This is a genomic window from Lihuaxuella thermophila (assembly GCF_900110165.1).
Taxonomy (GTDB): Bacteria; Bacillota; Bacilli; order Thermoactinomycetales; family Thermoactinomycetaceae; genus Lihuaxuella; species Lihuaxuella thermophila.
In genome coordinates, this window is the sequence record NZ_FOCQ01000020.1 from 1 (window position 1) to 57,671 (window position 57,671).

Sequence of the window (57,671 nt, forward strand, 5' to 3'; positions counted from 1 at the left end):
CTCCGCTTTGAATTACAGGTCTCCAAGAGAATTTAGACAAATGCTAACTCAAAAAGTTGCATAATTGTCTGGACTTATGGGGGGCATTAAGGATTAAATTACACTCTTGCATTATCTATTTCGAGCGTAGCTGCTACTAACGGTATGCCTATATTACTTACTCAAACCGATACAATTCCAACCTCAATTGAAACATATATTAAAAATCACCCAGAACAACGGTAATGGTCGTTGATCCTTCCCCGATGTTTGGCTTTCTTTTTTGAAACTTGCTCTCTCTTATTTGATCCAACTCTTTCTTCTTTTCACGACTCAAAATTTACTTTTCTTCTTTGCGGACGCTTATTTCCATTTTGATTGCTTCCTGCACGTAAGAAGGGGTTCCTGTTTGCCCGCATCTCCTTGGCCGCCTGAAACGGCTGAAGGAAAAGTGAAAGTTTGATGAATGCCTCTTATATGAGCTGCATCCATCATGCCCCTTAAGCCCGGTTCGATGCGAAACAACAGCCGGTTCATGGTATAAAAGAAAGAAACTTAGCCCATATTGGAATGTAGATTATGGAAAGTGAGGAAAATAAATTTGACCGAAACTTTCTTGAATTTGAAGGATATATTGAGCCGTTCAAAACAAGCGCTGGCGGATTTTATGCAAATGTTGGAGCCGGTCATCGAAAATGCAAAAGACGAACACGAGCGGTTGTACTTTCACCACATTTACGAGGAAGAAGAGCACCGCTCTGACCGGTTGCAAGATTTATTCCCCAAGATTGATGCCTTGATTGAAAACCCGGCGGTGCAAAATACGAGGAATCCCGAATTTATTCATGTTTTGCAAGACCTGAGCCTGGAAAAGTTCGGACTTCACAATTTTTTGGAGCATTTGGATTTGGCTCTCTATCAGTTTAAAGATACGGAGCATGCCCATCGGCTCCAGGAGATGCGGGAGATGACGTTTGAGGACTACCAGGAGACAAAAAAATTGATGCAAGTGTTGAATGAACAGTTTGACGGAGCAGCTTCCAAAGGAGGTTCTGTCCCGATGGATGATAAGGAAGATGTGAGAGAGGAATTAAAAATTGATATGTACACGGATGGTGCCGATGATCGGGTGGCAACAGAAACGCAATCCCTGATCAAAAAGAAAAGTTTGACGGTGGGAAGCCTAAAAAACTTACGGAGGTAAAAAAGATGGATAAAGTCACGCGTTTCCCGGAAGTTCCATTTAACGAAGAACAATGGGAGTCTTTAGAGACGACTGTGATTGAAAGCGCCAGAAGGCAACTGGTCGGAAGACGATTTATCGATATTTACGGCCCGCTGGGCGAAGGCGTTCAGACAGTAGTGAATGACATCTTTGAGAGACCGGAAACGGGGAAACTCAGCCTGCACGGGGAGGTTCCGGATCTGTCCCAGCCCACGGGTCGCGTCAATTTGACCATCCCCATGTTGTACAAGGATTTTATTTTGTACTGGCGCGACATTCAACAAAGCAAATCCATGGATATTCCGATTGATTTTTCACCGGCCGCCAATGCCGCCCAGCAATGTGCCCTGCTGGAAGACGACTTGATTTTCAACGGCTCCGATCAATTTAACCTTCCCGGCCTGATGAACGTTAAAGGAAGGTTAACCCACATTCGCAGCGATTGGATGAAATCAGGCAACGCCTTCACCGATGTGGTGGAAGCAAGGAATAAATTATTAAGCATGGGCCACAGCGGTCCATATGCTCTGGTGGTGTCTCCTTCTCTCTATGCTTTATTGCACCGTGTGCACGAAGGAACGCATGTCCTGGAAATCGAGCATGTCCGCGAATTAATGACGGACGGAATTTATCAGTCCCCTGTGATTTCCGGTGAGGCCGGGGTTGTCGTAGCCACCGGAAGGCAAAACCTCGATCTGGCCATTGCCGAAGACTTTGACACCGTTTTTCTTGATGTTGAAAACATGAATTACCTGTTCCGGGTGTATGAAGCTCTCGTCCTTCGAATTAAACGCCCGAGCGCCATTTGCACGTTGGAGGATCCGGAGGGCAACACCAAGTGAAAGCAGGAGCGATGATTCCTGCTTTTTTTACGTTCAATCAATGAAATGATGAATTTCTTAAGATGCGATCTGGACCGCTTTTTGGTGCTCCCGGAGGAGACTCACATTCAGTACGCCTTTCGCGGATTCCAGTCCGATATCATTGACGATGGCTTGAACCTCTTGTACGAACGGCTCTGTGCAACAGCCCTCGTTTACTTCACAGAGACGTTTGAGATATTTTAGCTTCTCCTTCACCTTGATGGATTTGTAATAGCTGTTTCGAAGCTCATGAATCCGTTTATGCACGGGAGAAACAATACTGCTGATTTCCCTCACGTTGACGATCATTTTGAGACCCGAGTCCGAAACAAAGCCGATCGTATAAAAAACGGAGCCCGTATAATCAATGCTGGTGATAACCGGATTTTTAAATACTTCGCCCGAGCTCAACCGGATGCTTTCCGCTTCGATGGCCCCGCCCACTCTTCGCTCATTTGCCAGAATTGTATATATATCTGTCAGACCATTCACCTGATAGTTCACGTAGAACCCTCCCCGGAGGAATTCCCACCCGTTGAAATTAATTCTCATTATCATATTAATTGAAAATGATTTTTAGCGTCAAGCAGCTTTCGGATGGTACCGCTCGGTAAATGTTTCCTTTAGAAATCCTTTTTCATTTCCATTAGAATGGGGAATAAAAAGCGAAATGAAATGGGGAAATGATGTTGAGTAAGAAGCGATTGACCGTAGGATCTTTGCGCCCTCAAGCAAAGGAAAGCCTTCCTCGCAAAGTAAATCCATCGTCTGCCCACCCTGCGCCCGGGCAACAACATACGACCCGTCAAACGGCATCCCGCCCTCTGATCAAATTAAAACAACATGACCGCACCTTCACCTTGATTCCTGTTTCAGGGACAACCCTGTTAGACGCCGCTCTGAGCCAACATCAACCGATTGATTATAAATGCAGAAAAGGAGATTGCGGGAAATGCAAGGTACAAGTACTGGAGGGATCGGCTTGCATTTCTTCGCCCGCTCCGGAAGAGATCAGCACATTAAAAAAAGAGCTGGCGAAAGGTTATCGCCTCGCCTGCCAGACCAAGATTTATTAACCGGGATCACAGACCAAACTGACTTGCCGCATAGGTGAACGGAGAAATTCGGCAACAGCTGGACAGAACCCATTCAGCCCGAAACATAAAAATGCCCGTCACGTGATGCAACGGGCATTGACATCTTTACACTGATTGCGATCGAACGGTGATCAATAATGGAGTCCGCCATAAATCCAGGAGGCGTTTCCGGAGACATTGACCACTTTGATTTTATAATAGCCTGTAGCAAGTCCGCTCAACGTATGTTTAAAGGTGGTATGGCCGACCGCTTCATCTGTTTTGGACAATACCAATCGGTTATTCCGGTCATATACCTCGAAACGGATTTTACCCGTCTGTTTGGGATTCACCGGGCTTTGCACTCCGATCAGGTAATCATCACCGGTCAAATAAAACTCTTTTCCATCATTCAACCAAAATCCATAGGAAAAATTACTGCTGCCAAAATCATATGTCCGGCCGTCCGGATGCGAGAGTGATGCTGAGATTCCCGCGCGAATCGCACCCGCGAATTTGGCAAGCTGTGCCCTTCCTTCTTCTGTATCGGCACGAAGTACATCACGCAGCCCCCGGGTGATCTCCAATTGGACGCCTTTTAATGTCCGGCCCTTGTTACAGATGTTATTGGGACTGGTTCCGGCCAGTTCCGGCGGGGCAGGCTCCACGCGAAATCCGGCCTGCGACAGCTTGTCGCTAATGATATTTTTCATATGGGTGTTTAATCCGCCCATGTATACAATCTTCTCACTGCTGCCTGCGGCACCGTGGATGGAAACTACTTTGTTTTTCTGTGCCGTCATTTTGATGGCAGTCGGTTCATCAAAATGGGTAGAGGTCACATGTAAATCATTTCGCCCATCCTGATTGGAATCAACGAAAATGTTTGCTTCAAACAAATAATAGCTGTGGTCGTCCTGGGCAACTGCCTTCACAATTTCAGAGGTTCCTGTTTCGATTCTTCCGCCGTGAATGCCTAAAATAATCACATCGTTACTACGGGATTGCGTCGTGATATCATAGTCTTCCCCCAACTGGTGATGAGCGGCAAGCTCTTCATAGTTGGCATACACATCTTCAGCCGCTGACACGGAAGGAATGTTGGAAAAGGTAAAAGCGAGTAACGATCCCAGAACGAAGACTGCTTTTTTCATCGGCATCCCTTTCTTATTTTTTGAATCAAAATGCATTTCTAAGTATAATCCATTTTGTTACGGGATGAAAATATCACTTCATAAAATTTACACTGGATTGCAAAAATTCAATTGAACCGCCGGAATTTGTGACACATCCCCACCAAGGATATGGTTCAAAACAAGAAAATCCAAATCACGGGCAACATTCGTGACTTGGATTTTTTTACGTTAAAAGCCCCAATAGGCGCGGAACAGATTGGTCGTTTTTCCTTCGGGAAAGATCTGAAACAGAAGCAGATAGACGAGTACCCCGGTTACAGCGGTAATCAGCCAGATCCTGGCGGTCCATGGCCCGATTTTTTTATGTTTGTCAAATCTCTTTTTGGCGGCATAATACAGGGTCATCACTGCCAGCACAGGCGCAATGACGGTTAAAATGATGTGAAAAGTCAAAAAGGCCTTATAGTACGGGCGCCAAGCCTCAGGCCCTCCAAAATCGGTGTTTCCGATGAAAATCGTACGCACCATATACAGGATAAAAAACAGAGCGGCAAATGCCACGGATGCGATCATCAAACGGCGATGGGCATCCACTTTTCCCCTCCGGATCATCACCCATCCGATCGCCATCAACACGGCACTTGTTGCGGTACACGAAGTGCTCATCAGAGCCAGTGTACTACCTTCCATACGACTTTGCTCCCCCTTTAAATGGAAGGCCCTCTGCCAGCCAGTTGGACAGAGGGCCCCGGGATGTTACATCAAGATAATCCCCACTGCGGAAACCACCGCAATCAGGATCCCGGCCATGATAAAAAGCGTATAGTAGCCGGAACCTTTTTGATCAAGGTGCATGAAAGTGAATAGCTGCAAGAAGACCTGGATCGCCGCAAAGATGATGATCAGCGGCAATACCCAGCCCTCGGGAACCACATCGGTGGCCACCAGATAAAAGGCCAGAGCGGTCAGAACAATCATGATTGCGAATGAAATCAAGTGTTTCATTACGCCTTCAGGTTTCCGGGACGCCGGTTGATTGGTGGTAGATTGTTGATTGTGCCCAGCCACTTCTCAGCCCACCTTTCCAAGAAGATAAACAAGAGTGAAGATGAATACCCAAACTACGTCGATGAAGTGCCAGTACAGGCTCGACACAAACAGTTTGGGAGCCATCTCGGTGGTAATCCCCCGCTTGGCTGCCTGGAGCATCAGAGTGGAGATCCAAACGATCCCGAAAGTTACGTGAGCACCGTGGGTTCCTACCAGTGCATAGAATGAGGACCCAAATGCACTGCTCATAAAAGTATGCCCTTCATGCACGTAATGAATGAACTCGTAAATCTCCAACACAAGGAAACCCAAACCGAGGAGAACGGTAACGCCCAGCCAGAACTGCATGGTTTTCAACTTTAACTGGTTCATTGCATGCATGGCGAGAACGCTGGTCAAGCTGCTGGTGAGAAGGATAGCAGTTGCAAGGGCTACCAATTTGAGATCGAATAAATGCTCCCCGGTGGGACCGCCCATCGTCTGGTTTCTGAGAGCCAGATAAGTTCCAAACAAACAGGCGAACAGCACGGTTTCGGCTCCGAGGAAGAGCCAGAAACCCAACACCTTATTTTTTCCATCTAGCGATGCCGTTTCCAAATGGCCGTTCTGGGGGGCTGTGTTTTCGTGTGTATGTGCTGCCATTATGCCTGAACCCCCTTATTCGCATCTTCGATTTCTTCCGGTTCGATATGGTAGCCGTGATCCTGTTCAAACGAGCGCATGAACATGGTAATCACAACGACAATCAAACCTAAGATCCCCACTGCATAGTTGCCGCGTGCGATAAACCCGAATCCCGCGATAAAGAATCCAAGCGACATCAGAACCGGCAGATATGAAGGGGAAGGCATATGGATAGACCCGAGCGGTTCTGCCGGCGTCATGCCTTTGTTTCCAGCTTGCTTCTCCAGCCAGAACGGATCCAATCCGCGTACGCGCGGCAATTGGGCAAAGTTATATTCCGGCGGAGGAGAAGGAATCGCCCACTCAAGGGTGCGTCCGTTCCACGGGTCGGCAGGAGCCTGTGCCTCCACTTTAAATGTCTTATAGATGTTATAGATAAACGCCAGCGTACCAATGGTCATTCCAAATACACCGATCGTGCTGATCAAGTTAATCGTTTCCAGTCCGACACCGCTTTGATAGGTAAATACCCGGCGCGGCATACCAAAGAGCCCCAGGAAGTGCTGCGGGAAGAAAGTCAGATGGAAACCGATCAGGAAAGTCCAGAAGTGGAATTTACCCAACTTCTCGTCGAGCAGCTTTCCAAACATTTTGGGCCACCAATAGTATGCGCCCGCAAACATGCCGAATACGGTACCACCGACCAGTACATAGTGGAAGTGCGCCACGACGAAGTAGCTGTCCTGATACTGGTAGTCAGCCGGCGGCAGAGCGAGCATAACCCCGGTCATCCCACCCATGACGAAAGTGGGAATAAATCCGACGGCAAACAGCATCGCCGTTGTGAACCGGATCTCACCGCCCCACATGGTAAAGAGCCAGTTAAAGACTTTAATCCCGGTCGGTACAGCAATCGCCATGGTTGCCACCGCGAACAAGGAGTTGGACACCGGTCCGAGACCCACGGTAAACATATGGTGCACCCACACCATGAAGCCCAGGAAACCGATCAATACGGTTGCGAAGACCATGGAGGTGTAACCAAACAGGCGTTTCTTGGAGAAAGTGCTGATCACTTCGGACATAACTCCGAACGCCGGCAAAATCACGATATATACTTCCGGGTGACCAAAGATCCAGAATAAGTGTTGCCAGATTACCGTGCTTCCGCCCATGGTGTAATCGAAGAAGTTTGCACCGAACAAGCGGTCAAACATCAGTAAGAGAAGGGCTACGGTCAACGCCGGGAAGGCGAACAAAATCAATGCGGAGGTTACGAATGAAGTCCATGTAAAAAGCGGCATTCTCAAGTAAGTCATGCCGGGTGCACGCAAGTTGATGATGGTTACCAGGAAGTTCAATCCACCGATCAACGTACCGATCCCGGAAATCTGCAACCCGAGTACGTAGTAGTCAATTCCGGGGCCCGGGCTGTACTCGTTGAGTGCCAGAGATGTATAAGAGGTCCAACCTGCATCCGGAGCGCCACCAAAGATCCAGCTGAGGTTGAGCAGGAGTCCGCCCGCAAAGAACAGCCAGAAGCCCAAGGCGTTGACAAACGGAAACGCAACGTCACGCGCACCGATCTGCAGGGGCACAATCGCGTTCATGAGACCGAAAATCATCGGCATTGCTGCCAGAAAGATCATGGTCGTCCCATGCATCGTCAACAATTCGTTAAAGGTATCGCCGACGAAGAGATCGTTATGAGGAACGATCAACTGCAAGCGCATGAACAACGCTTCAATTCCACCGACGATGAAGAAAAAGAAACCAGACATGAAATACAAAATCGCGATCTTCTTATGGTCCACCGTGGTGAGCCAGTCCCAAACCTTGCTGGTTTTGACCCGATCCAGGAAGTCTTTGTTATAACCCCCGGTGAAGATCGCGGTCAAAAACAAGGCCAGTACGAGAAGTACTATAAGCGTCCCCAAGGTGATCCCTCCTTCTTTAGTCTTCTGTGATTCTCAGTTACGATGAAATATGTTATTATTTTCTGCTCATCAGGTACTCGGTCAGAGCATCCAGTTCTTCTTGTGTTAAGTAATCGATTTTCGGCATTTTAGCGCCCGGTTTCACCGCTTCCGGGTTTTTCAGCCACTTTTTCAGATTTTCTTCCGTATGCGGCAAAATACCCGCAATGGTCGTACGGGTTCCAAATTTGCTCAAATCCGGCCCCTGGAGTTTCGGGTTTACCCCTGCGTGACAGCCCATGCAGTTTTGCAAGAACAGCTGCTCACCCTCTTTTTGGGCGGCAGTGGCCACTTTGGCGGGCTGTTTCATCTGGGCCACCCATTTGTCAAACTCAGCCGGCTCTTTTGCATACACGACGAAGTCCATCAAAGCATGGCCCGCACCGCAAAGTTCCGCGCATTTGCCCTGGTATTTACCCGGTTTTTTCGCATCCAGCCACATGGTGTTGACGCGGCCGGGAATCACGTCGGTTTTACCTCCCAGGGCAGGAACCCAGAAGGAGTGCAGCACATCCTTGCCGTGAATTTCCAGATGAACTTTTTTCCCGACGGGGATGTAGAGTTCTTGCGCCGTTTTGACGCCCAAGTCGGGATACTCAAACTCCCACCAGTATTGATGCCCGGTCACTTTGACGCGAATCGAATCCTCATCCGGTTTCGCATCAGCCAGCTCAAAGGTGTAATTGACAGTCGGAACAGCCAGAATACCCAACAAGACAATAGGAATAACTGTCCATACGATTTCCAAAAGCGTACTTCCGTGAGTTTGTTCCGGCATTCTGTCTTGGCCTTTGCGCTTCCTGAACCGGATCAGTACATATACAAAAATCGTGATCACGACAGCGAAAACGCCCAGCATCAGGAAGAAGCTCCACATGATCAAATTCAGCTGCTTCTCTCCGGCGGTGCCTGAAGGTTCCAGAACGTTCAAGCTGGGATCACCGCTGCAACCTGAGAGTGCGAGAGCTGCCAGCGAAAATACCAGAAGCGCTCGCCACAAACGTTGTCGACTCACCTTGATCAAACCTCACTTTCTGTTACATGGATCCGGCCCGGCCTCTTGCCGCAACCGGATCATTTCTTTTCACAGTGCATCGGATAAATCTATTTTAAGCTCTTGCAAGCACTGTTATCAGGATGATTAAATGTTCATCGCATCTTGTATCGCCACATCCACTACCATGGCCAGAAGGATCACTGTCAGGTAGATCAAGGAATAAAAGAACATCTGTCTGGCCCATTTGTCATCCTCTTTGGTATAGAAACCTTTGACCGCAAGAGCAATGTAGATTCCATTCAGGATCAAGGCAGTAATCAAGTATAGCCAACCGGCGGCCCCTGTATGGAAGAGCAGGTAAGAAGACGGAAGCAGTAAGATGGTAAAAATCAACGTTTGCTTCTTGGTTTCAGCATGGCCTTTGATTACCGGCAGCATCGGAACACCCGCTTCCCGGTAGTCATTCACTCTCATCATCGCCAGTGCATAAAAATGTGCCGGCTGCCACATGAAAAGTATCAGGAAAAGAGCCCATGCAGACAGGTCTAATGAATTCGTTACCGCGACCCAGCCGATCACGGGCGGAACCGCACCGCACACCCCGCCGATCACTGTGTTCCAGACACTTGTTCTTTTCAACCACATCGTGTAGATGAATACGTAGACAAAAAAGCCGATGAATCCAAGAAAAGCGGACAACGGATTGACTCCCGCGGCAAGCACGATGATACCCAAACTGGTAAGGAGAATTCCATACCACAACGCCACAGTCGGTTTAATTCTGCCTTCGGCCACCGACCTTGTCCGGGTCCGTTCCATCAACGGGTCAATATCACGGTCATAGAAATTATTCAGGGTGCAGCTGCCTGCGATGATCAGAGCGGAGCCTAACAGCGTGAACAGACAAGTCCAAACATCAAATAACGAAAAACCTGCAGCCAACGAGTAACCCGCGAAGGTAGCAAATAAATTGCTCTTATTAATTCCCGGCTTGGTTACCTCAATATAGTCACGCCATGTGGCTTTACCCGCACCTGAAAACGGCTCGATAGCGAGATCTCGATCTGCAGTGGTTTGCTGGGAAAAGGACCGTTCCACTTCACAGACCTCCTTTCCACGAAACAGGGAGTGAGCGAATCCGGCTGAACAAAAATTAACCGTTTTCACTCTAGATAGAAACAGCTTCCCCTATAAAATCTGCTCTCCAACAAAGGATGCGTAAAAAACAGCTAAAACATACAAAAAATGTAATATCATAGGCCCGAGAACCTATGATTTTACATTTCCATTTCTCACATATGGGATGTTGAGAAATGTATACAACCGCCCTTTGTACCATCATCATTTTAGTTGATCAAGATGTTTCATGCAAGGGCAGGTACAAAAGGTTCAAAATATGGAAACATCAACGGAACCTGCCTTCCTCTTACTAAATAGTCTAGCTGATGGACCTTCCTTTCTGGTGACGTATATGTGAACATTTCTTGATCATCAAATTCATAAAAATGGAAATCAAACAGGATTTTATGATGAACAAAAAGAAAACACCGCCATGTTCATACACAGACGGTGTTCAGATTTGTGATTTATTCCAGTATCTGCTTGGAGGGTTTTAACCATTTGGTCGCTTCTACACAAGTTCCTTCTTCCACGGGAACACTTGTCAGTTCATCCATGAGCCGGTTCACATGCTGCAAGCCGGAAGTCTCGCCGATATTTTGTCTCTGCCCTCTTGATACCAATTCCTCAAACTTGGGTATTCCCGGTCCGGTATCCCGAACCTGAATCCGGATTCCCTTTTTCCCTTCTTCTTCCACAGCACAGATGGTGATCGTGCCTTCTTCGGCATGCTCGATCACATTGCGTGCCAGTTCCGATATCGATTGTACGATCCTTGCCTGATCCAATTCGTCAAATCCAATCTCCCTTGCCATTTCACGGGCTTCACTGCGTATGTGGACAATTTCCCATTCAAACCGAAGCGGGAATGTTTTTCGCATACTTTCCCCTCCATCAATCAACGGGCATCCAATTTGACTTGCAAATGGTTATCCTTCGGGGGTGATTGCAGATGCTGCACATTAAAGAGCTGCGCATACAGCCCATTTTCAGCCATAAGCTCTTCATGGGTCCCGTGCTCTTTCACCTGTCCGTGATCAATCAGGTAAATTTGATCCGCATGGGTGATGGTGGACAAGCGATGAGCAACAATGATGGTCGTCCGATTCTTGGCCAATCTTTCCAGCGACTCCTGCACCAGATGCTCGGATTGCAAATCGAGGGCCGAAGTGGCTTCATCGAGAATCAAGATGGCGGGGTCCTTCAGAAACACACGGGCGAGAGCGAGCCGTTGCTTTTGGCCGCCCGACAATTTGACTCCTCGTTCCCCGATTTCCGTCTTGTACCCGTTCGGAAGCTCCATGATGAAATCATGGGCATTGGCCGCAACTGCTGCTTGCATGATCTCTTCCATCGAGGCGTTTACTTTTCCCATCCGGATATTTTCTTCAACAGTACCGCTGAACAAAATATTTTCCTGAAACACCATTCCAATCTGCTCTCGCAAACTTCGCTGGGTAAAGTCCCGGATGTCCCGGCCGTCGATTTTCACTTTTCCCTCGACGACATCATAAAAGCGGGGAATTAACGAAACAATCGATGATTTTCCGCCTCCGCTCGGTCCGACCAGAGCAACGGTTTGTCCGGGTTCAATCTTGAAACTCACCCCGTTTAACACCCAATCCTGCTTTTCATTATAGCGAAAACGCACTTCCTCAAATTCAATCATCCCTTGAACGTTATCGATGTCCTTCGCATGAGGAAGATCGACGATTTCATAGGGTTCATCCATAAACTCAAACACGCGGTCCATGGAAGCGTGGGCTTGGGTAAGGGTAGTGGAAGAGTTGACCAGGCGTCGAATCGGATTGTAAATGAGTCCCATATAACCGTAAAAGGCCGTCATCTCACCGATCGTCAAATTTCCCCGGATGACGAGATAGGCTGACACGGTTATGACCAAAATGGGAGCCAGATCGGTAATGGTATTGATGGCGGCAAATGTTTTGGCCACCCATCTGGAGTGCGTGACCGCTTTATCCAGAAAGTTTTGGTTGTGTCTGATAAAATGCTCCTGTTCGCTCTCTTCCAAATGAAAAGCGCGAATCACCTGGATTCCTTGAACCCGCTCGTGCAAATGACCTTGTAACTCGGCGAGGGCCTGGGAACGATCCTTGGTAAACTTTCTCATATTCTGAAAAAAATACTTCACCGACACCGCGTAGAGAGGAAAGATCGCCATCGATACCAGGGTCATCCACGGATCGAGCCATAGCATGATGGAAACGGCGATGATCAAGGTGGTTAAGTCCAGCCAGATGTTCATCATCCCCGTGATGACGAATTCCTTGGTCTGCTCCACATCGTTAATCACCCTGGAGATAATCTGGCCCGTTTTTTGATTCTGGTAAAACTGAAGCGACAGTTTTTGAATATGATCATAAAGCCGGTTTCGTATGTCAAACAACACTTTGCTGGCTGTCGTTTGGGCAAAATACTGCCGGTAGTATTCCACGGGAATTCGGATCACGGTAAAAACAAAGAAAGCCCCGGCGATTGCCCAGGCCAGTCTCTCTAGTTTTTCCTGCGCGGGCATGGGTGAAAGAAGCAAATCATCCACAACGTATTTCAACAAGAGTGGCAGCAGGAGCGGAATCCCAAACTTCATGACTCCCACAACCATCGTCAAGAAAATTTCTTTCCAGTATGGTTTCACAAACCGGAGATACCTTCGAACACTCCCCATCACTTTTCAACCCCTGACAATGGTTTCCACCAGACTGTTATCATTATATCAAAATATAGAGGGGGGGATGTTGACGGGTATGCCGGCGAAAAAGCATCTCTAATTGTTCAAACGGGAGAAATATGAAAAAGGGTTCAGTTCAGTTAATAGTTTTACGGTAACAGCCCGTATCATTTGTCAAGAATGGATGAAAATACGGCTTCGGCGATTTGTTTCCTTACTTCGGATACATTGGGGCCCGTCCGGGTCGGGTGGACGCGGTTGGTCAGCAGAATGACCATCACATCCCGTTTGGGATCAATAAACAGCGAAGTCCCGGTAAAACCTGTATGGCCAAAGGCTTGGTTCGCGGCAAACGGCCCCATATACCAATCCTGGCTCAGCTCCCAGCCCAGACCGCGAAAAGCGTCGGGAATATGCCCGGTTTGCAGCCTGGTCATTTCATCCACCGATTGAGGCTTCAAGATGCGCTTTCCATTCCACTCTCCCCGATTCATAAAAGCCAGTCCAAACTTCGCCAAATCTTCCGCAGTTGAAAACAAACCGGCATGCCCGCTGATCCCGCCTAACGCCCAGGCATTTTCATCATGTACTTCCCCCCATACCATCCCTCTCCTGCTGGCAGACTGATCCTCGGTTGCGGCAATACTGCTTCGCAAATTGAACGGAGGGGTATACAGGGTCGCGTTCATTCCCAGCGGTTCGAAAATGTTGGTTCTCAGATAATCTGCAAGCGATATCCCGCTGATTTTCCGCACCAGCTCTCCCAAAACGATATACCCGATATCACTGTAGATCATCTTGCTTCCCGGTTTCACCACCGGTTTGGAGGTGAAGACCAGCGCCAATTTTTCTTCCCGGTCCCCCGGCAGTCGGTCCAGAGGAAGCGTGGCCGGCAAGCCGCTTGTGTGGGAGAGCAATTGCCGTATCGTGATCTTTTCTTTTCCGTTCACACCAAATAATGGGAGATATCGCGCTACGGGATCGTCCAAAGAGAGTTGCTTCTTTTCCGCCAGTTGCATCACTGCGGTGGCCGTGAACAGTTTCGTGATCGAGGCGATATCATAAACGGTACCGGAATTAACAGGAATTGGATTTTCCGAAGGTGTTTTATTTCCATTCTTGTACCGGTAAGCACTTCCATATGCTTTTTCATAGACGATGCCACGTTTGCTCGCCACCAGAACAACACCGCCGGGAAAAACCCCGTTCTGAATGGCTTTTTCCATAATGGCATCCATATTCTCCAGCGCCTGTTCGTTCATCCCTTCCTCCCGGGGGTGCAGATGCGGGAGGGAAAAAGAATCTGATTTCCCGCCAAATACACTGAAGCAGGCAACCAGCCCCGAAATCACGATTCCCGCACATATTGCCGCCAAAAGCCGACGATTGATTTGAAACACGCATTTTCCCCCTGATCAGTGCCACATCCGGCATTTTTCTAAAACATTATACAATACTCTGTTTATTCATCACAATTTAATACAAAAACAACAGCCCGGAACCTTTCCTGACGGTAAGGTTCCGGGCGTCAAACATCGCGAATCAAGCCGGACGAATCCCTTTGCCTCTCTGGCTTGGCAGCCCAGGGCCGGCTTGTCCGCTACTTGTCTTAGTGACGGGCTTTTTCAAGAGCCGGCAAGAGTTTGGGGTTTAAGATTTTGATATAGGTTCCTTTCATCCCCAACGAGCGGGATTCAACCACGCCGGCGCTTTCCAGCTTCCGGAGAGCATTGACGATGACGGAGCGGGTAATTCCCACGCGATCGGCAATTTTGCTGGCAACCAGCAACCCTTCCATTCCATCCAACTCTTTGAAGATGTGCTCAGCCGCTTCCAATTCACTGAAGGAGAGCGAGTTGATCGCCAGCTGGACGACAGCCCGGCTGCGGGCCTCTTCTTCAATTTGTCCGGCCCGTTCACGCAGGATTTCCATTCCCACAACCGTTGCACCATACTCTGCCAGGACGAGGTCATCCTCTTCAAACTGATCGTTCAAGCGGGAAAGAACGAGCGTTCCCAGATGGTCGCCTCCTCCGACAATCGGCACCAATGTGGTGAAACCGGTTTTAAAAAAGTCTTTCATCTCGGTCGGATAAGCGGTATAGGGGCTGTCCACACCGATGTTGGGCATGGTTTTATCCGCTTCCATCAGGAGTCTTGCGTATTCACCCGGGAATTCGCGGTTTTTCAGATACTGTTGCATGCGTTCACTTTCGATTTCGTGATTCAAGGCCAGTCCCAGAATTTTTCCTTCGGGGCTGACGACATAGATATTGGCGGAGATGACATCACAAAGGGCTTGTGCCACATCATCAAAGTCGACCAGGTGATGCCCTACATTTTTTTGTAGAATCTTGGAAATACGCCGTGTTTTGTTAAGTAAGTCCATCGTTCAAATCCTCCTTAAGTAAACTCATTTTGTATGTTGAATGGGTCGCCCAAAGTCATTCAATGCGAACTTGAGCATTGGACGATTGACAGAATTGACACGGGGGAAGAAATTAAATACCTTAACTATTATGCGACATTTGAGCAAATAGGCAATTTCATTTTTGTGAACAGTTTTTGACTTTTATACCTTTTTGAAATTGTTTCCTCTCCCCGTCACGCTAAAGGGATGCAGCGAGGGAAGGGCGCCACAGGATGAGTTCCACTTTTCCGTCAATATTGGAAAACGGAACCATACCCACACTCTCGTAGCGGCTGTCTCTGCTCGCGTACCGGTGGCGGTTGTCTCCCATCACGAAGACTGTTCCCGGTTTCACGATGACAGGACCGAAATTGCCATCCTCAATGAGGGAATCGATGTAAGATTCCTTGACTCTTACACCATTTCGAAACAGGTTGCCGTTTTTAATCTCGATCTTGTCACCGGGAACCCCCACTACCCTTTTTACCAGATACCGGCTCTCATCGGAAGGATCTTGAAACGTGATCACATCCCCGACGGACGGCGGTTCCAGCAAGAACTTGAATTTGTTGACCAGCAGGCGGTCACCATTTTGCAAAGTGGGTTGCATGGATGTTCCGTTGACCACCGATAAAGCAACCCCGTACTGGTTGAAAGCAAACGCGAACAATGTCGCGAATAGGAGGATGTACCCCCATCTTTTGAACCGTTGAACCTGTAATTGAACCTGTACAACTTTCACCTCTATCTTCACTCCATTACCTATATTCAGTTTTTAGAGAAAGATATTGATGATACCAGGTTTGTGCGAAATCGCGGGTAAACGGTTCTTCTCTCTGATGAATGGCTTCCACTAACTGCCGCCTGGCCAGTTTTACCTGTTCGATCACACCGGCCGGATATCGGTAGCGGACGCTGTTTTCGCGAAACTCATCTTCGTCCACCCACCGGTAACCCAGGTCGGGCTCCACGATGAGATCCAGATCATAATCGATATAGGTAAGCGTTTTTGGGCGGCCATCAACGAATTGATAAGGTGACGCAATGTTGCAGTAGTAGTTTTTCAGCCGAAACTGCTCATCGTATAAAAGAACCGTGTGAAACCATTGTTGGCTGGAAAAATGAACAATGGACAAACCTGGAAAAATCCATTCTTTTCCGTCTCTTTCCACCACCTGAGCATTGTAATTGGCAAGAATCAATGGTTCTCCATGCTTGAGGATGACCGATTCTTTCCAAATCCGGTGGATCTTTTTTCCGTGTTTGTAGCTCTCGATGCGGACAATCTCTCCTGATTGGAGCTGCAAGCTGACTCACCTCATCAACTCTATTTATTTTATTTCCAAAATACGGAGATTGTAAAACACCTAAAACTCAGAATTTATTTTTTCGTGAATATTGTTGCATGGATTCACTTGAAGACCGCAGCTCTCTCCACGCCCTTTCCGATGCTTGCACCGGGGATCTTGCGTGCTGTGGTGCTCCAGGCTCCACATAAAAAAACCGAATCAAAGGATCCGGTTTCAAAGAGGCGGAAAAGGATGGTCCCAACACAGGGGGTTGAAGGTTTGTTCCCACCAAAACCACGGTCTGTTCAAACAAGCCGTCCCGCATATTCCGATATTGAATTATAACAAAGAATGGTGGCCGATTGACAAGGGCAACCACTCTGCTGCCAGGTTTTACCGCGTATGATGCAAAGCAACGGCGTATTGTTCTCCCATCTCTTTGGAACGCTCCTTGGCACGCAGAACCGCCTGAATCACTGCTTCATCAAAGCGATATCGGTGTAACACTTCCAGCGCAGCCATGGTCGTGCCACCGGGGGATGTAACTTCATTCCTCAGATCAGCTGCCCCTTTACCGCTTGTCATGAGCATTTGGGCCGCTCCGAGCAGTGTCTGCACTGTCAGGTTTCTCGCTGTCTCCGGGGTTAAGCCGGCTTGGACTCCCGCCGCCTCGAGTGCTTCCACCAGGTAATAAACGTACGCCGGGCCGCTGCCCGATAAACCCGTGACCGCATCCATCATCTCTTCCCGCACAGTGATCACGGAGCCAATCGCCGAAAAGATGCGGCAGGCTGTTTCCAATTCCTCCTCCCGGACCCATTGGCCCCGGCAAATTGCAGTCGCCGACAGCCCGACTGTACAGGAAGTATTGGGCATCACCCGAATCACGGGAAGCTTTTCCGCCAGGGCGCCTTCAATGCAGGAAGTGGAAATACCGGCGACGACAGAGATCAGCATCTGCCCTGCCCGAAACTGTTTCCCCCAATGATTCAGCACATCGGCCATATCTTTGGGTTTTACAGCCAAAATCACCACATCTGCCTCCAGAATTCGTTCCGGTTTATGGTTGCTTTCATCCAAACCGTAACGCCTGCTCAAACTCATCAGCCGCTCTTTGTCAGAACGGTTTACAAGCGCAACGTTTTCTGGCAATATTTCGCCTTTTTCCACCAATCCGGCCAAAATGGATTCTGCCATCGAACCCGCTCCGATCAATCCGAGCTTTCGATCCCGCAACATATGAATCCCTCCCTGGATCATCTCCATCGAATCTATGAGAAACAAAAAACCCCCTTTGTCCAAAGGACGAAAGAGGGTTCTTCCGCGGTACCACCTTTATTAGCGCGAAAAAGATTGCGCTCAGCTTACACACTCCGATAACGGGGAGACACCGGCCTGATTTATCATCATCCGCATCAGAGGGTGGGTTCAAACAGCCCATCATGGCAAAACCTTTCAGCCGACGGGTTTTGCTCTCTGGACAGATGGAGATGTTTTACTGGCCCTCGTCATCGCGTTTCATCCGAAAATATTTCTAACCATTTTAAGGGATCCATATCATTATTGTCAAGCGGATCATTTACTTGGGACCTGAGGAGTTTGGGGTAACGGCCGCCTCATCCGGCAAAAATTTATATAATTTTTTCCGTCAACACCGTTTTCATTAAAAAACACATCAAAAACTCAACAATAAAAAAATGAAACCGTCAAATAATTTTACTTTGAAAGCGCATTCAAAATGTAGTATTCTAATGTTATATTCATTATGCTTTACTACGAGAGGGTTTGGATCCAAAACATAAAAAAAGCTGCCCTCAGGCAGTCATAAAATCAGATCAGCTCATCTTGTGAAAAAACAGACAAACATTCATGGACACTCAGCCCGTTTTGTGCTGTGCAGAGATCAGCAAATCCTTTTCCAGCCGGGTACAACAACTGTTGCGGTACCCCAGGTGCTGGTAAAAAGGCAGAAGCTTTTGTGTCCCTTCGTCAACCGTGATCCAAATCCTCTTCACACCTTTTTGCAAAAAGCGTTCTTCCAAAGCATTGACCAGCCTCGTGCCAATTTTTTGCCGTTGGTAATCCGGGTGGACAGCCAAGCAATAAAAAAAGCCACTGCTTCCGTCGATCGTGCCGACAATGGCGCCGACAACTCTTCCATTGGGCGCTTCGGCGACCAGGACCAAATCGCGGTCAACGCCCAATTGCTCCGACAGAACTTGCAGTGTCTCTCTTTCCTGCTCATGAGATGCTGTCAGTTTCCAAATCTGTGAAACATCATATGCATCGGATAGCTGAAAGGAACGCAGTCGCATAATTGTTTTACCCTCCGTCAGGAAGTTTCACAATATCGTAGCTTTTTTATTTTACTTTAGATTAAATTTGTTTTCAATTGGCAGTTATCGACATTCATTGAGAGAGCTGCGGTTTGACTTGTTCACCTACATACCAGAGCCAGGGGATGTAAATGAAAATGACAACCCCGAGCACGACAGGGACGATTCCGTGGATCCAGCGATAAGCAATTGTCCCCAGCAGCAATATGGTCCAGACGAAAAATGACCACCAAGAAAGTTTACTGGAAAAATCACGGGTGCGGAACATGACCCCTGTGTAGATTAAACCGCTGATCGCAAAACAGGAGAGGCTGAAAATCCCGACCAGTTGGGACAACAGTTGGTCCCATTCAACCATGTGTTGGGCCAATCGGATGGAAGGCATGACCAAAAACAGCTCGGATAAGGCCGGAATCACAGTCATCTGAATAAAGTGGTTCACCACAACTGCCGATCCGCCGATGACACTGATCATCCAGGCCCATTGCAAGATCAGCCGGTACGTTTTATCCAGCGCAAATGTCAGGATGGTAAAGGTGCCGATCAGGGAAAGGACCGCTAAGGTCGACATCACCCAGGAAACGATCACCAGCGTTTCATTTTGGGAAATGTAGGCGGAACGAACCGGGACTGTACCACCGGCACTCTGGACAAGCACAAACAACATAAAGACAGACGCGGCAAAATGAAGGAAGGCTGAACCTCTAAAAATCCATGAAAACCAACCTTTCCTCACTCCAGTTGCGTGAAGCTCCATGCTACCAACCTTCCCCCTTTCCTTACCCTTTCCTCCGGCTGTCTCCCAATGCGCAAACAACTGGGAATATTTCTTTTTTTGTGTTTTTTGTATACTTATCTTATATTATAACCGATTCTCAGTCGAACTAATCGTGATTCTTCAGATATTATTTTTCAACCGTGTCGTCGCCTTGGTAAATAAGCTGGAGAAAAGGGTTATCTCATCAGGATGCCGGATGTTAACGATCGACGGTACATGAACCTCATTTTAACTGAGAAAGGAAAACACATAGTGAACAAGCGTTGGGAGAATATTCATGCCTTCCTTTATAACCGGATCCGTCATCTTGGTGAAGACGACTTGATTGATCTGGACTATGCGATCAACAAGATTCTTCGCATCATGAACAAGTTGGATTGACACGCTGCACGGCCTGAAGCCGCCCTTTCAGAGGCTGATCATCTGATCATTGGTGCGAATATACAGAGAATCGTATGGATAAATCCCCTTCTCATGTGAACTTGAAGGGGATTCTCTCTAATCAAATCCTGTTCGATCATTGAATGATTCCGTCTATGTCGCAGGAAGCGGAGAGATTCGATCTGGAGTCACCCGTCGGGAAATGGACAGGATCCCTCCATAGGAGTCTGAATTTTTCATAAATGATAAAGGATTTCAAACTCAAATGACGAATCTTAGGTGTAACGAACGCATGTTCCGAAAAAGGATCGATGCGGGAAAAGGGAGGAGCTTCAAGTGAAGCATCACGCATTACAACTGTATGATTATCATGTGTGGGCAAACCAGAGAATTGTCGAACGCCTCAAAGAGCTGCCGGAAGAGATTTGTCATAAGGAAATTCAAAGCGTCTTTTCTTCTATTTCAGAAGTGCTGACCCATATTTATCTCGTCGATACCTTGTGGTTGAGCGTGATGTCCGGGGACAGTTTTGATGAAACCATGGTTAAGCTTGAGCGGACGAAGGAAGAAACAAAAGGAAAGACGACCGGGGAAATGCAGACGATGTTTCTCGACCTGTCCAAACAGTACAAAGAATTTCTCGACCGCCGAGAAGATTTGGACCAACCCGTAACATACGAACACCCCCGCTTCGGAAAATTGGAAGCCTCTCTGTCCGAACTGGTCCAGCATGTTGTGAATCACGGGACCTATCACCGGGGGAATATCACAGCCATGTTACGGCAATTAGGACATGCCGGGGTTTCGACCGATTTTGTTTTTTATTTGTATGAAATGCGGCACGATACCCCGCGCTGACCCAAGAAGCGGATAATCAGAGACCCGTTTGGAACAAACTACACAAGGAGGAGATATGATCCCATCAAATTCAGCGAGGAGGAAAATGTCTTGGAAGAGCGGGAATTGTACCGCAATGTCCCGAATCCGGAAGTTTGTGAAATCCCCGGGGTTTGCGGCAACGGTGAAGAAGCTGCGGGCAAAGGGAAAAATGATCCATACAAACCCTACTATACCGCCAGATCGCGTAACCGATCGCCATTCAATGATCCCCTGAACGGGCCCGAAAGGGATTGACCTCTTTTGGGACCGGGATGCGTTTGGCCAACCTAGCGATCCTCTCCGGATCAGCTAGGTTTTTTATATTGGATCAAGCGGAGGCTTTAACCTGAATGGATCCCGTTTCCTCATGTGCGGGGAACGCTTGACGCTTGCAAATGGGCCCGGACAATCGCCTGTTTTAAGGCAAAAGCTTTGTCCATTGTCTCCTGGTATTCTTTTTCGGGATCCGAATCGGCGACAATCCCCCCGCCTACGTGAAAATAAGCTTTTCCTCCGCGGCAGATCAAGGTGCGGATCACCATGGAGAGATCCAATCCGCCTCTTAAGTCCAAATAACCCAATCCTCCCGAGTAAATTCCTCTGGCGACCGGCTCCAAGCCATGAAGAATCTCCATCGCGCGTATTTTGGGGGCTCCTGTCATCGATCCGCCGGGGAACGCCGCCTTGACCGCATCCAGAGGTCTCTGGCCGGATCTGAGCTCCCCTTCCACAATCGACACCAGCTGATGAACGGTCGCATAGCTTTCCACCCGCATCAGCGCAGGCACCCGGACGTGTCCCGTTTCACAAACACGCCCCAAATCATTGCGAACAAGATCTACGATCATGAGGTTTTCCGCCCGATCTTTTTCACTCGTTTGCAGTTCCCTCCTCAGCTGCTGGTCCTCGTCCGCCGAGGCTGATCGCGGGCGTGTTCCCTTAATGGGCCTGCTTTCCACGATTCCCCCGGCGCTGCATTTTAAAAAGCGTTCGGGAGACGAAGAAACGATATGGAGATCTTTCATCCGCACATAGCCGGAAAAAGGAGCGGGATTGATCCGGCGCAGGACGCGGTACAATTCAAACGGATCTTGGCCAAGGGATGCGGTTATTTGATGGGTGAAGCAGGCCTGGTAGATATCTCCCCTGGCGATATGCTCCTGGATCTCTTTTATTTTTGATATATAGGAGGCATAGGTTTCCCGCTGCTCAAACCAATGTTGATATGACGGCAAGTCCACCGGCGCAAGATCGGGTTCCGGAATGGAAAGAGCTGACGCCTCAGAGATTTGCCGCAAACGTTTTTCGCATTCCGCCCGTGCTGAGTCCAGTTCTGAGGAATCGGCAACCAAACGGCTCAAATAAGCTTTTTTCTCCACTTGGTCGTAAATGAGAACCTGATCGACAAACATCCAGAAAGCTTCCGGGGCTTCCGTGGGGTCGAATGAACGGACCGGAACGGCTTCCACATATTGATTCATTTCGTACCCAAAATAACCGACCAGCCCGGCGACAAACGGGATGCTTTGATGAAGGGAAGGAGGAAGCGGGTAATCATCCAAGATTTGCCGCACAACGTCAAAAGGATTTCGATCCGTGAGGTCCGTATGCGTTGGATACACGATTTCCGTTTTTCCCTTACGGGTAGAAACGAGAAACCGCGGGTTCGCACCCATGAAGGAATAGCGACTCAATCCGGGGATGATCCGGTTTCCATCCAACCAGAAGGCATAGGGCTGATCTTTATAGCAATGGGTAAACACCTTTTCGGGATCGATCCCAAACGGGATTTGCTGTAACAGTAATGGCATGGTAGAAACCTCTATTCACGGAGTATTTTTTTTGCGCTTTGTCTCATACTGAAACCGAGGAGTGATGTAAAGTGTATACTGGCCGCATTTTGGAAGAGCTCACCATGGTCCCTTTATCTGAATGGGATCTGCAAGAATTGTCTTATCATCATTCTATCATGGCACAAATGTCACCTTTCATGAACCAGCAGGGAATCAGCCTGCACCATCAATTGATCCGGGAAATCGAGCGCAGAGGCGGTCTCGCCGCCCTGGACGATCCGCGTTTGCAATTGGATTCTCCCTCTTTAGAGTAACCGAAACAGAAAAATCGTCCACACACATGGACGATTTTATTTTCATTTCAGTTATTCGTTTTGGGCAATTGATCGGTCGGCTTGTCAGGGTCTACTTGAATGGTCTTGAAGGATTCAGGCGCATCTTCCACCTTTTTCGTGTGAACTTTCGCCCCCGGAACCGTATAGGTATAGACCGTGATGGAGTTAGCTCCCACCTTGATCTTAATCAGCACCGGTTTATTCAAGTTGTTCCGGAATTTAAAATCAGGACCTCCCCAGGAGACCGTGGCGTCGCGTCCGGGCGGAACATAAGTGACTTCCGCGCTGTGATGGTACCGGGCTACGATTCGAAGGCCCGCTTCATCCACACTGTTAAAAAGCGTTGAAGATACCTGGCAAATTCCGCCGCCTATTCCTTCGCTAAATTCCCCTTTGACAATGACGGCTGCTTTTTTATAACCCCTGGCTGCCGTACGCGGGCCGACGATCTGGTTGAATGAGAACTTTTCTCCGGGCATCAGGATCAAACCGTTGATCGCCTTGGATGCCAGGCGGATGTTGGTGGTCCGGTTTACATTGCTGCCGTCAAATTTGGTGCGGTAATCCCCGATTAACTTCCCGTTGACTTGCCTTAAATCTTCAGCAGTGACCAGCGGTTCGACGGAAATCATCGGGATTTCCTGTGGCTTGTTGATCAGCGGTTTCAAGCTGGTTAACCACGCTTCCACCGCTTTCACATCCATTTTCCGTCCGGGTTTTTCCGGTGTGATCTCCTCTCCCCATCTTCTCATCTTGGCATTTTGCGCGGGTTGATACACCTTCATATTTACGTCTTGCAGCCAGTCGCGCAGTTTTGCTTCATCAATGGTGGAGGGATCTTCTCCGTTGTACCCGATCGTTCTCAAGTCCAGCTCAAACTTTTCGTCCTCCAGATAAAGCTGCAACTTGGCCGGCTGTGGTTTGGGTTTTGCCGGAGCCTGGGCACTCGGCGCATTTGCGTTGGAATCGAACGCATCAAACGCGTAAGCTCCCACACCCAGCGTGCCGAGCAGAATCAATAAAACAGCGACAGCCACTGCCCATACTTTCTTTTGATTGATTCCCGGTAAGCGGAGTTGCCCCATCGTTTCCTCTTTTCGGGACTCCTCTTCCTTCTTGCTGAACGCCTGTAACCCCGCCGGCTTTGATGACGGACGATCCTGAGCGGAAGAAACAGAGGGCGGGTTTTCTGCGGCCTCTTTTCCTTCCATCTTCTTCCCCTCTTGGGCGGGCCCGTCGTTGGGCGATTCCGCTTCGCTTGCCTGGTCTTTGTCTTTTGTGTTCCACTCATCCAGCGATTTCATTTCCACAGTATTGAAAAGACGATCCTCTACAGAATGAATGAACTCCTTTGGCTCCGGCTGTTGATTCTCATTCCCGGTTGCTGATGCCGGATCTTCTTCCTGCTTATTGCTTTCCTCGTTTTCAGCAGCAGAGACCCGCTCGCCCCTCTCCTCCTGCGATCCGGCATCTTCTTTCACAGGGCTTTCGTTCTTTAATTCGTTGGATTCGGATGAATGATGTTCCCCGGATTGCGGTTTTTCTTCAGGTGTATGGCCCCCAGCATTTATTTTTTTGTCTTCCACCCGTCTCTCTCCTCTTGTGTTAAAAAATCGGTAATTCAGAAGATCGTGAAATGGACGGCATTTTTTGTATACAAAAGAACCGGATAAAAAGTCCGATTTTTTATATAAGTTGTTTTAAAGCTTTACGGTAGACATTGGGAAACGCTCTTAAGCGGAGATCTTCCTTTTTCACCCATTCCCAGTTTTCGGGTAGCGGAAAATCGGGCTCCGATACCTCTGCCTGAATCATCACCACCTTCCAATGCCGATGGCTGAAGATATGCTCTAATCGGCCCTTTACTTGATAATTCGAAGCCGGGACTCCTTTTTTGTCACAAAAATTTTCCATCGTTTGCTCAAGCGTTTCTCCAGGGACTTGCTCAAATGTAGGCAGCCCCCACATACCGGCCAGTAAGCCCGTTTCAGGACGCTTTTCAACCAACACCCTTCCCGCACAGATGAGCCAGGCAAAGATCACATCCACCGGCTCCGGCGGTTTTTGCTTTTTCTTGCGAGGAAGTTCATGCTCAAGCCCTTCACGATATGCATGACATACCGACTGAACAGGACAAAATAAACATTGCGGGGACCCCGGAGTGCAGATCAACGCTCCCAATTCCATCAGCGCCTGGTTAAAATCGCCGGGAGCAGAATCCGGAATCAGGGCTTCGGCGATTCGTTCCATTTTTTTGCGCGTTGACTGTTTGGCGATGTCATCTGTGATCGCAAAAAGTCTTGAAAAGACACGCATCACATTCCCGTCGACGGCAGGGACTTTTTTATCGTAGGCAATACTGAGAATCGCACCTTTTGTATAAGGGCCAATCCCTTTCAGTTTGGCGATGGTTTCCGGTTCACTCGGGACTCTTCCGCCATAATTGGCCACAACTTCTTTGACGGCGGAGTGAAGATTGCGGGCTCGGGAATAGTAACCAAGCCCCTCCCATGCCTTGACGACTTGATCATCTGTAGCGTTGGCCAAATCCTCCAGTGTCGGGAACTGCTCCATGAACCGTTCGTAATAGGGAATAACCGTATCCACACGGGTTTGTTGCAACATAATTTCGGATAACCAGATCCGATAAGGATCCTTATTTTTTCTCCATGGGAGATCACGGCGGTTTTTCCGGTACCAATCCAAGAGCTCGCGCCGGATGACTTCTGCCGTTTCCGGGGAAGGCAACATATTTTTCCTCCTATTCTGCTGCATCTGATTGTAGTTGAGGCGGGAGATGAACGAGGCGGATCCATTGTCCCCGCGAGTCGGATTCGTGCACGATGGCTCTCTTTCTGTCATACGTTAAACGGAAACCGAGCAGTTGCCGGGAGGTTTTGTAGACTTCCCGTTCTTCGAATTGATCGCTCACGAATAATATCCGGTGATTCCGCACCAGCCAGATTCCGTTCAGATCCGGGCAGAAATACGGAAGCCCTTTCGTCTGTTTCCGGACAAATCCATCATACACCCTCGACTCCTGGGTATCTAAGTTAACAATTTTTAAACGGCCATCCAGGATATAAGTTAAAAACTTTCCGTTTTTACTTAACGTCAGAGAGCTTACCAGCTCCGGTTTGGCTGTGATTTCTTGTTCCACGTAATGAAACAACCGGGTGTCCATGACGTGGATTCTTTGCAGGCATTTTTCTCCCATTCGGACCCGCGTCACAAACGAAAAATAATAGCCATCCGGGTCCCAAACGGGATGTCCCATGACCGTCTCATCTTTTCCGGTCACATACATGGTATGCTGTTCCCCCGAATCCGGATTGAACAGCTGCAACTTCCCTTCTTGATCCACATAGAGCAGGTCCGATCTTCTCGGTGACCACACACCGCGAGATCCGTTGAGGAGGAATGAAGTCCATCCATCGGGGAGGCGAATCACCCTCTGTCCATTCACCAGCAAATATTTTTGATCCGCCGACCACTGGATGAATGTGGAAGAAGACAGGGCTTCGGGTTCTACCTGATCCGTGAGCGGAACATTTTGTGCTTGACCCGTTTTATACAGGTAGAGAGACCATTGGTTTTTCGTGTTTTTTCCTGCCCATACATAAGCGCTTCGATCTGGTGAAAGTGACAGGATCTGTCTGTTCAGTTCACCTGTGCCTCCGGCTGCCCGCTGAAGCAACAAGGATTGAAGCGTGTCTCGCGGCTGTCGTTTTTCCGCTTGAGTCAGCGAGACCGGCACAGGATGCAATTGACCTGTACGGAGATCAAATGACCAAAGGGATCGATTCGCCGCTTGTGAGATCAGAAAAAAGTATTGATGATCCTGTTCATGGATGGGAACGAATTGGTCGACACCCATTTCCAAGCCGGGAGAAGGGAGAGGAGGCCAAGAGGATGGATTTCCCGAAATCATAAAGAAGCTGTTCACGATTCCAAGCAGCAAAAGCCATACCACCGGTACGATCCAACGGGATTTATCGCTGGTGAACACTTTTTTACCAGCCTTCTTTATGTTGGGGATGATTGTTGTACAATAGGTTCAAATGCCCAAATTCGAATTCCGGATCTTCCTCCTTTGATCAAAGACTCCCATTCACAGCAGCCTCCGTGTTCCCGAAGTTCCCGAATTCGCAGGTAATCATTCCAATCGGCAACTTGAAGGATCTCGACAACGAGAAAGGGCTGTTCCGATCCGGTCAAAAACGAGTGGGATAGAATCCCGGCGGAAGACCGGGTCGTTTCCCGGATCACCGGAACCTGAGAGAGAAATTTTTCCCACTGTTCAGGCAGAACCTGGTATTCGATAAAAACGGTGTATGCAAGTTGTCTCATACATTCAACCCCTTATCTTTATCTTAGCAAATGGAACATAGAACCGTTAACAAAAATTCTCCATCATTCTTTGCATAGTTCCTGATTGCTTATAAAATGTTCTGCGGAAGATAATAGAGAATGACATTTTTGAGGAGGATCGCTATGGATACAAGCACACATTTCGTGATGGGACTCGGACTGTTCGGCTTGGCCCATTTGGACCCCGCCGTTACCGCCCATCAAGAGGGAGCCCAAGCCGTTTTATTGGCAACCGTGATCGGATCTCAGATTCCCGACTCGGACATCCTGTACCGTATTCGCGGAAACGCCTCCTATATCCGTAACCATCGCGGATGGACCCATTCTCTTCCCATGCTGCTTGTCTGGCCAACCTTGATCACGCTATCGCTTTCCCTTTTCTTTCCGGCGACCCATCACCTCCATCTTTGGTTTTGGGCTTTTCTCGCTGTATTTATCCACGTATTTATCGATCTTTTTAATACATACGGAACCCAAGCGCTGCGCCCCATTTCCAACAGGTGGATTTCATGGGACGTCCTCAATATATTTGATCCATTTATCTTCATCATTCACTTGGCCGGTTTTGTTCTCTGGTGGTCACTCGCGGTAAACCCGGGCTATATTTTTGCCGTCGTTTATCTCGTGCTGATCGCATATGTGGCATGGCGAACCTGGGTGCATCACAAGCTGGTCATATGGCTGAAAAAGCAAGTAAACGAGCCGGGCCGGTACACGGTCACCCCGTCGATCAAATGGAATGTGTGGAATATGATCGTGGAACAGCCTGATCTGGTCAAAATGGGCGAAATCCGAAAAGACCAGCTTTATTGGACGGGACAATTATCCACCAAAGATTTAAATCACCCGGCGGCGATCCATTCCAAAAAAGCGGACCCGATTCGCGCCTTTCTCGCGTTTACTTCTTACGGATACCCGCTGGTATACTGCCGCCCCTTCGGATACGAAGTCAGATGGCTGGACGTGCGATATCATTATAAAAAACATTTTCCCTTCGTCGCAGTGGCCCTCCTGGACCGGGATTACCAACCTTTTCACTCTTTTGTCGGCTGGATGAGTGAAGATCAGTTAGAAAAACGGGTCAAACATCTGTTATCATAAAATGGTTAGTAGGGGGTGACGATATTGTTCCTGCGTGATGAAAACATCATGCCATTCACGAGTTTCGCTGCACCGACGATCGGAAAAGTGGCTGTGGAAACGAAATCGTTTTTCGCGAAAGTGATCCAAGATCCGGTCTCCCATCTGCTGATCCCGATCGGTCAATTGCTGCTCATCATCATATTGACGATCATCGCTCTCCGCTTTCTTGACGGGGCGATCGATAAAATATTCGCTTTAAGCCGGATGGAAAGTAAGAAAGCCCTGACCTTGCGCAAGTTGATCAAATCGATCCTGCGTTATTCCATTTATTTCATCTCCGTTCTTACAATTTTGATCAATATGGGCTTCGATCCGATGCCGGTATTGGCGGGAGCGGGAATTTTAGGTTTGGCGATCGGTTTTGGCGCACAAAACCTGGTTCGGGATGTCATCACCGGTTTCTTTCTCATTTTTGAAGGGCAACTGGAAGTGGGCGATATCGTGCAGATTAACGGCCAAATCAATGGAACCGTCGAAGAAGTCGGACTGCGCGTAACGAAAATCCGCGAGTTTAACCAACGGCTCCATTATCTGGCCAACGGCAATATCACACAGGTGACCAACTATAACCGGGAAAAGATGAGGGCCATCGTTGCCGTAACCGTTCCATACGAATCCGATCTCGATGTGGTGAACAAAGCATTGGAGGAAGTATGTGAGAGCATCGGCAAGAAATACGCCCCGTTTTTGATTGAAAATCCCGAAGTGATGGGAATTACCAGAATTGATCAGACCGGGGTGGAGTTTACGATCACCGCCTTAAGCGAACCGGACGAATATTGGAGACTGGAAAGAGAGATGCGGAAAGAAGCGGTGCTTGCCCTCCATCGCAACGGGATCGAGATTGCCTATCCGAGAAGTGTGGTATACCATCCTTCCGAAATACATCAGATGAAGGCAGAAAAAGAGTCTGTCCGGCAATAAAAAACGGTCATGGCGATCAGGGCCATGACCGTTTTTTATTGCCGGACCTCTCAAAAAACGGTTCGTTGAATCACGGCAAGGACGGCGACTACTCCAATAGCGATTCCAATCCACAACACCGTGCTCTTTAAGTCACGCACCAATACAGTTACGGGATCCACCGCCGCGATTCGCGGTTCTTTTTTCTTCTTTTTGGCCAAGGTATCTCGATCCCCTTTCACGTTACCATATGCTTTTCCAGAACGATCATAACATATTTTGCAAGAATAAACGAATTCACCCGTGCTGACTCAGCGTATCCCAGAGATAAAAGGTGGCATAACTGCGATACGGGGCCCACGCCTCCCCGATCCGGCGCACCTCTTGTTCGGAGGGCTGTTCATCCAGGCCGTATACCCGACGGACGGCGTTGCGCAGCCCGATATCCGCTGCCGGCAGGAGGTCAGGCCTTCCCAGGCCGAACAGCATGACACATTCCACCGTCCACCGCCCCACTCCCCTCAAAGGCAACAGCGTCTCAGCGATCTGTTCGTCGGATAAGGAAGACAGTGCGTCCAAATCTAATTTCCCTTCAGCCACCTGTCGGGAAATATCAATGATATATTCCGCTTTCCGCCGGTTAAATTGCAACTGCTGCAAATCTTCGTAATTGAGTCGTGCCACCTGTTCCGGGGAAGGAAACACAGGCAGCGTCCCACCCTGAAATTCTACGGCTTCTCCGGCCAATTGAATCAACCGCTTCAGCAGAGTGGCGGCAAAAGAAATATTGAGCTGCTGACCCACAATGGTCTTGATCAAACATTCATAAACGGTCGGGTCCAATACGATGTGCATCCCTTCCCGTTCACGAACCACCCGTCCCATCAAGCTGTCCTCCTGCCACTGGCGGTAAAAAGGGGTTAAATCCACTTCCGTGGAAAACATATGACGCATCGTTGCCTTTAATTGTTCCTCCTCCCCTTCAGCCAGATCTCCTTCAACCTTCACCAGGAGAACCGACGGTGTCCGGGATTCCGAAACGGAGACCACAAGCGGCCCCTTTTTACCCCTCAGTGTTCGCGTAAACATCCCGTCTTGATAAACATACATGCTCTTTTCAAAGTAACGAAGGCGTTTGGTCGTCTTTGGGAATGAGTAAGGGTAATTGCATTCGATCATAAATTCCAACAACCTGTTTCACCTCTCTCCCTTTTTCCTATTTTAAACAAAAACCAACAGGACTACTGAAACAATCGTGGATGAAAGCCCACTCCGGCATTTGTTTCCGTCTCCGCTTCGATGCAGTGGCAGAGTCACTCGTCGCACGGAGACCAACACGGCCGGCCGCCCCGGAAGTACAAGCACAGGAACACCCTTCCCACATAGCACACATTCACAAAAAAAGAGCCCGGCAGGCTCAGTCCACGATCTCCACTTTTATATTTTTCTTGACGCCGAACTTTCTGGCTTCAGTCACATCATCCATATAAAGGTCAATCTTTTTTCCTTTAATGGCCGATCCTATATCCTGGGCGACCCGGTAGCCGATCCCCTCAATATAGACGCGGGACCCAAGCGAAATGACGGCCGGGTCGACGGCGATGGTCACACCTTCAACCGCTTTGCCCCCGCTGGAAGTAATTCCATATCCTGCATCTCCCGGCCGTTTACCCGTGGATTCCGGACCTGATGTATAGGCAGTCAAGGTAAATTCACCGAGCGAACGCCCGCGCGACATGACCGGCATGGCCATGGATACGGGCACGGCATCGGTCAGGCCGGAACCCCTTTCCTTTTGATGCAAGTGTTCGGCGAATGCGGGAAGAGGAAGGCGCAACACTTGTCCCGCGCGGATCAGGGATGGATTGTTCAATCCGTTGAGTTTGGCGATGGATTTTACGGTGGTTCCGTATTTTCGGGCGATCCGGTAAACGGTATCCCCTTTTTTCACCGTGACTGTCCGATATTCACTTTCTTTGGCCTCAACCGTAGGATGCAGGGATTTTGCCTGCTGAAATCCGGCCACGAACACCACAGCGGCAGCGAGAATCAAGTGCCGGAGCTTGATCTTCATCTGTTACCCCTCCACTGTTCATAGATAGAATGATAGAGATGGTAACAGCTTCGTCGGGAAAAACCATTTTTATACTCTGTCAACCGAAGGAATAAAAAACAAATGAGTTGGGTTTTATCCCCCAACTCCCTTTTCATGCATCCTAGGCTCTTTTCTTATATGCCAACAGCCACCCGGCAATGGTGCTCAGCCAGCCGCTTTTCATCAAAAAGTAAGCGGCGGTTGCGGATTTGTATGAAGCCTTGCCGGTTTTTCCCCGCTCCCGTTCACTCCACTCCGGCCGGGTCAGACAGCGTCTCTCGTATTGTGTATGGATTACGATCACGCTGAGCATAAACAATAGGCCGACCTGGGGAGAAGTGATGGGGTAATCATACATCCCATGCCCCAAGAGAGCGATGGTCTGTGAAATAAGCATACCCGCCAACCGCTTTTCTTCCTTGCTGTTGGCTGTTTTCCGCCAATGGCGCGCCCGGCGGATCGTCGTAAACACCAATGCCAGAAACAGGATCAGTCCGACCGTTCCGTACTCGGTGGCAATGCCCAAAATGACGTTATGGGCATGGTAAACGTAAAACCCTGCCTTCTTGGCAAAAATTTGCCCAAAATGAAGGGGCAGTGTACCGATCAGCCAATGCTCACGAAAAATATCGAAAGCGGTCGACCAGACTTTAAAGCGGTCGCTAATCGTGTAGGCCAATGTATCTTTGCGCGGGATAATCTGGGGATAAGCGGCCACTACACTGATCAAAAATAACACCAGGCCTACCGTTCGCTTGCGGTGACCAGTCATCCAGACCTGTACGATAAAGCCGACGACAAGCCCCACCCACGCTCCTCTTGAACCGGTACACCATATCGCCGCGCAGAATACGAAAAACAGAGCCAGCGCGGCCATTTTTTGCCAGCCTTTTTTCAGGACTGACGAAGCGTAAATGGACAGCAGAGCAAAACAGATGAGCAGGGCGGCTGCCAGGTTGGAATTTCCCGATGTGCCCACACTGCGAACAGACCGTTCCGATTGCCAGCGAAAATCGTTATAGAAATCCAGCAGGATTCCCAACCATGATTCATTGAGGACATCCCAGTCCACTTGTTGGATAATCACAATCGCCGCGACATAAATGCCGCCCAGCCAAAATTGAAGATACATTTTCTGAACGTCCTGCCATGACCACTTGACAATATGCCTGACCCAGAAGGTTAGAAGGTAGAAGAGGCAGAACGTGAGAATGGGAATAATTCCGATGGGAACCCAGTAAAACCAAGACGGATTAAAATACCAGCTGATGAGAGATAACAATAAAAAGCCAAAGAATATCGCTTCCGGCCATCCCTTTATGCTCCATTTTCCTTTATATATAAAGAGAGTCACCATGCCCACCAGAAGTAATGCAACGGGAGGTAAGAATGGTGAAACCAGGATGGACAGGTATAAAAATTGAGTTAACCGTAAAACCCAAGCTTTATTTATGTCGGATTTCAAGAGGACTTATCTCCCTTTTTCAAAAGAAATACAATGCCTAATGTATTATAGCCGTGCATGGACAGATGAGCAAGATTTCATTTCTTGCTAAACAATGGCATCAGCCCGCTCTGGGCCTGGCTTTTGCTTGCTCTGACCAACGGCTTCTGCCTTCAAAGCCGTGGAAAAGGGATGAAATCACCAGGGTAATGGAACTTTTGTTTATTTTTTTCAAAATACAGGTGTTTATTCTTGATTGACGGTTGTGGTTCCTCTTTCTTTCAACATCTCCTTTCATTCCAATCCCTGGGGAGATGATGAAATCTTCCCCATTTTATGAACGATTTCTGAAAAACAATGGTTTCAATTCTTCTTCAATCATTTCTTTCATTTTCCTCATTTAGTCATATAGGGATAAAAATGTCCTGGAACGCCATTTGAAAATTATAATCATTCCCATTGACGACTGAAAATGTTTCTCATAGAATGAAAACTGATAGAATCCCGATTTTCAGATACTCCTTCATGGAGGCGATTTCCTTGTCTAAAGGGTTGGCCGCGAAAAATTTGACTCTTTCCTACGGTTCATCGACCATCATCCGTGAACTTAATCTCATCATTCCCCACGGCAAGATCACCGTATTAGTCGGCAGCAACGGCTGCGGAAAATCAACGCTGCTCCGTTCGCTCGCCCGCTTGCTCAAGCCTCGGAAAGGCTGCGTCCTGTTGAACGGAAAAGAGATCGCCAAACAATCCACACGGGAAGTAGCCAAGCAGCTGTCCATCCTTCCGCAGAGTCCCAGCGCCCCCGAAGGGCTGACGGTTCTCCAACTGGTCAAACAAGGGCGTTATCCCTATCAGACATGGACCCGTCAGTGGTCGGTGGAAGATGAAGCCAAAGTCAATTGGGCACTTCAAGTGACACAGATGTCAGCGCTAGCCGAACATCCGGTCGATTCACTGTCAGGCGGACAACGGCAACGCGCGTGGATTGCCATGACCCTGGCCCAGGATACGGATATCCTTTTGCTTGATGAACCGACTACCTATCTCGATCTTACGCATCAGATCGAAATTTTGGATCTTTTATACGATTTAAATGTACAACAAGGCCGGACGATCATCATGGTTTTGCATGATTTAAATCTGGCCTGCCGATATGCCCACCACATCGTCGCCATTCAAAATCAACAGGTTTACGCACAGGGACGGCCGGAGGATATCGTGACCGAACAAATGGTTGAGGATGTGTTCCATTTGAAATCGCTGATTACGACGGATCCTCTGTTCGGCACCCCCCTCTGTATCCCGCAGGGAAAAGGAAAAAACAACGGCAAGAAATCATTGACCGCTACGGGAAGTTAATAAGCTTCCCAAAACGGTTTTTTGGCAGAACAACGCAATGCCGGAGGTCGGTGGCCATGGCCCCTCTCCGTTTGAACCGCCGGAGATGGCTCCTTTCATCTCCGGATCGGACCCGGGAATGATGTTCCCAGGAAGTGAGTACCCAACGGTTCTTCCATCACCCGTCCTTGGCGCTGGCAAACCCGGTACGCTTTTGCCTCTTTTCTGGAGCTCACCGCTCTCATGCACTTCGTATCCGCAAAATGGACGGCGGCCCCGTCGTCACAGGCGATTCCCGCTTTTATTTGGCCTGTGGACAGTAGATGATGATAGACGGGTCTTTCGCTCTTCTTCCCCGTCATAATGCGGACAAAAGCTCCCCTTCAACATTCCCAGGGCGGAAATCGCCGTGAGCCCCCCTGGATGGGAGTCTGTCTGTCCCTCTTCAAACCAGCAAATCCCTCCCGCGCTGATTCCCGCCAAGATGACTCCCTGTTCCCAGGCCTGGTGAACGATCCGGTCAACGCCCCATTCCTTCCACAAGGTGAGCAGATTGCGCGTATTTCCCCCTCCGACGTACAGAATATCTTGCGAAAGCAAAAAATCTTCCATGTCCGTCACATTGGGACGAAACAGGGAAAGATGCGAAGGTGTGCAGAGTTGTTTCTCAAAAAACCGGTAAAACCGCTCTATGTATTCTTTTGAATCTCCGCTGGCGGTCGGGATCAAACAAATCCTGGGCCTCTCTTTTTCCGCTTGCGACAAAATATACAGGTCAAGAAGTGGATTCTCCGGCTCCATGGAGAATCCTCCTCCGCCCATGGCGATAATTTGCTTCATTTTCAAGCTCCTTTCAGGTCCGCCCCACCTGCTTTTCAACCCCTTCGGATGGAAGGATAAAGGATGGTTTTATCTTTTACCCTCATCAGCCCGTTCGCCGTCAAACGAACTTGGGGAAGATGAGTGGATGATAAAAACAGGAAAGTATAAAGAGGATCCGAAAACGGATATCCGAAGGCGCGAAGTTTTTCCACAAATGGGCCCAATTGCTCAATCAGCCGATCCACCGGATCATCGTTCATCATTCCGGCGATTGGAAGGGAAAGGTCAAAATACACGGACTCCCCTTGCACCCAGACAATGCCCCCTCTCTTGTCAATCACAAGGTTGGCCGCTTTTGCCATCGATTCCGGATCTCTCCCGATAATGAGCAAATCATTGGAGCCGTTGTAACTGGATGCCAGACCGTCAATCCCTTTGGCAAACCCCCGCAGGACCCCTGGCGTCATCCATTTCCCGCACCGGTCCGCCAGAAACACCAACAAACGGTCATCCTCGTCATTCCAGCCGGTCGGATCATCCCAAAGTTTGAGATTTTCTTCTGTCAATTTGGTGATGACGGGATTTATCAGCTGGATGACCGGGAAGTTCCCCTCCCATTCAGGCAGGCGAAAATCGGCGGGGGCCAGGCGCAGATTGCTTTTCCAGGTCAATTTTTCATATTTGCCCCAATCAAGCCGATGAAAAGATTGGAGCAACCGGCCATTTTCAGCGATTTTCTTTCCTTCGGCAAAAACGGTGTCCGGAGTCGGTTCGTCCAGCGAAGATAAGAAATTAATATCGGCCAAACGCCCGGGAGCCAGTCCCCCCAAATGCTCGTCCAGACGGTAATATACAGCGGGATTTACCGTCACCATCTGATAAGCGTGTACGGGATCACACCCATTCTCGATCGCCGTGCGGATCAGATCGTCGGTAAATCCCGGTTTCAGGAAGAGAGGAGTTGCCCCGTCCGTCGTCATCATGAGGCGATGCCAGGGAACCCGTTCTTTTTGCAGCAATCCTTGAATGAGCACCGGCAAATCCGGGCGAATGGAGCTATGGCGCAATGTAACCATATACCCCAATTCCAGGCGGTTCCATACTTCTTCGATCGATATGCTCTCATGATCGCCGGTCACCCCTGCCGCGGCCAACTGGGATAAAGTCCGGTACGAAGCACCCGGAGCGTGACCTTCTACCCGTTTCCCCAGTTTTTTCGCTTCAAGCATCCAGCCGTTCATCACCGGGTCCTCCCGTAAAAGAGGAAGCCAATCGGTTAATTCACCCGCCTGGAGCACGTTCCGGTGGGATAAAAACGCTGCGACTCTCTCAGATGAAAACAGGTGGCGGCTCTCTTCGGGAAGTTCCGTCTGCGCATCCAATCGCGCCCACCAGAAGTGCTTGACAGGGGAATCTTCCAGGCTTTCAATCATCGAAAACAGTTCATCATTGCTTAGCCGCGTAAAAAAGTACAGATTATCGTGGATCAGTGTGGTCGTACCTAAAGAGGCTGCTTTTTCGCCCAGAGTCACCGGGTGATAAAGTTGAAACGGGTGGGCATGAGGTTCAATATAGCCCGGCACTAAAACGCTGCCGGATGCATCGATCACTTCCGTTGTCTCATCGATCTTCAGTCCGCTATTCGACGCATCCCCTACATAGGCGATGCGCCGTCCGGCCAAAGCGATATCTTTGCGCTCCAGACGGCCCGTATATACATTTAGAACCTCTCCGCCCTGAATGAACACTGTAGAAGCTTTTCTGCCCATGGCGACATCCATGAGCAACTGTTGTTCTTGCGCTGTTTGCAGGATGCTCAATGAATTCCACCTTCCTTTTTTTAATATGGGCGATCCACTGAGAAATTTCCTTCGTATAAGTGGTTTTCGGGTGCAAATACTATCTATACGGTTAAGGAAAGGAGTTGTGTCCATTGCAAAAAAACATAGGGACCGTTGATGCCATCATGCGAATCAGTTGCGGCCTGGCGGGTTTGGCATGGAGCGCATCCCGCGGGCGCAGAGATTTCCCCTATGTGTTTGCAGCCATGTCTGCGATGAAAGTGGCCGAAGGAATTACCCGTTACTGCCCGATGCTGGCACTTTTCGGGAGAACGACGGCAGAACAAAAACCTGCCATCCCGGGTCCGGGAAAAACCCCGGGTGAACGACCGAAGCCCGCATGAAGCAATGACTGACCACAAATCCAGCCTTAACCTTACCACCCTCTTCCGCTGAACACAGGAAGAGGGGATTTTGTCGGCTGACCCATTCCATCATCTTCCCCGATTTCTGCTTGTTCGACAAAATTTCCGTCAGAGAGTGAGCCTAAGTGGACCGCGAAATAATTTAACAAGCTGTGAATGAAAATATAAAAAAGTAAAATCAAACCTCTTGTCTGTATTCAGACTTTTTTGTATAATAATTTCCAAGATGAGTAGGGGAGGGTTAGGAAGTCAAGAAGAATTTTTTTCTGATTATTGTGTCTGTTTCCAGGTTCTGCAAGAATTTGTCAAACTTTAGCTTTCTCAGGAATCGCAGCACCATCGGCCGCCCTGTTCGAAAGTGCAGTCACAATCAGAAATATGAAATGAAAATCAGGTTCCTGAACATCTCGCTCTGCTCATCTTGATGGTTTGGGAAGCAAAATATACTTAGCTGGTACAGAATCGTTTACCCACATAAATGGAACAACCCGCTCTCTCCATCTCTGTGCCAGGACGCGGAGCAAAACCCGCCATAGCGATGTTTCACTCGGTATGCAGTCTCCTCGCGGTCAGTCAGGTGGACATGGTGTCGGGGTTGCTTCTACAAACCAACTGTCCCGTGAAACAAGGTAATAGGAGGGGATGCGGGCTGGTAACCCAACTGCACCTGAACTGAATGACCTTGGTTTGCACGAATAAATGTTCTTTCATGTTAAAAAAAATCAAGATCCGCCGTCCTTTGCACAAGCTTGATCCGTTCACGAACAGGCATCTCTGATCAGGTCGCCGCCAAACGCGAAGCGGAAAAACCCCGCCGGCAACATTGACCGAATCGCGACAATGTCTTATGATTAAGCTTAAAACTTGCAATTTCGATTTGTCGCTGATTTACGACTGGCGTCTGTAGTTGATGTTTCACACCATTCGCTCTGAGGGTTCGGTATACCTGCCGTCAGGTGACACTATTTAGTTTAACATAATCCGCCTCATGAAAAGCGAATTTTATAAATTGGCGGAATGGGTTTGTCATTTTTTATCGAAAAAAAGAAGGCAACCTGTAACCTCGCGTCGAAAGAATGGGTACATCAAATTTTTAAGATTTTTGAAGGTGGCAAATTGAGGGCAACGTGGTAGAATGAGATTACAGGTGAGAACATGTGATCGGTTTTCCTCATTTTAAACCGGTTAAGGAGTGTGGAAAGTTTATGTCACTTAGCGAAATGGAAAAAGAAACAGTGATCCAGTTTGACGAATCCACCAACCTCGCCACCGTCTATACGGCCAGTTGGACTGTCGCCCGCTCTCTGAAGAAAGCAGGTTACAAGCCGGTGAAAAAGAACCAGGGCGGCTGGTGGTTTAAGATCCCGGTGAACGGAATCTCCATTGAAGGCGAAAAAGAAACCACAAAGATCGGCTAAATAAACCGTTTCTGACAAACAGGAGCACCCAGTCGGGTTGCTCCTGTTTGTTGAGGTGGTTTCAGAATATCTTTGGGAGAACGGCCGGCTATGGGAAAGAACGAGCGTCAGACAAGAGCGGGTGCATCCTTCCCGCAATATGGGGTTGTCCGCTAGAGGCTGCGAACTTAAGCCCATCCTCTTACATGTAAAAGGCGGCGTGTACCGATCCGGCCAGGCTAAAACGCGAAAAACCAAACCATAAGTACAGCCCGTGATGTAGCAATGAAAGCTCTTTGGTCCACGGGGTCCGCTTGGTCCATTTCTCTTCAAATGGAAGAGGTTGCCCAAGAATCCCATGCCTTTGGGCATGGAAAGGGGTCAATCCTTGTCGGACATGAGATTAATCAGGCCCGCATGGCAAGCCGGATGCTTTTTTCCATGAATAATCCCACATATGTACGATCCTGACATCATATAAAAAACCGGGCCGATGGAAGCCCGGTTTTCTCCATCTATCCGTTCTTTACCCTCCATCTCCAGATCACGCTCTGGAAATCCCCCGTCAAATCCGGAATGGACAGTCCTACATGCATCAGTTCGTCCCCTCCGTATGTTTGACCGTCTTCCAGCGAGACGTAGTCCAGCATGGGGTCCAAACCTTTCAGGCAGAGTCGCCTCAGGGGAGCATTACTTTCCGACAACACCCGGTAGTAAAAAACGATTGCCTCCCGCCGGTCTTCGGAAACAAACATCCATGCCGCCTCGTTGCCTTCGAAGGGGCTTTTCAACCGGTAAAAGTCTCCAAACTGGATCAAATGCCGGATTTCTTTGTACAGGGCCACTTGTTTTTTGACGATCTCCTTTTCTTCCTCCGTCAGCTTCGTCAGGTCCATCTCATATCCGAAGTTGCCGGCCATCGCGACCGCCCCCCGCATCTGCAACGAAGTGACGCGGTGCACCTGATGGTTGGGCACGGCAGATACATGCGCCCCCATGGTTATCACCGGATAGACGATGCTGGTCCCGTATTGAATGCGCAGGCGTTCCACGGCATCCGTGTTGTCACTGGTCCAGGTCTGCGGCATGTAGTAAAGCATGCCCGGATCAAAGCGGCCTCCGCCTCCCGAACAGCTTTCAAACAGCACATGCGGAAATGAAGAGGTGAGTTCCCCCAGCACGCGGTAGAGTCCCAGCATGTACCGGTGGGCCGTCTCCCGCTGCCGTTCCGGAGGCAGTGCGGCCGAGCCGATTTCAGTCATGTGCCGGTTCATGTCCCACTTCACATAGGTGATCGGTGCCGACGACAAGATGCCGGACAGCATTTGAATCACCGCATCACACACCTCCTGTCGGGAGAAATCAAGGATGAGCTGATTTCTTCCCTCGGAACGGGAGCGTTCAGGCACATGCAGACACCAGTCCGGATGCTCACGATAGAGGTCGCTGTCCGGGGACACCATTTCCGGCTCCACCCACAGACCAAACTCCATCCCCGGCTTCCGGACGCGCTCCGCCAAATCTTCCAGCCCGCCCGGCAGTTTTCTCCGGTCCACAAACCAGTCACCCAGTGATGAAGTGTCATCATCCCGTCTTCCAAACCACCCGTCATCCAATACGAACAACTCGATTCCCAGCTCCCGTCCGGTGCGGGCGATTTTTTCGATCTTGTCCGCGTCAAAATCAAAATAAGTCGCTTCCCAGTTGTTCACCAGGATCGGGCGGACTTTGTCCCGGTAAACACCGCGGCAAAGGCGGCTGCGGTACAGTTTGTGGTAGGTTTGCGACATGCCGTTTAACCCTTCGTCCGAATAGACGAGCACCACCTCGGGTGTTTGGAAGGATTCACCAGGATGTAACAACCAGGAAAAATCGAACGGATGGATTCCCATCTGGACGCGGGCCGCATCATATTGATCCACCTCGATTTGAGCCAGGAAATTGCCGCTGTACACGAAGCTGAACCCGTACACTTCCCCTTGATCCTCACCGGCTCCCTTTCGCAGCAGGGCAAGAAACGGGTTTTGCTGATGGCTGCTGGCCCCCCGACGACTCTCGATGGCCTGTGTGCCCACCGTAAGCGGGCGTTTGACGATATGCCGTTCCCGGCAATGGGCCCCTGACAATTGCATCATGTCAAATTCGGCATCGGGGAAATCGATGCTCATGCTGAGTGCCCGGAGCAATTGTAAGCTATTGTTCCCTTCATTGACAAAGCGGACAGAGCGGGTCATCACATTCCTGTCTTCATAGACGGTATAGGATAAAATCACCTTCAATCCGATCAGCGCATCCTCCAGCTCTATTTCCAGTGTTTCCGCCTCATCGTCTGTTTCCACGTAAGTGGCCGGCAATCCGGCCAATTTTGGCTTGCCGCGAAGAATCCGGTGGGAGACATACCGTAAATCAGTAATCGTCGAACCGTTCTCCAACTGAATGTGATAAGCCGGCGAGCGCAGATCGGTTCGTCCGTACGCGGGGTATTCCTGAGGCAACACATCCAGTGAAAACGTCCGGTCACTCGGATCAGGGTTGGCGGAAAACGCCCGGTCCTTGAAGGGAATCTGATACGTCAACGGTGTCGCGCGAATTTTCTTGCCCCAGTATAAGTGGGCCAGATACCCTTCATGGACGATTTGCATCACATAACTCGTATCTTTGCCTTGAAGATGAATGGTTCGGCTGGCGGCATGATAACGAATACTCATATGAAACCTCCCCGCATCTGACTTGGCTGAAATTGTTTTATCCCTTGACTGCACCGGACGCGAGTCCGCGAATAAAATATTTTTGCAAAAAGAGGAACAGGACAATCGGAGGCAACGCGCTCAACAACGATCCGGCGGCCACCCATCCCACATTGCTGACATATTGGCTGAAAAATGTGGACAGCGCCACCGTGAGGGTTTGCGACTCCGAACTTTGCAGGAAGAATACCGAGAATTGATAGTCGTTCCAGACCCCGATTCCCGTCAAAATCATCACAGTCGCCGTAATCGGCTTGAGCAGGGGGAAAATGATCCGGAAAAACAATCCCAACCGGCTCGCCCCGTCCACCATGGCTGCTTCTTCCAGCTCCCGGGGAATGGTTTGAATGAACCCGGTGAACAGGAAGATGGACAAAGGCAGCTGGAAGGTGACATGAAGGAGGATCACCGCCCAATACGTGTTCATTCCCCCCAGATCCGCCACCAGCTTGTACAATGGGACCAGAATGGTGAGCGGCGGAACAACCATCGCCGATACAAACAGATTGTAAACCCATTTGTTGAGCCGGGTCTGAACCCGTGCCAGCGGATAACCGGCCAATGCACCCAAGATCACCACGAATACCAGAGAGATGGCGGTGATCACCAGATTATTGATAAAAGCGGAGCCCATGTTCGCCTGCTCCCAAGCATTTTTGAAGTTATCCGGATTCCACGTTTCGGGCAGGACCCACTTGGAACTCAAATCATCGATCGGTTTGAATGAAGTGGTGAACAACAGATAAAAAGGGAGAATATGAAAGGCTCCAATCAACAACATGAGCAACATATACACCCAACGGCTTCTGCTCTTCATCATGCGACCTCCCTCCGGCGCAGATAGGTAAGTGCCACCAAACTGAACACCGAAATCAGGACAAACATCAGATTCCCCAGGGCAGCTGCGTATCCCGCATCCTGGCTGGCAAAGTACACTTTAAACATCATGGTGGAAATCGATTGGGAGGCGTAACCGGGGCCGCCTTTCGTCAATGCCATGATCACATCAAACAACTTCAATCCCCCGATCAGGTTCAATACGATATTGACGGTAATCGCAGGCATCAACAGCGGTAAAGTGATATGCCAAAAGCGTTGCCGGCCGGAAGCGCCGTCCAATTCGGCAGCCTCGTAGTACTCCTTGGAAATCGATTGCAGACCCGCCATATAGATCACCATCGCAATCCCTACATACTGGTAGGTATTGACGAAAGTGATGATCCAGACGTTCCATTTTGGGTCATCCAGAAAATTCACGGGTTGATTCCCAAACAACTGGACCACGTCATTCAATGCCCCTCCCTGCAGTTGAAAAAAGAAATACCAAATATAACCCATGATCAAAGGACTCACAATGACAGGCAAATAGACGATCGTCCGAACAATTCCCCGGCCCTTGACGCTTTGATTCAACAACAGGGCATACGCCAGCCCGATGATGTTTTGAAACACGGTGCTGCAGACTCCGTAAATCAACGTATTTTCGATCACCGTTCCGATATTGGGATCGTTGATCATCCGCCGATAATTGTCCAACCCGATCCAACTGAACGTCTGTGAATACCCGTCCCAGTTCGTGAAGGAAACCTGGATTCCTTTGAAAAAGGGGTACAGAATAAAGACCGCAAACAGCACCAATGCCGGAACATACAACAGGTTCAACCAGGCGGACGGATGCAGCCTTTTGTTTCGCCCGACCATGCCGGCAAGCCGCTCCGTCTGTTTTTCCCGGTTGAGCACGCCTCCCACTTCCATGCTTCCACTCCCCTCTAGAAGAAGCGGGTACCCCCTGTCGGAGCAACCCGCCATTCTGGTTATCTGGCCTGATTACGAAGGCGAACAAATTCCTCTTTCATCTTTTGTGAGTATTGCTCGGGCGTAATGCTTCCTGCCAGCAACTCTTGTGATAACGTACCCATGACATCCCACATTCCGTTTGGCAGATATACGCGGTCGAAGTAAGGGAACACCCGGGTATCCGCATACTTTTCAAAATAGGGTGTGAGAACGCCCAAATCAGCCGTGATGTCTTTGATTCCCGGAGGCAATTTGCTCGCTTCGGCGATTTTTTTCAGGTTTTCTGGCTGAGCGACAAATGCGATGAATTGCTTCGCTTCCTTCAAATGTTTGGAATCCTTCCACGCTCCCAGCGTATACCGCTCTCCGCCGGAGAAGGACGGCTGGTCTCCCGGAACAATGGCCGGTACAGGCATGTACCCCACATTGATATTAGGGTTGATTTGTTTCACTTGCTCCACGAAAGAGGGTCCCCCCACGTTAAAAGCCACTTTTCCCTGCGCAAACCATTGCGGCAAATCCGTACCTCTGGCCGTTAACACATCTTTGTTCATGTAACCCTTCTTATGCATTTCCAGGAACTTCTTCGGCAGGTATGTCCATTTGTTCCAGTCGAACTGGTTATTCAATAAGGCTTGTGCTTCATTCTTCTGCGGGCTGATCAACAGCGGTGTGGCAAATTGGTCAAAGAATTGTGCAAGTGAACCGGTTTCCGAACCGGCGAAGAAAAAGGGAGTGACTTGCCCGTTGCTTTTCTTTTTGATCTGCTCCGCTGCCGCCATCAGCTGATCAACTGTCTGGGGCGGTTCAATCCCGTATTGTTTGAGCAGATCCGCGTTATATGTGATCCCGTCTTTGGCTTCATTGAGCGGAAGCGCATACACTTTTCCCTGTTCGTCAGTCAGCACGGGTTTGATCGTATCCGTCATTTTGGATGCCCACGGTTCTTGTCTCAAATCCGCCAAAAACTTACCATAGCGGATTTTGGCCCATCCATGGGTGTCAAACACATCGGGCAAATCATTGGCGGCCATTTTGACTTTTAAAATATTTTCATAATCATTTCCGGGAAATTGAAACTCTACTTTGGTCTTGTATTTTTTTTCAAATTCTTTTCCGATCTCTCTCATCGCTTGTTTGACGGGTTCTTCACCGACTGTCATATATACCGTGATCTTCTTTTCAGCGGAATCGCCTGCATTGCTTCCTCCGGAACACCCCGCGATCCATCCCGTCACCAGGAGCAACATCATCGTAACCGAAAGAAATTTTTTCATACTCCTTCCCCCATTCAAATGATTTTGACTCGGTAGAGTGTAAGATTCCGCCTACTCTTATCCTTCATTATATCGATTGATGAAAGCGTTCCCATATGTCCCAAATCTACGATCGAAGCGCTTATTTTTCATGTCCGGGATGTTCTGTTCCCTTCCATTTGACGCCGAGACGGTTTTCGGTTATCTATGTTGTAAAGGAAAGAAAGGATACAATCTATGAAGATTTCCCGTTCGCTTCGTTCGCAACTGCTGATCCTCTATTTGATTGCCATCGCGGTGCCGATCCTTACCATTTCATTCGTGATTCCGTATTACTATCAATACCAAATCGTACATCAAACCCAGGAATTAACTGATAATACACTCAATTCCCTCAGCAACCAGATCGGCACCTATCTCCAGGATCTGGGCCGGCTGACCATCGTTCCCTATTTGAACGATCCTATCATACAAGCATTGAAGCTGATCACCCATGGCCAATATCATACAGCCGACCCGGCTACCCAGCTGAAAGTCAACCATGCCCTCATTTCGACTCTGCCCAATTATTTGGGAAACACGCGGGATGAAATTGCGGGAACCATCATCGTCACCCTGAATGGTTCCTTATATGCCCATTCGCGTTACGGATCGGCAACCGTTTCCGACTATCCGTATCAGCAAAAGGAATGGTACCGGCAGGCCGTGGCCGCAAACGGCAAAGTCGTGTTCATTGCCACTCATCCGCAAGATTACCTGACCAATTCCGGAGTCCCTGAAGTGTTCAGCGTTGCCCGGCTGATCAAAGATCCCGACACGCAGGAGCCTCTCGCAGTCATGATGGCAGACGCCGACCACCAAATACTGGACCGGCTGATCCGGCAAGTTCGTTTCCATGTCCAATCCATTGCCGTCATCACGGACACCCGCGGTAATGTGCTGTATGCCAACAAACCGGTTTCCCCCGGTATGCTGAAACAGATTAACCAGGGCAGCGCCTTTGTGGAGGGGACAAATGATTCTTTCACAGTGGTATCGAAAACAATTCAGCCGTCCGGTTGGGAGATCCATGTCTTACTGTCGAACAACGCATTGCGTTCCAAAGTGAGATGGTTGTATGCAGCCGGTTTCCTCTTTGCCGTCGGCGGGTTTGTCCTGACTTGGTCGCTGTTCTCCATCCTGTCCCGCAGGATCGTCCACCCGTTCCAAGACATGCTCAGGGCGATGAGACAGGTGCAGCGCGGAAATTTGGAAGTGCGAGTGCAACCTTCGGGAGATGATGAAATCGCCCAACTGGGAAAAGCGTTCAATCATATGATCAGTCAGCTCAACGAGCTGATCGACCGGGAATACCGGGCCGTTCTCAGCCGGCGAAATGCGGAATACCGGGCATTACAGTCCCAGATTCAACCCCATTTTCTGTACAACACGCTCAATGGACTGATCGGCCTCAACCGGCTTGGCAAACAAAAGGAGCTGGAAAACGCCATTCTCTCCTTAAGCTCCTTGTTGCGATACAGTTTGGATGCCGGAGATTGGGTCACCATCGACGAGGAATTTTCCTTTTTGAAAAAATATTGTTCACTCCAGCAAATGCGGTTCCAGGACCGCGTCGATGTCGTGATCAACTGTGAGGAAGAAGTACGTCATTACCTGATCCCCAAATTGCTGTTGCAACCCTTGATTGAAAACACTTTTATCCATGGGGTCGAACCATGCGATGATCCTTCCAAAATTGAGGTAACCGCAAAACGGCACCGACACGCGGAACGTTCCTATCTGATCATTGCCATCCGCGATACCGGAATGGGGTTTGATGCGGGCAAAGATCCCGGGAAAACGGGAATCGGACTGGCCAACGTTCGCGAACGTCTTGAAATCAGTTATCCCGGCTCCTCCTTTCAGCTGGAAAGTCGGATCGGGGGTGGTACACGCGTGCGAATCATGATTCCCGAAGAGGAGGTGCGACGAAATGAAGATTCTCATCGCGGATGATGAACAGCTGGTCCGGACAAGCCTGAGGAGCATGTTGGAGGAATTGGGGGTTCCCCTGTCGATCCGTGAGGCGGAGAACGGCTCCCGATTGATTGAGGAGATCAAAGCGGAGCGTCCGGATCTCGCTTTTGTCGATATTCGGATGCCGAAGGTGAACGGACTGGAAGCGATCGAGATCTGCAAAAACCTTTCCCCCGATACGCAGTGGATCATTCTCACCGGCTATTCCGAATTTGACTACGCCAGGGAAGCCCTCCGGCTTGGAGCCGCTCATTACCTGTTAAAACCGGTAAGCACGGATGAACTGAAAGAAGTGATTGCCTCGCTTCAAACGACCGTCAAAGAGAAATGGATCGAACGAAACCGGCAATTCGAGCAGGAAATGTTCAGCATGTGCCACAGTCTTCTCCCCCTGCAGGAAGATGTGCGGGAAAATCAAACCGACTACTTGGCTGCCATGATCTATGTGGACAGCCGCTTGGAGGAGCAGAAAAAAAACGCCCGGCTTTTGACATTGACTACAACCTTGCGGGAACATCTGCTTGAATGGGCTGAAGGAACCCTGCAAATCTCCCTGTTCCCCCTCCCCGCGGGCGAATGGACACTCATCGCCGCATGGGAAAACCCGTCTGCCGGCGACTGGATCTCTTTTTGGAGCAGGGTGGACGAGCTCGTCGATCCATTTCGTCAAGCCGATTTTGCGGTAACAGTGATCAAAGGTAACCCCTGCTCATCCCGCCAGGAGCTGCTGGAACAATTGGACCGAATCAAGCAATGCTCGCCACTGCGTGTGGTAGCGGGGATCAACCGCACACGGAACATCGCCGAGTTGGAGCCGGATCGGGATCATTCGACTGCCTGGAAGTTTTGCCGCCAGTTCATCGGGTTGACCGATCATTATCGCGAAAGGTCATTTCTTCATTTTGCCAAACTGGTCAACGAACTGGAAAGTGGTTGGAAGCAATTTAGCTTATCGGAAGAGCAGCAAAAAAACATTTTGCTGTTTGTTCAAGCCGTCTTTTCATGCCCGTTTGAACCGGGGGACGATTTCCCCGCATGGCTGAGGATGATTCAAGCCCATGCCGAACAAGCCTTCATCCACAATGAAAAAGGCAAGTATGCCTCTCACGATCTCATCGAAGAAGTGAAACGCTATATCGACCAACATTACATGCATCAAATCGGGATCGGGGAAATCGCCGATAAACTGGGGGTGACCCCCAATTATTTGAGCACTCTGTTCCACAGGAAAACCGGCACGACGTTTGTGAAATACCTGACCCGGATCCGCATGCTGAAAGCGAAAGAGTTGCTGAAAAACCCGTCCATCCAGATCCAGCAGGTGGCCGAACGGGTAGGGTATTACAGCCCCCGCCATTTTACCAAATTGTTCGTCAGGTTTTTCGGGTGTTACCCGTCCGAATATCGGGACGGTCCCAAAGCCAAGTGATCATGAAAAAGCCGCTTCCCCCACAATCCGGGAAACGGCTTTTTCTTGTACGACCCGCATTTATTTTAATGCTTTTGCCGCAATATCGGTGCGGTAGTGGGCATCTTTGAAGGAAATTTTTCTTACCAGCTGGTACGCTTTTTCTCTCGCTTTGGCAATGTCCGGGCCGAGTCCGGTGACCCCGAGGACCCGCCCGCCAGCGGTGACGATTTGCCCGTTCTCTGTTTTAGTGCCGGCATGGAAGACCACTTGTTCATCCGAGTCCTGGGGAAGACCGAAAACGGGATTTCCTTTTTCATAGGTTCCGGGATATCCGCCGGAGGCCATGACCACACAGACAGCCGCATCCTCTTTCCATTCAATGGGTTGCTTGTCCAAACGGCCTTCCACGACAGCGAGTAAAATATCCGCCAAGTCCGTTTTGAGCCTGGGCAGCACCACTTGCGTTTCCGGGTCACCAAACCGCGCGTTGAACTCGATCACTTTCGGCCCTTGATCCGTAACCATCAATCCGGCATATAAGACTCCCTTGTACTCGATCCCTTCTTTGGCAAACGCTTCCGCCATGGGCAACAAGATGGTTTCGACCGCCTGATCCACAACCGTTTGCGGGATTTGCGGCACAGGGGAGTACGTGCCCATTCCGCCGGTGTTGGGGCCTTCATCATGGTCATAAACCGGCTTATGGTCTTGGGCGACAACCATCGGTTTGATCGTAGGCCCGTCAACAAAAGCCATCAGCGAAATTTCCTGTCCGCTCAAAAATTCCTCGATGACCACTTCTTTCCCGGCCGCGCCAAAAACGAGCTTTTCCATCGCTTCGGAAACCGCCTGTTCGGCTTCTTGAACGGTACGGGCGACCACCACCCCTTTGCCCGCTGCCAAACCGTCCGCCTTGACGACGATGGGAGCCCCTTTCTCGCGGACATAGGCCTTGGCCTCCCCGGCATCAGAAAAAGAGCGGAAACTTGCGGTCGGAATTCCGTATTTTTGCATCAATTCTTTGGCAAAGCGCTTGCTTCCCTCGATTCGGGCCGCATGTTTCCGCGGACCGAATATTTTTAATCCTTCCGCTTCAAAACGGTCCACGATTCCTTCCAAAAGGGGAACTTCCGGACCCACCACGGTTAAATCAATCTTGGTTTCTTTCGCAAATTGTACAAGCCCCCCGAGATCGGTGACCGAGAGCGGAATACAACGAGCAACGGACTCGATCCCGCCGTTTCCGGGAGCGCAATAAATTTCGGACACTTTTTCACTTTGAGCCAGTTTCCAGACCAGAGCATGCTCACGGCCGCCATTACCAATCACCAAAACACGCAAAACAGGTCCCTCCTTCGCACGGGCGAACATCGCCCGGGAAATCCGGACGATGTTTTACGATAATAGGAAACTGATGCCAAACAAAAAGACGGTAACCAAAATACAGATGAATGACCATTCTTCCCTGTAAAAGAACCGCTTGCGATTGCGGTAAGCAGAATCGGTGGTCAATACCCCGCCGACGATCAGGGCGATCATGAAGAAGATGCTCCCTGCCGTCCTGAGCTGGGTTTGCCACGCAGCCAAATCCAAATCATAGGCGATATATGAAAGGAAGCCAGTTATCAGGATAACCAAAGCGATCCAAATCGCTGACCACTTGAAAAGACGCATACTGAGGGGCCCTCCCTTGCTTTTTTTCCTAGTATACGCAAAAAGAGTTGCCCCCCATACAAAAACGGGCGAATGTGACCGATCAGTGTTTAAAATGGCGCATTCCCGTAAATACCATCGCGATGCCATGCTTGTTCGCTTCGTCGATCGACTCTTGATCGCGGATGGAACCACCCGGTTGGATGATCGCGGTAATGCCGGCTGCAGCCGCTTTTTCTACGGTATCCTTCATCGGGAAAAAGGCGTCGGAAGCCATCACGGAACCAGCTGCTTCTTCACCGGCTTGCCGGATGGCAATCTCCGCTGCCCCGACGCGGTTCATCTGCCCGGCGCCGACTCCCAGCGTACGTGAGTTCTTAGCCAGCACAATGGCATTGGATTTGACGTGTTTGACCACTTTCCAGGCGAACAGGAGCTGCTTCCATTCTTCCTCGCTTGGTTTCCGTTCCGTCACCACGGTGCAGTCTTCCGGGCGGATGGAAGCGAGGTCCGCTTCTTGCACCAGTGCACCGCCCCCAACGGACTGGACTTTCAGCGAAGGTGTGCGCCCGGCGGCAAACTCCTCACCCAGCTGCAGCAAACGCAAATTTTTCTTTGCCCTGAGGATCTGCAGGGCTTCGTCGTCAAAAGAAGGAGCCAGAATAATCTCCAGAAAGATTTCTTTCATCTTTGCAGCGACCGCAGCCGTGATCGGGCGGTTGGCCGCGATAATGCCTCCGAAGATGGAGACCGGGTCGGCTTCATATGCCTTCTGGAAAGCTTCTTCGATCGTTTCACCGATCCCCACCCCGCAGGGGTTCATGTGTTTGACCGCGACAACGGCAGGTTCGGCAAACTCGGCGACGATCTCCAGAGCAGCATTGGCGTCATTGATATTGTTGTAGGAGAGTTCTTTTCCGTGCAGCTGCTTTGCTGAGGCAATCTGTCCCTGCCCGGCCAGCGGTTCGCGGTAAAATGCAGCTTGTTGGTGCGGGTTTTCACCGTAGCGCAACTCTTGCTGTTTTTGGAAGGTGATGGTGAACTGATCAGGAAACATCTCACCTGTCAGCCGGTTCAGATAGCCTGAAATCAGGGCGTCATAGGCGGCCGTATGGCTGAACGCTTTGGCCGCCAGGCGCAGCCGGGTTGTTTCATCCGTGTTTCCCTGCTTTTTGATTTGCTCAAGTACGACCGGATAATCTTTGGGGTCTACCATCACCGTGACAAAGCGATGGTTTTTGGCTGCCGAACGAACCATGGACGGCCCGCCGATATCGATATTTTCGATCGCTTCCTCAAAGGCGACATCCGGCTTGGCAATCGTTTGCTGGAACGGATAAAGATTGACCACTACCAGGTCGATCGGCTCAATACCGTTTTCTTTCATTTGCTCCTGATGCGATTCGTTGTCGCGCACGGCAAGCAGTCCACCGTGAACCATCGGGTGAAGGGTTTTGACCCGCCCGTCGAGAATTTCCGGAAACCGGGTCACTTCTGAAATGCCGGTTACCGGTACACCCGCTTCCCGCAATACGCGATATGTTCCGCCGGTCGAAATGATCTCTATCTCCAGCTTGGCCAGCTCACGGGCCAATTCCACAATCCCTGTTTTATCTGAAACGCTGACAAGCGCGCGGCGAATGCGATCCAATCGTCTTCCTCCTTCTCTTCAAACAACCTCTTTTCGCGTGACCAACAGACGAACGAGAAAAACCGGCTCCAACATCATTTTTCACTGGCTGAAAGCGGAACAGGCGGCCGTATTTTTCCCGTAATCAATTGATAAACCACATCGGGATAAAGAGAATGTTCTGCCTGATGAATTTTCTCCGCAAACGATTCCAGGGTGTCGTCTTCAGTAATCGCGACCGGAACCTGGGCGATAATGGGGCCCGTATCCATTCCTTCATCCACAAAATGGACGGTCACCCCCGATACCTTGACGGGATACTCATAGGCTTGCCGGATGGCGTCTTTGCCGGGAAAAGCCGGCAGCAACGACGGGTGGATATTGACAATCCTCCCTGCATAAGCCTCCAGGAGCACAGGTCCGATCAGTCTCATATAGCCCGCCAGCACGATCCACTTGATCCGGTGCAGGCGGAGCAGGTGAAGCACATCCCGTTCATAGTCCGCTTTGCCGGGATACTCTTTGGGCGCGAAACTTGCTGAAGGAACACCCAGTTTTTCCGCCCTTTCCAGCACTTTGGCTCCCGGTTTGTCACAGATGAGCAGTGAAACGGGCTCCGGCCAGTCTTCCATTCTGGAACGCTCAACCAGTGTTTGGAAGTTGCTTCCGCTTCCCGATGCAAATACGGCAATGCTCATCACACGCCGCCTCCTGCCCAGGAGAATCCTCTTTCACCCGATGTGACCCGTCCGATGACAACAGCTTTTTCTCCCAGCTCTTCAGCAGCTTTCACCACGGCATCCGCTTCGTCCACCGGAACGGCCACCACCATGCCAATCCCCATGTTAAACGTGCGGTACATATCTTCGGTAGAAATATTGCCCAACTCCTGAATCCACTTGAAGATGGCAGGCGTTTCCCAGGTTGACCTGTCCACTTCGGCCCGGCATCCTTCCGGCAGCATGCGGGGAACGTTCTCGATCAGCCCTCCGCCGGTGATATGGGCGCCTCCTTTTACCCTAAACCTCCTGCTCAATTCAAGAAAGGGCCGCACATAAATCCGGGTGGGGGCCAACAGGGCTTCACCCAGGGTTTGTTCACTTCCGGGAACTGGTTCTGAAAAGTCGGCTTCCCGGTCATCCAGCAGCACTTTGCGGGCCAGGGAAAATCCGTTGCTGTGTAAACCGTTGGAAGCAAATCCGATCAATACATCCCCCGGCACGATGTCGGTACCGCTCAATATTTGATCCCGCTCGACGACCCCGACGCAAAAACCGGCCACATCATATTCTCCGGGGGCATACATCCCGGGCATTTCCGCCGTCTCTCCGCCGATCAGCGCGCAGCCGGCCTGTACACAGCCGTCTGCAATCCCTTTGACCACGGCTTCCGCCTGTGCGGGAGACAATTTTCCGGTTGCCAGGTAGTCGAGGAAAAAGAGCGGTTCCGCCCCCTGAACGACGATATCGTTGACGCACATCGCTACACAGTCGATGCCGATCGTATCATGGCGATCAAGGGCAAACGCCACTTTCAGCTTGGTGCCCACGCCATCCGTAGCTGAAACCAGGACCGGATTTTTATATGGTTTCAGGGCGAACAGACCGCCAAAACCGCCGATATCTCCGAGCACTTCCGGGCGGAAGGTTCGTCTGACATGCGACCGGATTCGTTCCACCGTTTCATTTCCGGCATCAATATCGACCCCGGCCGCTTTGTACGCTTCACTCATCGTTTCCCCTCCAACACCATCTCATCCTCAATCGCCGTCGGATACTGTCCGGTAAAACAAGCCAGGCAGTGGCCGCGATTCATCTCCCCCAAGGGGCGGCCGATCGCCTCAAGCATACCTTCCGGGCTGATAAACGCGAGCGAATCCGCGCCGATTTCTTGGCGAATCTCTTCCACTGTTTTACTTGAAGCCACCAGCTGCTCACGGGTGGGGGTATCAATTCCGTAAAAACAAGGGTTTTTGACCGGCGGTGAGCTGATGCGCACATGCACTTCCGTTGCCCCCGCTTCGCGCAGGAGATTGACGATGCGGCGGCTGGTGGTACCTCGGACGATTGAATCGTCCACCATGACCACCCGTTTGCCTTCCACCACTTTGCGGACGGCGCTCAGCTTCATTTTTACCCCTTGTTCACGCAATTCCTGGCTGGGCTGGATAAAGGTGCGTCCCACATACCGGTTTTTAATCAACCCCAGTTCATAAGGAATTCCGGTTGCTTCTGCAAAACCGATCGCCGCTGAGATGCTGGAATCCGGGACTCCGGTTACCACATCCGCCACTGCGGGTGCTTCCTCCGCCAGTTTGCGCCCCAACCGTTTTCTGGCAGCATGCACGTTGATTCCGCCGATGTCGCTGTCCGGACGGGCGAAGTAAATATACTCGAACGAGCAAACGGCGCGTTCGGCCCGGGGAGCAAAGCGGGTGGATCGCATGCCGTTCTTGTCGAGGATCAACATCTCCCCCGGTTCAATTTCACGCAAAAATTCAGCCCCGATCACATCGAAAGCACAGGTTTCCGAAGAGAACACATAGGCATCCCCGAGCATGGCCAGCGAGAAAGGCCGCAAGCTGTGCGGATCTTCGGCGACAATCAGTTGATCATTGGTTAAAATCAGAAGCGCATAGGCCCCCACCACCCGGTTGAGCGCCTCTTTAACCGCTTCCTCCAGAGTGGCAGCTTTGGAACGGGCGATCAGATGTGCGATGACTTCTGTATCGGTGGTCGTCTGAAAGATGGAACCCGATTCTTCCAGCTCTCTGCGCAGGCGTTTCGCATTCACCAGGTTTCCGTTGGTGGCGATCGCCAACTCTCCTTTGGCATAATTAAACACCAGGGGTTGGGCATTGGCCAGCCCGGTTCCGCCCGCCGTCGAATAACGGACATGGCCGATGGCGATTTCCCCCTTCAACCTGGCCAGCGAGTCGTTGTCAAATACTTCCGTCACCAGACCGGCGCCGCGCTGAACATAGAACCGCGTCCGATCGGTGGTCACAATCCCCGCGCTTTCCTGGCCGCGGTGCTGCAAAGCGTGCAATCCGTAATACGTTAACTGCGCCGCGTCCGGGTGGCCGACAATCCCGAATACACCGCACTCTTCATTTAGTTCGTCGAGTCCGAAGATGGATTCATCGCGCATGGGATCGCCTCCTCCCAGAGCTTCGTCAGCTCTTCCACAGAACGGTGAATGGCGGTTTCTCCGTTCACTTCGATGTTCAGCTGCAGATCACCGGTAACTTCACCGATTCGGGCACACGGAACCCCATTTGCCCGGGCCAAGGCCATCACCGGCTCCGCCTGCTCGGCAGAAACGCTGAGAAGCACACGGGACTGGGATTCGCTGAATAAATGAACGACCGGTTGGAGAGTCGTTTCCACTTGCACCTTCGCCCCTTTTTGCCCGCTGATGCAGCATTCCGCCAGGGCAACGGCCAGTCCGCCATCCGCCAGATCATGCGCGGAATGGACCCGTCCGTCCCGAATCGCCTGCAAAACGGTTTGATGAAGAGCCCGTTCTTTTTCCAGATCAAGCAACGGAGGGCGTCCGCTCACATTCCCGGTCACGACATGCTGCAGCTCGCTGCCGCCCAGCTCCGCATACGTTTCCCCCAGGAGCAGGATGACATCTCCTTCGTTTTTAAACCCTTGGGTGGTGATGTGTTCCCGGTTCTGAATCAGGCCGACCATGCCGACAATCGGGGTCGGGTAAATCGCTCGTCCTTTGGTCTCGTTATACAGGCTTACATTTCCGCCGACGACAGGAGTATCAAGGGCGCGGCAAGCGTCGGCCATTCCGTCAATCGCTTTGGACAGTTGCCAATAGATTTCCGGTTTTTCCGGGTTGCCGAAGTTGAGGCAGTCCGTGATGCCGAGCGGCTCGGCCCCGGCACAGACCACATTTCTCGCCGACTCCGCCACGGCAATGCGCCCGCCTTGCTCGGGATCGAGGTAAACATAACGGCCGTTTCCGTCGGTGGACATCGCCAGGGCTTTATCCGTACCACGAATCACCACTACCGCCGCATCCGACCCCGGACGGACAGCCGTGCTGGTTCGCACCATATGGTCATATTGCTCATAGACCCAGCGTTTGCTGCCGATATTGACCGAAGAGATCACGCGGTTGAGTGCTTCTTCCGGGTCGATCTGCGCGACTTGCTCCTCTGGACGTACCTCTTGATTTTCTTTATAATAGGCGGGGACTTTTTCTTCCCGTACATAACAGGGAGCATCATCGACAAGCGTTTGGACCGGAATATCCGCCACCAGTTCACCTTTAAAGAAAATACGGTAACGGTTGCCTTCCGTAACATGACCGATCACGGCGGATGGCAGGCCCCATTTGTCGCAGATCTCCTTAATTTCGTTTTCGCGGCCCTTTTCCACAACCAGGAGCATCCGTTCCTGTGACTCTGACAGCATGATTTCATACGGGGTCATGCCTGTTTCCCGCTGCGGGACCAGATCCAGATTCAAGTCCATCCCCTGTCCGCCTTTTGCGGTCATTTCAGCGCTGGAACAGGTGAGGCCGGCGGCCCCCATGTCCTGGATTCCGAGCAGCAGCCCTTTTTTCACCATTTCCATGCAGGCTTCCAACAGCAATTTTTCCATAAACGGGTCACCCACCTGCACTGCCGGCCGCTTCTCCTCGGATTGTTCATTCAGCTCTTCAGAAGCGAACGTGGCTCCGTGAATGCCGTCGCGGCCGGTGCTGGCGCCCACATAGATCACCGGGTTTCCGACCCCTTTGGCGATCCCTTTCTGCAAATCGTCATGGCTCAAGATGCCCACACACATGGCATTGACCAGCGGATTGCCTTCATAACTGGAGTCAAAGACCACTTCGCCCCCTACAGTTGGGATGCCGATGCAGTTCCCGTAGTGGGCGATGCCGGCCACCACATGTTCAAACAGATAACGCACGCGCGGATTTTTCAGATCGCCAAAACGCAAGGAATTCAGAAGGGCCACCGGACGCGCGCCCATGGAGAACACATCGCGGATAATGCCGCCCACACCGGTGGCCGCTCCTTGAAATGGCTCCACAGCAGAAGGGTGGTTATGGCTTTCAATTTTAAATACAACGGCCTGGTTGTCTCCGATGTCAATCACACCGGCCCCTTCGCCGGGCCCCTGCAATACGCGCGGACCCTGTGTCGGAAAACGCCTGAGCAGCGTTTTGGAGTTTTTGTAGCTGCAGTGTTCCGACCACATCACACTGTAGATGCCGACTTCGGTCCAGTTGGGCAGGCGGCCGTCCAAATGCCGGATGATCTGCTCATATTCCGCATCGGTCAAACCCATCTCTTTATACAGTTTTTGATCGCGAATCTTCTCCGGACTCGGTTCATGGGGAAGGCTTTTCACCGTTTGTTCAAGCTGCACCGCAATTCTCCTTCCAATATTGAAGCATCGAAGTAAATACGCGGGCTCCGTCTTTGGATCCCATCCAGTCTAAAATCGCCCGTTCCGGATGCGGCATCATGCCGAGGACATTCCCCTCGCGGTTGATGATCCCGGCGATGTCCGAAACAGAACCATTCGGATTTTCTCCGGCATAAGTGAAAACAATCTGGTTGTTTCTCTTTAACTCGGCAAGCGTGGCATCATCGCAATAGTAATTGCCTTCCCCGTGAGCGATCGGAATCGAAATCAGCTCACCCTGCTCATAGTCACAGGTAAACGGGGTCCGGGCATTTTCCACGCGTAGGGTCTGGAAATTGCAACGGAATTTCAGCCGGCTGTTTCTCCTCAAGGCTCCGGGCAAGAGGCCCACTTCCGTTAAGATTTGAAAGCCATTGCAGATTCCGATGACCAATTTGCCTTCCCGGGCCGCTTTTTTGACGCCTTCCATCACCGGGGAGAAACTGGCCAACACACCGGTTCGCAAATAGTCCCCATACGAAAAGCCGCCGGGTAAGATAATGGCATCATACCGGGACAAATCCGATTCCTGGTGCCAGACCGGGGTCACGGAGGCGTTTAAAACATCTTCGACAGCGTGAATGCAATCGATGTCACAGTTGGAACCCGGAAAAATCGTTACTGCGAAGCGCATGAAACAACCTCCTCCAACTCGTAAGTGAACGTTTCGGTGACGGGATTGGAGAGAACTTTTTCCGAAAACTCCTTGACTTGCGCCTCTGCTTCTTCCCGGCTGCTGCCTTCCAGGATCACTTCGATCTTCTTGCCGATGCGGACATCTTTGACTCCCTCGTAGCCAAGCGTTTGCAAGGAGCCTCTGACAGCAACTCCTTGCGGGTCCAAAACACTTTCCTTCAGCGTTACATAGATGGTGGCTTTAAACATCTTTTTTCCCTCCCAGTCGGGTCCAGATTTCTCGGTATGCCTCTACCACTTGCCCCAAATCGCGGCGAAAACGGTCTTTATCCAGCTTTTCGCCGGTTTTCGCATCCCAGAACCGGCATGTATCCGGTGAGATCTCATCGGCCAGCAACAGCTTTCCTTCCGCATCCACACCGAATTCCAG

General features: G+C 50.2%; 55 protein-coding genes and 1 pseudogene (1 of these 56 running past the window's edge). 14 read left to right on the plus strand and 42 right to left on the minus strand.

What is annotated here, in order from left to right:
• Positions 1-613 precede the first annotated feature (613 nt).
• Both BMW55_RS17280 and BMW55_RS17285 read left to right on the plus strand, forming a co-directional pair.
• Positions 614-1,183, plus strand: a complete 570-nt coding sequence (locus BMW55_RS17280) for an IMEF encapsulin system ferritin-like cargo protein (RefSeq protein ID WP_244527615.1) — start codon at positions 614-616, stop codon at positions 1,181-1,183.
• Between the two features lie 5 nt (positions 1,184-1,188).
• A complete protein-coding gene (locus BMW55_RS17285; protein WP_089972676.1) occupies positions 1,189-2,046 on the plus strand; it encodes a family 1 encapsulin nanocompartment shell protein in 858 nt (285 codons plus the stop codon).
• Between the two features lie 57 nt (positions 2,047-2,103).
• Here the strand turns inward: BMW55_RS17285 and BMW55_RS17290 are convergent, their stop codons facing one another.
• Positions 2,104-2,571 carry a hypothetical protein gene (locus BMW55_RS17290; RefSeq protein ID WP_089972679.1) on the minus strand — a complete coding sequence of 156 codons (468 nt, stop codon included), beginning with the start codon at positions 2,569-2,571 and terminating at the stop codon, positions 2,104-2,106.
• 185 nt (positions 2,572-2,756) lie between these two features.
• Between BMW55_RS17290 and BMW55_RS17295 the strand changes: the two genes are divergently transcribed.
• A complete protein-coding gene (locus BMW55_RS17295; protein ID WP_170840005.1) occupies positions 2,757-3,143 on the plus strand; it encodes a 2Fe-2S iron-sulfur cluster-binding protein in 387 nt (128 codons plus the stop codon).
• 152 nt (positions 3,144-3,295) lie between these two features.
• Here BMW55_RS17295 and BMW55_RS17300 read toward each other — a convergent pair whose 3' ends face one another.
• From BMW55_RS17300 to BMW55_RS17380, 16 genes are all read right to left on the minus strand, one after another.
• Entirely contained in the window at positions 3,296-4,297 is a 1,002-nt protein-coding gene (locus BMW55_RS17300; RefSeq protein WP_170840006.1) for a poly-gamma-glutamate hydrolase family protein, read from the minus strand.
• A gap of 210 nt (positions 4,298-4,507) precedes the next feature.
• Positions 4,508-4,969, minus strand: coding sequence for a DUF420 domain-containing protein (locus tag BMW55_RS17305; protein ID WP_089972690.1), 462 nt, complete (start codon positions 4,967-4,969; stop codon positions 4,508-4,510).
• A 66-nt stretch (positions 4,970-5,035) separates the two neighbouring features.
• Positions 5,036-5,347 carry a cytochrome C oxidase subunit IV family protein gene (locus BMW55_RS17310; protein WP_089972695.1) on the minus strand — a complete coding sequence of 104 codons (312 nt, stop codon included), beginning with the start codon at positions 5,345-5,347 and terminating at the stop codon, positions 5,036-5,038.
• A 3-nt stretch (positions 5,348-5,350) separates the two neighbouring features.
• On the minus strand, positions 5,351-5,971 hold the full coding sequence (locus BMW55_RS17315; RefSeq protein ID WP_089972698.1) for a cytochrome (ubi)quinol oxidase subunit III: 621 nt from the start codon (positions 5,969-5,971) through the stop codon (positions 5,351-5,353).
• Positions 5,971-7,812, minus strand: a complete 1,842-nt coding sequence (gene ctaD, locus BMW55_RS17320) for a cytochrome c oxidase subunit I (RefSeq protein WP_280139803.1) — start codon at positions 7,810-7,812, stop codon at positions 5,971-5,973. The genes BMW55_RS17315 and ctaD overlap by 1 nt, the downstream gene beginning before the upstream one ends.
• A gap of 133 nt (positions 7,813-7,945) precedes the next feature.
• On the minus strand, positions 7,946-8,944 hold the full coding sequence (gene coxB / locus BMW55_RS17325) for a cytochrome c oxidase subunit II (protein ID WP_089972844.1): 999 nt from the start codon (positions 8,942-8,944) through the stop codon (positions 7,946-7,948).
• A 126-nt stretch (positions 8,945-9,070) separates the two neighbouring features.
• Positions 9,071-10,024, minus strand: coding sequence for a heme o synthase (gene cyoE / locus BMW55_RS17330; protein ID WP_244527616.1), 954 nt, complete (start codon positions 10,022-10,024; stop codon positions 9,071-9,073).
• A 488-nt stretch (positions 10,025-10,512) separates the two neighbouring features.
• Positions 10,513-10,926 (minus strand): ATP-binding protein, encoded by a 414-nt coding sequence (locus BMW55_RS17335; RefSeq protein WP_089972704.1) that lies wholly within the window; start codon positions 10,924-10,926, stop codon positions 10,513-10,515.
• Positions 10,927-10,943: 17 nt separating this feature from the next.
• Entirely contained in the window at positions 10,944-12,731 is a 1,788-nt protein-coding gene (locus BMW55_RS17340) for an ABC transporter ATP-binding protein (RefSeq protein WP_089972706.1), read from the minus strand.
• Between the two features lie 170 nt (positions 12,732-12,901).
• A complete protein-coding gene (locus BMW55_RS17345; protein ID WP_089972708.1) occupies positions 12,902-14,134 on the minus strand; it encodes a serine hydrolase domain-containing protein in 1,233 nt (410 codons plus the stop codon).
• A gap of 209 nt (positions 14,135-14,343) precedes the next feature.
• A complete protein-coding gene (gene codY, locus BMW55_RS17350; RefSeq protein ID WP_089972711.1) occupies positions 14,344-15,123 on the minus strand; it encodes a GTP-sensing pleiotropic transcriptional regulator CodY in 780 nt (259 codons plus the stop codon).
• 220 nt (positions 15,124-15,343) lie between these two features.
• A complete protein-coding gene (gene lepB, locus BMW55_RS17355; protein ID WP_170840007.1) occupies positions 15,344-15,886 on the minus strand; it encodes a signal peptidase I in 543 nt (180 codons plus the stop codon).
• Between the two features lie 16 nt (positions 15,887-15,902).
• Positions 15,903-16,451, minus strand: coding sequence for a DUF402 domain-containing protein (locus tag BMW55_RS17360; protein WP_089972717.1), 549 nt, complete (start codon positions 16,449-16,451; stop codon positions 15,903-15,905).
• A 375-nt stretch (positions 16,452-16,826) separates the two neighbouring features.
• Positions 16,827-17,672 (minus strand): pyrroline-5-carboxylate reductase, encoded by an 846-nt coding sequence (gene proC, locus BMW55_RS17370; protein WP_089972850.1) that lies wholly within the window; start codon positions 17,670-17,672, stop codon positions 16,827-16,829.
• Positions 17,673-18,310: 638 nt separating this feature from the next.
• Entirely contained in the window at positions 18,311-18,748 is a 438-nt protein-coding gene (locus tag BMW55_RS17375) for a GNAT family N-acetyltransferase (RefSeq protein ID WP_089972722.1), read from the minus strand.
• A gap of 94 nt (positions 18,749-18,842) precedes the next feature.
• Positions 18,843-19,526, minus strand: a complete 684-nt coding sequence (locus BMW55_RS17380; protein ID WP_089972726.1) for a hypothetical protein — start codon at positions 19,524-19,526, stop codon at positions 18,843-18,845.
• A 273-nt stretch (positions 19,527-19,799) separates the two neighbouring features.
• On the opposite strand from BMW55_RS17380, the gene BMW55_RS19855 reads away from it, so the two are divergent.
• From BMW55_RS19855 to BMW55_RS17395, 3 genes are all read left to right on the plus strand, one after another.
• On the plus strand, positions 19,800-19,928 hold the full coding sequence (locus BMW55_RS19855) for a hypothetical protein (protein WP_280139801.1): 129 nt from the start codon (positions 19,800-19,802) through the stop codon (positions 19,926-19,928).
• Positions 19,929-20,264: 336 nt separating this feature from the next.
• Positions 20,265-20,786 (plus strand): DinB family protein, encoded by a 522-nt coding sequence (locus tag BMW55_RS17390; RefSeq protein ID WP_089972732.1) that lies wholly within the window; start codon positions 20,265-20,267, stop codon positions 20,784-20,786.
• Positions 20,787-20,876: 90 nt separating this feature from the next.
• Complete coding sequence (locus tag BMW55_RS17395) at positions 20,877-21,062, plus strand: hypothetical protein (protein ID WP_089972736.1); 186 nt, start codon at positions 20,877-20,879, stop codon at positions 21,060-21,062.
• A gap of 110 nt (positions 21,063-21,172) precedes the next feature.
• Here the strand turns inward: BMW55_RS17395 and pabB are convergent, their stop codons facing one another.
• Complete coding sequence (gene pabB, locus BMW55_RS17400; protein WP_089972739.1) at positions 21,173-22,618, minus strand: aminodeoxychorismate synthase component I; 1,446 nt, start codon at positions 22,616-22,618, stop codon at positions 21,173-21,175.
• Positions 22,619-22,689: 71 nt separating this feature from the next.
• Between pabB and BMW55_RS17405 the strand changes: the two genes are divergently transcribed.
• Positions 22,690-22,914 carry a hypothetical protein gene (locus BMW55_RS17405; protein WP_244527617.1) on the plus strand — a complete coding sequence of 75 codons (225 nt, stop codon included), beginning with the start codon at positions 22,690-22,692 and terminating at the stop codon, positions 22,912-22,914.
• Between the two features lie 47 nt (positions 22,915-22,961).
• Here the strand turns inward: BMW55_RS17405 and BMW55_RS19760 are convergent, their stop codons facing one another.
• The 4 genes from BMW55_RS19760 to BMW55_RS17425 form a co-directional block, all read right to left on the minus strand.
• A complete protein-coding gene (locus BMW55_RS19760) occupies positions 22,962-24,521 on the minus strand; it encodes a VanW family protein (protein ID WP_244527618.1) in 1,560 nt (519 codons plus the stop codon).
• 100 nt (positions 24,522-24,621) lie between these two features.
• Positions 24,622-25,686 (minus strand): A/G-specific adenine glycosylase, encoded by a 1,065-nt coding sequence (gene mutY, locus BMW55_RS17415; RefSeq protein ID WP_244527619.1) that lies wholly within the window; start codon positions 25,684-25,686, stop codon positions 24,622-24,624.
• 10 nt (positions 25,687-25,696) lie between these two features.
• Positions 25,697-26,944: a TolB-like translocation protein gene (locus BMW55_RS17420; protein ID WP_089972744.1), complete on the minus strand. Its 1,248-nt coding sequence runs from the start codon at positions 26,942-26,944 to the stop codon at positions 25,697-25,699.
• 17 nt (positions 26,945-26,961) lie between these two features.
• Positions 26,962-27,285: an MFS transporter gene (locus BMW55_RS17425; protein ID WP_089972748.1), complete on the minus strand. Its 324-nt coding sequence runs from the start codon at positions 27,283-27,285 to the stop codon at positions 26,962-26,964.
• Positions 27,286-27,429: 144 nt separating this feature from the next.
• Here BMW55_RS17425 and BMW55_RS17430 point away from each other — a divergent pair, with 144 nt between their 5' ends.
• Both BMW55_RS17430 and BMW55_RS17435 read left to right on the plus strand, forming a co-directional pair.
• On the plus strand, positions 27,430-28,407 hold the full coding sequence (locus tag BMW55_RS17430; RefSeq protein WP_170840008.1) for a metal-dependent hydrolase: 978 nt from the start codon (positions 27,430-27,432) through the stop codon (positions 28,405-28,407).
• A gap of 24 nt (positions 28,408-28,431) precedes the next feature.
• Positions 28,432-29,373, plus strand: a complete 942-nt coding sequence (locus tag BMW55_RS17435) for a mechanosensitive ion channel family protein (RefSeq protein WP_089972754.1) — start codon at positions 28,432-28,434, stop codon at positions 29,371-29,373.
• Between the two features lie 50 nt (positions 29,374-29,423).
• Here the strand turns inward: BMW55_RS17435 and BMW55_RS19565 are convergent, their stop codons facing one another.
• The 4 genes from BMW55_RS19565 to BMW55_RS17450 form a co-directional block, all read right to left on the minus strand.
• Entirely contained in the window at positions 29,424-29,573 is a 150-nt protein-coding gene (locus BMW55_RS19565; RefSeq protein ID WP_170840009.1) for a hypothetical protein, read from the minus strand.
• A 76-nt stretch (positions 29,574-29,649) separates the two neighbouring features.
• Positions 29,650-30,531 (minus strand): DNA-3-methyladenine glycosylase family protein, encoded by an 882-nt coding sequence (locus tag BMW55_RS17440; protein WP_244527621.1) that lies wholly within the window; start codon positions 30,529-30,531, stop codon positions 29,650-29,652.
• 238 nt (positions 30,532-30,769) lie between these two features.
• Positions 30,770-31,426 carry a LysM peptidoglycan-binding domain-containing protein gene (locus BMW55_RS17445; RefSeq protein ID WP_089972761.1) on the minus strand — a complete coding sequence of 219 codons (657 nt, stop codon included), beginning with the start codon at positions 31,424-31,426 and terminating at the stop codon, positions 30,770-30,772.
• Between the two features lie 142 nt (positions 31,427-31,568).
• Entirely contained in the window at positions 31,569-32,912 is a 1,344-nt protein-coding gene (locus tag BMW55_RS17450; protein ID WP_089972766.1) for an O-antigen ligase family protein, read from the minus strand.
• Positions 32,913-33,431: 519 nt separating this feature from the next.
• On the opposite strand from BMW55_RS17450, the gene BMW55_RS17455 reads away from it, so the two are divergent.
• Complete coding sequence (locus tag BMW55_RS17455) at positions 33,432-34,256, plus strand: ABC transporter ATP-binding protein (RefSeq protein ID WP_170840010.1); 825 nt, start codon at positions 33,432-33,434, stop codon at positions 34,254-34,256.
• Between the two features lie 95 nt (positions 34,257-34,351).
• Here BMW55_RS17455 and BMW55_RS17460 read toward each other — a convergent pair.
• Together BMW55_RS17460 and BMW55_RS17465 are read right to left on the minus strand one after the other, a co-directional pair.
• A pseudogene (locus BMW55_RS17460) lies at positions 34,352-35,075 on the minus strand (Type 1 glutamine amidotransferase-like domain-containing protein).
• Positions 35,076-35,110: 35 nt separating this feature from the next.
• Complete coding sequence (locus BMW55_RS17465) at positions 35,111-36,877, minus strand: adenine deaminase C-terminal domain-containing protein (protein WP_170840011.1); 1,767 nt, start codon at positions 36,875-36,877, stop codon at positions 35,111-35,113.
• Positions 36,878-36,990: 113 nt separating this feature from the next.
• Between BMW55_RS17465 and BMW55_RS17470 the strand changes: the two genes are divergently transcribed.
• Both BMW55_RS17470 and BMW55_RS17480 read left to right on the plus strand, forming a co-directional pair.
• Positions 36,991-37,242 (plus strand): YgaP family membrane protein, encoded by a 252-nt coding sequence (locus BMW55_RS17470; protein ID WP_089972778.1) that lies wholly within the window; start codon positions 36,991-36,993, stop codon positions 37,240-37,242.
• A 1,226-nt stretch (positions 37,243-38,468) separates the two neighbouring features.
• Positions 38,469-38,681 carry a hypothetical protein gene (locus BMW55_RS17480; protein WP_139179537.1) on the plus strand — a complete coding sequence of 71 codons (213 nt, stop codon included), beginning with the start codon at positions 38,469-38,471 and terminating at the stop codon, positions 38,679-38,681.
• A gap of 494 nt (positions 38,682-39,175) precedes the next feature.
• Here the strand turns inward: BMW55_RS17480 and BMW55_RS17485 are convergent, their stop codons facing one another.
• The 4 genes from BMW55_RS17485 to BMW55_RS17500 all read right to left on the minus strand — a co-directional run bounded on the left by BMW55_RS17485 (position 39,176) and on the right by BMW55_RS17500 (position 44,481).
• Complete coding sequence (locus BMW55_RS17485; protein WP_089972785.1) at positions 39,176-41,368, minus strand: alpha-galactosidase; 2,193 nt, start codon at positions 41,366-41,368, stop codon at positions 39,176-39,178.
• A 37-nt stretch (positions 41,369-41,405) separates the two neighbouring features.
• Entirely contained in the window at positions 41,406-42,224 is an 819-nt protein-coding gene (locus tag BMW55_RS17490; RefSeq protein WP_089972790.1) for a carbohydrate ABC transporter permease, read from the minus strand.
• Positions 42,224-43,108 carry a carbohydrate ABC transporter permease gene (locus tag BMW55_RS17495; RefSeq protein WP_089972860.1) on the minus strand — a complete coding sequence of 295 codons (885 nt, stop codon included), beginning with the start codon at positions 43,106-43,108 and terminating at the stop codon, positions 42,224-42,226. Before BMW55_RS17495 ends, BMW55_RS17490 begins: the two co-directional genes overlap by 1 nt.
• 113 nt (positions 43,109-43,221) lie before the next feature.
• Complete coding sequence (locus BMW55_RS17500) at positions 43,222-44,481, minus strand: ABC transporter substrate-binding protein (RefSeq protein ID WP_089972793.1); 1,260 nt, start codon at positions 44,479-44,481, stop codon at positions 43,222-43,224.
• Positions 44,482-44,697: 216 nt separating this feature from the next.
• On the opposite strand from BMW55_RS17500, the gene BMW55_RS17505 reads away from it, so the two are divergent.
• On the plus strand, positions 44,698-46,455 hold the full coding sequence (locus tag BMW55_RS17505) for a cache domain-containing sensor histidine kinase (protein WP_089972796.1): 1,758 nt from the start codon (positions 44,698-44,700) through the stop codon (positions 46,453-46,455).
• The gene (locus tag BMW55_RS17510; protein WP_089972799.1) at positions 46,433-47,905 is read left to right on the plus strand and encodes a response regulator transcription factor; all 1,473 of its coding nucleotides are present in this window, start codon (positions 46,433-46,435) and stop codon (positions 47,903-47,905) included. Before BMW55_RS17505 ends, BMW55_RS17510 begins: the two co-directional genes overlap by 23 nt.
• Before the next feature lie 60 nt (positions 47,906-47,965).
• Here BMW55_RS17510 and purD read toward each other — a convergent pair whose 3' ends face one another.
• The 10 genes from purD to purC all read right to left on the minus strand — a co-directional run.
• Positions 47,966-49,228, minus strand: coding sequence for a phosphoribosylamine--glycine ligase (gene purD, locus BMW55_RS17515; RefSeq protein WP_089972804.1), 1,263 nt, complete (start codon positions 49,226-49,228; stop codon positions 47,966-47,968).
• 54 nt (positions 49,229-49,282) lie between these two features.
• On the minus strand, positions 49,283-49,561 hold the full coding sequence (locus tag BMW55_RS17520) for a hypothetical protein (RefSeq protein WP_089972807.1): 279 nt from the start codon (positions 49,559-49,561) through the stop codon (positions 49,283-49,285).
• Between the two features lie 82 nt (positions 49,562-49,643).
• Positions 49,644-51,191 (minus strand): bifunctional phosphoribosylaminoimidazolecarboxamide formyltransferase/IMP cyclohydrolase, encoded by a 1,548-nt coding sequence (gene purH, locus BMW55_RS17525; protein WP_089972810.1) that lies wholly within the window; start codon positions 51,189-51,191, stop codon positions 49,644-49,646.
• A 74-nt stretch (positions 51,192-51,265) separates the two neighbouring features.
• Positions 51,266-51,871, minus strand: coding sequence for a phosphoribosylglycinamide formyltransferase (gene purN, locus BMW55_RS17530; protein ID WP_089972812.1), 606 nt, complete (start codon positions 51,869-51,871; stop codon positions 51,266-51,268).
• On the minus strand, positions 51,868-52,902 hold the full coding sequence (purM, locus tag BMW55_RS17535) for a phosphoribosylformylglycinamidine cyclo-ligase (protein ID WP_089972815.1): 1,035 nt from the start codon (positions 52,900-52,902) through the stop codon (positions 51,868-51,870). Before purM ends, purN begins: the two co-directional genes overlap by 4 nt.
• Entirely contained in the window at positions 52,899-54,320 is a 1,422-nt protein-coding gene (purF, locus tag BMW55_RS17540; RefSeq protein WP_089972818.1) for an amidophosphoribosyltransferase, read from the minus strand. The genes purM and purF overlap by 4 nt, the downstream gene beginning before the upstream one ends.
• Positions 54,284-56,548, minus strand: a complete 2,265-nt coding sequence (gene purL, locus BMW55_RS17545; RefSeq protein WP_089972864.1) for a phosphoribosylformylglycinamidine synthase subunit PurL — start codon at positions 56,546-56,548, stop codon at positions 54,284-54,286. The genes purF and purL overlap by 37 nt, the downstream gene beginning before the upstream one ends.
• Before the next feature lie 7 nt (positions 56,549-56,555).
• On the minus strand, positions 56,556-57,239 hold the full coding sequence (gene purQ / locus BMW55_RS17550) for a phosphoribosylformylglycinamidine synthase subunit PurQ (protein ID WP_089972821.1): 684 nt from the start codon (positions 57,237-57,239) through the stop codon (positions 56,556-56,558).
• Entirely contained in the window at positions 57,224-57,490 is a 267-nt protein-coding gene (gene purS, locus BMW55_RS17555; RefSeq protein ID WP_089972825.1) for a phosphoribosylformylglycinamidine synthase subunit PurS, read from the minus strand. The genes purQ and purS overlap by 16 nt, the downstream gene beginning before the upstream one ends.
• On the minus strand, positions 57,483-57,671 hold the 3' end of the coding sequence (gene purC, locus BMW55_RS17560; protein WP_089972829.1) for a phosphoribosylaminoimidazolesuccinocarboxamide synthase. It continues 552 nt past the right edge of the window; the window shows 189 of its 741 coding nt (coding positions 553-741); its start codon lies off the right edge, out of view; its stop codon occupies positions 57,483-57,485. The genes purS and purC overlap by 8 nt, the downstream gene beginning before the upstream one ends.

What these genes read in the sequence shown, in the direction of transcription:
- BMW55_RS17285 (WP_089972676.1), top strand. Translation starts at nt 1,189, where the DNA reads ATGGATAAAGTCACGCGTTTCCCGGAAGTTCCATTTAACGAAGAACAA.
- BMW55_RS17300 (WP_170840006.1), bottom strand. Translation starts at nt 4,297, where the DNA reads ATGAAAAAAGCAGTCTTCGTTCTGGGATCGTTACTCGCTTTTACCTTT.
- BMW55_RS17305 (WP_089972690.1), bottom strand. Translation starts at nt 4,969, where the DNA reads ATGGAAGGTAGTACACTGGCTCTGATGAGCACTTCGTGTACCGCAACA.
- BMW55_RS17315 (WP_089972698.1), bottom strand. Translation starts at nt 5,971, where the DNA reads ATGGCAGCACATACACACGAAAACACAGCCCCCCAGAACGGCCATTTG.
- BMW55_RS17335 (WP_089972704.1), bottom strand. Translation starts at nt 10,926, where the DNA reads ATGCGAAAAACATTCCCGCTTCGGTTTGAATGGGAAATTGTCCACATA.
- BMW55_RS17340 (WP_089972706.1), bottom strand. Translation starts at nt 12,731, where the DNA reads ATGGGGAGTGTTCGAAGGTATCTCCGGTTTGTGAAACCATACTGGAAA.
- codY (WP_089972711.1), bottom strand. Translation starts at nt 15,123, where the DNA reads ATGGACTTACTTAACAAAACACGGCGTATTTCCAAGATTCTACAAAAA.
- proC (WP_089972850.1), bottom strand. Translation starts at nt 17,672, where the DNA reads ATGTTGCGGGATCGAAAGCTCGGATTGATCGGAGCGGGTTCGATGGCA.
- BMW55_RS17375 (WP_089972722.1), bottom strand. Translation starts at nt 18,748, where the DNA reads ATGCGACTGCGTTCCTTTCAGCTATCCGATGCATATGATGTTTCACAG.
- BMW55_RS17380 (WP_089972726.1), bottom strand. Translation starts at nt 19,526, where the DNA reads ATGGAGCTTCACGCAACTGGAGTGAGGAAAGGTTGGTTTTCATGGATT.
- pabB (WP_089972739.1), bottom strand. Translation starts at nt 22,618, where the DNA reads ATGCCATTACTGTTACAGCAAATCCCGTTTGGGATCGATCCCGAAAAG.
- mutY (WP_244527619.1), bottom strand. Translation starts at nt 25,686, where the DNA reads ATGTTGCCTTCCCCGGAAACGGCAGAAGTCATCCGGCGCGAGCTCTTG.
- BMW55_RS17425 (WP_089972748.1), bottom strand. Translation starts at nt 27,285, where the DNA reads ATGAGACAACTTGCATACACCGTTTTTATCGAATACCAGGTTCTGCCT.
- BMW55_RS17430 (WP_170840008.1), top strand. Translation starts at nt 27,430, where the DNA reads ATGGATACAAGCACACATTTCGTGATGGGACTCGGACTGTTCGGCTTG.
- BMW55_RS17440 (WP_244527621.1), bottom strand. Translation starts at nt 30,531, where the DNA reads ATGATCGAATGCAATTACCCTTACTCATTCCCAAAGACGACCAAACGC.
- BMW55_RS17445 (WP_089972761.1), bottom strand. Translation starts at nt 31,426, where the DNA reads ATGAAGATCAAGCTCCGGCACTTGATTCTCGCTGCCGCTGTGGTGTTC.
- BMW55_RS17480 (WP_139179537.1), top strand. Translation starts at nt 38,469, where the DNA reads ATGTCACTTAGCGAAATGGAAAAAGAAACAGTGATCCAGTTTGACGAA.
- BMW55_RS17485 (WP_089972785.1), bottom strand. Translation starts at nt 41,368, where the DNA reads ATGAGTATTCGTTATCATGCCGCCAGCCGAACCATTCATCTTCAAGGC.
- BMW55_RS17490 (WP_089972790.1), bottom strand. Translation starts at nt 42,224, where the DNA reads ATGAAGAGCAGAAGCCGTTGGGTGTATATGTTGCTCATGTTGTTGATT.
- BMW55_RS17495 (WP_089972860.1), bottom strand. Translation starts at nt 43,108, where the DNA reads ATGGTCGGGCGAAACAAAAGGCTGCATCCGTCCGCCTGGTTGAACCTG.
- BMW55_RS17500 (WP_089972793.1), bottom strand. Translation starts at nt 44,481, where the DNA reads ATGAAAAAATTTCTTTCGGTTACGATGATGTTGCTCCTGGTGACGGGA.
- BMW55_RS17505 (WP_089972796.1), top strand. Translation starts at nt 44,698, where the DNA reads ATGAAGATTTCCCGTTCGCTTCGTTCGCAACTGCTGATCCTCTATTTG.
- BMW55_RS17510 (WP_089972799.1), top strand. Translation starts at nt 46,433, where the DNA reads ATGAAGATTCTCATCGCGGATGATGAACAGCTGGTCCGGACAAGCCTG.
- BMW55_RS17520 (WP_089972807.1), bottom strand. Translation starts at nt 49,561, where the DNA reads ATGCGTCTTTTCAAGTGGTCAGCGATTTGGATCGCTTTGGTTATCCTG.
- purM (WP_089972815.1), bottom strand. Translation starts at nt 52,902, where the DNA reads ATGAGTGAAGCGTACAAAGCGGCCGGGGTCGATATTGATGCCGGAAAT.
- purF (WP_089972818.1), bottom strand. Translation starts at nt 54,320, where the DNA reads ATGCGCGATGAATCCATCTTCGGACTCGACGAACTAAATGAAGAGTGC.
- purQ (WP_089972821.1), bottom strand. Translation starts at nt 57,239, where the DNA reads ATGCGCTTCGCAGTAACGATTTTTCCGGGTTCCAACTGTGACATCGAT.
- purS (WP_089972825.1), bottom strand. Translation starts at nt 57,490, where the DNA reads ATGTTTAAAGCCACCATCTATGTAACGCTGAAGGAAAGTGTTTTGGAC.